68 protein-coding genes (2 of these 68 cut by a window edge) are annotated in these 53,665 nt (G+C 57.8%); 22 read left to right on the top strand and 46 right to left on the bottom strand.

The window, feature by feature from the left end; genetic code table 11:
• Both AC3A5O_RS15670 and AC3A5O_RS15665 read right to left on the bottom strand, forming a co-directional pair.
• Positions 1-751: the 5' portion of a TIGR03915 family putative DNA repair protein gene (locus AC3A5O_RS15670; RefSeq protein ID WP_305470387.1), read on the bottom strand. Its footprint begins 95 nt before the window's first position; only the first 751 of its 846 coding nucleotides appear in the window; its start codon is at positions 749-751; the stop codon falls past the left edge of the window.
• Entirely contained in the window at positions 751-1,968 is a 1,218-nt protein-coding gene (locus AC3A5O_RS15665; protein ID WP_487753421.1) for a putative DNA modification/repair radical SAM protein, read from the bottom strand. Before AC3A5O_RS15665 ends, AC3A5O_RS15670 begins: the two co-directional genes overlap by 1 nt.
• 167 nt (positions 1,969-2,135) lie before the next feature.
• On the opposite strand from AC3A5O_RS15665, the gene AC3A5O_RS15660 reads away from it, so the two are divergent.
• From AC3A5O_RS15660 to AC3A5O_RS15645, 4 genes are all read left to right on the top strand, one after another.
• Positions 2,136-2,306, top strand: coding sequence for a YhfG family protein (locus tag AC3A5O_RS15660; protein ID WP_003199786.1), 171 nt, complete (start codon positions 2,136-2,138; stop codon positions 2,304-2,306).
• On the top strand, positions 2,306-2,905 hold the full coding sequence (locus AC3A5O_RS15655) for a putative adenosine monophosphate-protein transferase Fic (protein WP_487753420.1): 600 nt from the start codon (positions 2,306-2,308) through the stop codon (positions 2,903-2,905). The genes AC3A5O_RS15660 and AC3A5O_RS15655 overlap by 1 nt, the downstream gene beginning before the upstream one ends.
• A 91-nt stretch (positions 2,906-2,996) precedes the next feature.
• Entirely contained in the window at positions 2,997-3,725 is a 729-nt protein-coding gene (locus AC3A5O_RS15650; protein WP_305470384.1) for a metallophosphoesterase, read from the top strand.
• 530 nt (positions 3,726-4,255) lie between these two features.
• Entirely contained in the window at positions 4,256-4,747 is a 492-nt protein-coding gene (locus AC3A5O_RS15645; RefSeq protein WP_487753419.1) for a response regulator, read from the top strand.
• 202 nt (positions 4,748-4,949) lie between these two features.
• Here AC3A5O_RS15645 and AC3A5O_RS15640 read toward each other — a convergent pair whose 3' ends face one another.
• A complete protein-coding gene (locus AC3A5O_RS15640; protein WP_487753418.1) occupies positions 4,950-5,264 on the bottom strand; it encodes a hypothetical protein in 315 nt (104 codons plus the stop codon).
• Between the two features lie 62 nt (positions 5,265-5,326).
• On the bottom strand, positions 5,327-5,578 hold the full coding sequence (locus AC3A5O_RS15635; protein ID WP_487753417.1) for a hypothetical protein: 252 nt from the start codon (positions 5,576-5,578) through the stop codon (positions 5,327-5,329).
• 237 nt (positions 5,579-5,815) lie between these two features.
• On the opposite strand from AC3A5O_RS15635, the gene AC3A5O_RS15630 reads away from it, so the two are divergent.
• Together AC3A5O_RS15630 and AC3A5O_RS15625 are read left to right on the top strand one after the other, a co-directional pair.
• Positions 5,816-6,037: a hypothetical protein gene (locus tag AC3A5O_RS15630; RefSeq protein ID WP_487753416.1), complete on the top strand. Its 222-nt coding sequence runs from the start codon at positions 5,816-5,818 to the stop codon at positions 6,035-6,037.
• A gap of 129 nt (positions 6,038-6,166) precedes the next feature.
• Positions 6,167-6,379, top strand: coding sequence for a hypothetical protein (locus AC3A5O_RS15625; RefSeq protein ID WP_487753415.1), 213 nt, complete (start codon positions 6,167-6,169; stop codon positions 6,377-6,379).
• Between the two features lie 175 nt (positions 6,380-6,554).
• Here the strand turns inward: AC3A5O_RS15625 and umuC are convergent, their stop codons facing one another.
• Both umuC and AC3A5O_RS15615 read right to left on the bottom strand, forming a co-directional pair.
• Positions 6,555-7,832, bottom strand: a complete 1,278-nt coding sequence (gene umuC / locus AC3A5O_RS15620) for a translesion error-prone DNA polymerase V subunit UmuC (RefSeq protein WP_487753414.1) — start codon at positions 7,830-7,832, stop codon at positions 6,555-6,557.
• Positions 7,825-8,250, bottom strand: coding sequence for a LexA family protein (locus AC3A5O_RS15615; protein ID WP_134923571.1), 426 nt, complete (start codon positions 8,248-8,250; stop codon positions 7,825-7,827). Before AC3A5O_RS15615 ends, umuC begins: the two co-directional genes overlap by 8 nt.
• 229 nt (positions 8,251-8,479) lie before the next feature.
• Here AC3A5O_RS15615 and AC3A5O_RS15610 point away from each other — a divergent pair, with 229 nt between their 5' ends.
• Together AC3A5O_RS15610 and AC3A5O_RS15605 are read left to right on the top strand one after the other, a co-directional pair.
• Positions 8,480-8,767 (top strand): hypothetical protein, encoded by a 288-nt coding sequence (locus AC3A5O_RS15610; protein ID WP_487753413.1) that lies wholly within the window; start codon positions 8,480-8,482, stop codon positions 8,765-8,767.
• A 20-nt stretch (positions 8,768-8,787) separates the two neighbouring features.
• On the top strand, positions 8,788-9,483 hold the full coding sequence (locus AC3A5O_RS15605; RefSeq protein ID WP_487753412.1) for an SOS response-associated peptidase family protein: 696 nt from the start codon (positions 8,788-8,790) through the stop codon (positions 9,481-9,483).
• A 632-nt stretch (positions 9,484-10,115) separates the two neighbouring features.
• Here AC3A5O_RS15605 and AC3A5O_RS15600 read toward each other — a convergent pair.
• From AC3A5O_RS15600 to AC3A5O_RS15435, 34 genes are all read right to left on the bottom strand, one after another.
• Positions 10,116-10,910, bottom strand: a complete 795-nt coding sequence (locus AC3A5O_RS15600) for a DNA adenine methylase (RefSeq protein ID WP_134923569.1) — start codon at positions 10,908-10,910, stop codon at positions 10,116-10,118.
• A gap of 150 nt (positions 10,911-11,060) precedes the next feature.
• Complete coding sequence (locus AC3A5O_RS15595; protein WP_487753411.1) at positions 11,061-11,603, bottom strand: lysis system i-spanin subunit Rz; 543 nt, start codon at positions 11,601-11,603, stop codon at positions 11,061-11,063.
• Positions 11,585-12,148, bottom strand: coding sequence for a glycoside hydrolase family 19 protein (locus AC3A5O_RS15590; protein WP_487753410.1), 564 nt, complete (start codon positions 12,146-12,148; stop codon positions 11,585-11,587). The genes AC3A5O_RS15595 and AC3A5O_RS15590 overlap by 19 nt, the downstream gene beginning before the upstream one ends.
• A 67-nt stretch (positions 12,149-12,215) precedes the next feature.
• Positions 12,216-13,262, bottom strand: coding sequence for a phage late control D family protein (locus AC3A5O_RS15585; protein ID WP_487753409.1), 1,047 nt, complete (start codon positions 13,260-13,262; stop codon positions 12,216-12,218).
• Positions 13,263-13,326: 64 nt separating this feature from the next.
• The gene (locus AC3A5O_RS15580; protein ID WP_487753408.1) at positions 13,327-13,533 is read right to left on the bottom strand and encodes a tail protein X; all 207 of its coding nucleotides are present in this window, start codon (positions 13,531-13,533) and stop codon (positions 13,327-13,329) included.
• Entirely contained in the window at positions 13,508-14,353 is an 846-nt protein-coding gene (locus AC3A5O_RS15575; protein WP_487753407.1) for a phage tail protein, read from the bottom strand. Before AC3A5O_RS15575 ends, AC3A5O_RS15580 begins: the two co-directional genes overlap by 26 nt.
• Before the next feature lie 9 nt (positions 14,354-14,362).
• On the bottom strand, positions 14,363-17,008 hold the full coding sequence (locus AC3A5O_RS15570; RefSeq protein WP_487753406.1) for a phage tail tape measure protein: 2,646 nt from the start codon (positions 17,006-17,008) through the stop codon (positions 14,363-14,365).
• A gap of 100 nt (positions 17,009-17,108) precedes the next feature.
• Positions 17,109-17,435: a phage tail assembly protein gene (locus AC3A5O_RS15565; protein ID WP_487753405.1), complete on the bottom strand. Its 327-nt coding sequence runs from the start codon at positions 17,433-17,435 to the stop codon at positions 17,109-17,111.
• 66 nt (positions 17,436-17,501) lie between these two features.
• Complete coding sequence (locus AC3A5O_RS15560) at positions 17,502-18,011, bottom strand: phage major tail tube protein (RefSeq protein WP_487753404.1); 510 nt, start codon at positions 18,009-18,011, stop codon at positions 17,502-17,504.
• 12 nt (positions 18,012-18,023) lie between these two features.
• On the bottom strand, positions 18,024-19,187 hold the full coding sequence (locus AC3A5O_RS15555) for a phage tail sheath subtilisin-like domain-containing protein (protein ID WP_414880605.1): 1,164 nt from the start codon (positions 19,185-19,187) through the stop codon (positions 18,024-18,026).
• Positions 19,188-19,274: 87 nt separating this feature from the next.
• Positions 19,275-19,715: a phage tail assembly chaperone gene (locus tag AC3A5O_RS15550; protein WP_460104733.1), complete on the bottom strand. Its 441-nt coding sequence runs from the start codon at positions 19,713-19,715 to the stop codon at positions 19,275-19,277.
• Complete coding sequence (locus tag AC3A5O_RS15545; protein WP_487753403.1) at positions 19,690-21,852, bottom strand: phage tail protein; 2,163 nt, start codon at positions 21,850-21,852, stop codon at positions 19,690-19,692. Before AC3A5O_RS15545 ends, AC3A5O_RS15550 begins: the two co-directional genes overlap by 26 nt.
• Positions 21,852-22,454, bottom strand: a complete 603-nt coding sequence (locus tag AC3A5O_RS15540) for a phage tail protein I (RefSeq protein WP_487753402.1) — start codon at positions 22,452-22,454, stop codon at positions 21,852-21,854. Before AC3A5O_RS15540 ends, AC3A5O_RS15545 begins: the two co-directional genes overlap by 1 nt.
• A complete protein-coding gene (locus AC3A5O_RS15535) occupies positions 22,451-23,335 on the bottom strand; it encodes a baseplate assembly protein (RefSeq protein ID WP_487753401.1) in 885 nt (294 codons plus the stop codon). The genes AC3A5O_RS15540 and AC3A5O_RS15535 overlap by 4 nt, the downstream gene beginning before the upstream one ends.
• The gene (locus AC3A5O_RS15530; protein ID WP_487753400.1) at positions 23,332-23,658 is read right to left on the bottom strand and encodes a GPW/gp25 family protein; all 327 of its coding nucleotides are present in this window, start codon (positions 23,656-23,658) and stop codon (positions 23,332-23,334) included. The genes AC3A5O_RS15535 and AC3A5O_RS15530 overlap by 4 nt, the downstream gene beginning before the upstream one ends.
• Positions 23,659-23,662: 4 nt before the next feature.
• Positions 23,663-23,911: a hypothetical protein gene (locus tag AC3A5O_RS15525; protein WP_487753399.1), complete on the bottom strand. Its 249-nt coding sequence runs from the start codon at positions 23,909-23,911 to the stop codon at positions 23,663-23,665.
• Between the two features lie 59 nt (positions 23,912-23,970).
• Positions 23,971-24,534 carry a phage baseplate assembly protein V gene (locus AC3A5O_RS15520; RefSeq protein ID WP_487753398.1) on the bottom strand — a complete coding sequence of 188 codons (564 nt, stop codon included), beginning with the start codon at positions 24,532-24,534 and terminating at the stop codon, positions 23,971-23,973.
• The gene (locus AC3A5O_RS15515) at positions 24,531-25,061 is read right to left on the bottom strand and encodes a hypothetical protein (protein WP_487753397.1); all 531 of its coding nucleotides are present in this window, start codon (positions 25,059-25,061) and stop codon (positions 24,531-24,533) included. The genes AC3A5O_RS15520 and AC3A5O_RS15515 overlap by 4 nt, the downstream gene beginning before the upstream one ends.
• Positions 25,054-25,716, bottom strand: coding sequence for a hypothetical protein (locus AC3A5O_RS15510; RefSeq protein ID WP_444758303.1), 663 nt, complete (start codon positions 25,714-25,716; stop codon positions 25,054-25,056). Before AC3A5O_RS15510 ends, AC3A5O_RS15515 begins: the two co-directional genes overlap by 8 nt.
• The gene (locus AC3A5O_RS15505; protein ID WP_444758304.1) at positions 25,713-26,033 is read right to left on the bottom strand and encodes a head-tail joining protein; all 321 of its coding nucleotides are present in this window, start codon (positions 26,031-26,033) and stop codon (positions 25,713-25,715) included. The genes AC3A5O_RS15510 and AC3A5O_RS15505 overlap by 4 nt, the downstream gene beginning before the upstream one ends.
• Complete coding sequence (locus AC3A5O_RS15500) at positions 26,033-26,221, bottom strand: hypothetical protein (protein ID WP_325918064.1); 189 nt, start codon at positions 26,219-26,221, stop codon at positions 26,033-26,035. The genes AC3A5O_RS15505 and AC3A5O_RS15500 overlap by 1 nt, the downstream gene beginning before the upstream one ends.
• Position 26,222: 1 nt before the next feature.
• Positions 26,223-27,254, bottom strand: coding sequence for a major capsid protein (locus tag AC3A5O_RS15495; protein ID WP_431495271.1), 1,032 nt, complete (start codon positions 27,252-27,254; stop codon positions 26,223-26,225).
• 12 nt (positions 27,255-27,266) lie between these two features.
• Positions 27,267-27,617 (bottom strand): head decoration protein, encoded by a 351-nt coding sequence (locus AC3A5O_RS15490; protein WP_487753396.1) that lies wholly within the window; start codon positions 27,615-27,617, stop codon positions 27,267-27,269.
• Between the two features lie 12 nt (positions 27,618-27,629).
• On the bottom strand, positions 27,630-28,850 hold the full coding sequence (locus AC3A5O_RS15485) for a S49 family peptidase (protein WP_487753395.1): 1,221 nt from the start codon (positions 28,848-28,850) through the stop codon (positions 27,630-27,632).
• A 2-nt stretch (positions 28,851-28,852) separates the two neighbouring features.
• Positions 28,853-30,460, bottom strand: coding sequence for a phage portal protein (locus AC3A5O_RS15480; protein ID WP_487753394.1), 1,608 nt, complete (start codon positions 30,458-30,460; stop codon positions 28,853-28,855).
• Positions 30,461-30,462: 2 nt separating this feature from the next.
• Positions 30,463-30,678, bottom strand: a complete 216-nt coding sequence (locus AC3A5O_RS15475) for a hypothetical protein (protein WP_444758307.1) — start codon at positions 30,676-30,678, stop codon at positions 30,463-30,465.
• A gap of 11 nt (positions 30,679-30,689) precedes the next feature.
• On the bottom strand, positions 30,690-32,579 hold the full coding sequence (locus tag AC3A5O_RS15470; protein WP_487753393.1) for a phage terminase large subunit family protein: 1,890 nt from the start codon (positions 32,577-32,579) through the stop codon (positions 30,690-30,692).
• Between the two features lie 43 nt (positions 32,580-32,622).
• Positions 32,623-33,147 (bottom strand): DUF1441 family protein, encoded by a 525-nt coding sequence (locus AC3A5O_RS15465; RefSeq protein ID WP_343470288.1) that lies wholly within the window; start codon positions 33,145-33,147, stop codon positions 32,623-32,625.
• Between the two features lie 127 nt (positions 33,148-33,274).
• Positions 33,275-33,610 (bottom strand): phage holin family protein, encoded by a 336-nt coding sequence (locus tag AC3A5O_RS15460; protein WP_431495276.1) that lies wholly within the window; start codon positions 33,608-33,610, stop codon positions 33,275-33,277.
• 512 nt (positions 33,611-34,122) lie between these two features.
• On the bottom strand, positions 34,123-34,482 hold the full coding sequence (locus AC3A5O_RS15455) for a PA0613 family protein (protein WP_487753392.1): 360 nt from the start codon (positions 34,480-34,482) through the stop codon (positions 34,123-34,125).
• Complete coding sequence (locus AC3A5O_RS15450; RefSeq protein ID WP_487753391.1) at positions 34,475-36,694, bottom strand: VapE domain-containing protein; 2,220 nt, start codon at positions 36,692-36,694, stop codon at positions 34,475-34,477. The genes AC3A5O_RS15455 and AC3A5O_RS15450 overlap by 8 nt, the downstream gene beginning before the upstream one ends.
• Positions 36,684-36,911 (bottom strand): TraR/DksA family transcriptional regulator, encoded by a 228-nt coding sequence (locus tag AC3A5O_RS15445; RefSeq protein ID WP_014339657.1) that lies wholly within the window; start codon positions 36,909-36,911, stop codon positions 36,684-36,686. The genes AC3A5O_RS15450 and AC3A5O_RS15445 overlap by 11 nt, the downstream gene beginning before the upstream one ends.
• Entirely contained in the window at positions 36,904-37,422 is a 519-nt protein-coding gene (locus AC3A5O_RS15440; RefSeq protein ID WP_014339658.1) for a phage regulatory CII family protein, read from the bottom strand. The genes AC3A5O_RS15445 and AC3A5O_RS15440 overlap by 8 nt, the downstream gene beginning before the upstream one ends.
• 332 nt (positions 37,423-37,754) lie before the next feature.
• Positions 37,755-37,988 (bottom strand): hypothetical protein, encoded by a 234-nt coding sequence (locus AC3A5O_RS15435; RefSeq protein WP_487753390.1) that lies wholly within the window; start codon positions 37,986-37,988, stop codon positions 37,755-37,757.
• 98 nt (positions 37,989-38,086) lie between these two features.
• Between AC3A5O_RS15435 and AC3A5O_RS15430 the strand changes: the two genes are divergently transcribed.
• From AC3A5O_RS15430 to AC3A5O_RS15385, 10 genes are all read left to right on the top strand, one after another.
• Positions 38,087-38,734: a LexA family protein gene (locus AC3A5O_RS15430; RefSeq protein WP_487753389.1), complete on the top strand. Its 648-nt coding sequence runs from the start codon at positions 38,087-38,089 to the stop codon at positions 38,732-38,734.
• A gap of 31 nt (positions 38,735-38,765) precedes the next feature.
• A complete protein-coding gene (locus AC3A5O_RS15425) occupies positions 38,766-40,115 on the top strand; it encodes a hypothetical protein (protein ID WP_487753388.1) in 1,350 nt (449 codons plus the stop codon).
• Between the two features lie 279 nt (positions 40,116-40,394).
• Positions 40,395-40,979 (top strand): hypothetical protein, encoded by a 585-nt coding sequence (locus AC3A5O_RS15420; RefSeq protein WP_047227244.1) that lies wholly within the window; start codon positions 40,395-40,397, stop codon positions 40,977-40,979.
• 10 nt (positions 40,980-40,989) lie between these two features.
• Positions 40,990-41,274, top strand: coding sequence for a phage antirepressor KilAC domain-containing protein (locus AC3A5O_RS15415; protein ID WP_487753387.1), 285 nt, complete (start codon positions 40,990-40,992; stop codon positions 41,272-41,274).
• 158 nt (positions 41,275-41,432) lie between these two features.
• Complete coding sequence (locus AC3A5O_RS15410; RefSeq protein WP_123351314.1) at positions 41,433-41,762, top strand: pyocin activator PrtN family protein; 330 nt, start codon at positions 41,433-41,435, stop codon at positions 41,760-41,762.
• A 43-nt stretch (positions 41,763-41,805) separates the two neighbouring features.
• The gene (locus AC3A5O_RS15405; RefSeq protein ID WP_487753386.1) at positions 41,806-42,222 is read left to right on the top strand and encodes a hypothetical protein; all 417 of its coding nucleotides are present in this window, start codon (positions 41,806-41,808) and stop codon (positions 42,220-42,222) included.
• Positions 42,219-42,440, top strand: coding sequence for a hypothetical protein (locus AC3A5O_RS15400; RefSeq protein ID WP_176688298.1), 222 nt, complete (start codon positions 42,219-42,221; stop codon positions 42,438-42,440). Before AC3A5O_RS15405 ends, AC3A5O_RS15400 begins: the two co-directional genes overlap by 4 nt.
• Entirely contained in the window at positions 42,437-42,979 is a 543-nt protein-coding gene (locus tag AC3A5O_RS15395) for a phosphohydrolase (RefSeq protein WP_134923535.1), read from the top strand. Before AC3A5O_RS15400 ends, AC3A5O_RS15395 begins: the two co-directional genes overlap by 4 nt.
• Positions 42,976-43,332, top strand: coding sequence for a hypothetical protein (locus AC3A5O_RS15390; RefSeq protein ID WP_487753385.1), 357 nt, complete (start codon positions 42,976-42,978; stop codon positions 43,330-43,332). Before AC3A5O_RS15395 ends, AC3A5O_RS15390 begins: the two co-directional genes overlap by 4 nt.
• Complete coding sequence (locus tag AC3A5O_RS15385; RefSeq protein ID WP_487753384.1) at positions 43,329-43,598, top strand: pyocin activator PrtN family protein; 270 nt, start codon at positions 43,329-43,331, stop codon at positions 43,596-43,598. Before AC3A5O_RS15390 ends, AC3A5O_RS15385 begins: the two co-directional genes overlap by 4 nt.
• Before the next feature lie 82 nt (positions 43,599-43,680).
• Here AC3A5O_RS15385 and AC3A5O_RS15380 read toward each other — a convergent pair whose 3' ends face one another.
• Together AC3A5O_RS15380 and AC3A5O_RS15375 are read right to left on the bottom strand one after the other, a co-directional pair.
• Entirely contained in the window at positions 43,681-45,234 is a 1,554-nt protein-coding gene (locus tag AC3A5O_RS15380) for a P-loop ATPase, Sll1717 family (RefSeq protein ID WP_487753383.1), read from the bottom strand.
• Between the two features lie 50 nt (positions 45,235-45,284).
• On the bottom strand, positions 45,285-46,400 hold the full coding sequence (locus AC3A5O_RS15375; protein ID WP_487753382.1) for a tyrosine-type recombinase/integrase: 1,116 nt from the start codon (positions 46,398-46,400) through the stop codon (positions 45,285-45,287).
• A 102-nt stretch (positions 46,401-46,502) separates the two neighbouring features.
• Between AC3A5O_RS15375 and dusA the strand changes: the two genes are divergently transcribed.
• Complete coding sequence (gene dusA / locus AC3A5O_RS15370) at positions 46,503-47,522, top strand: tRNA dihydrouridine(20/20a) synthase DusA (RefSeq protein ID WP_487753381.1); 1,020 nt, start codon at positions 46,503-46,505, stop codon at positions 47,520-47,522.
• Positions 47,523-47,699: 177 nt separating this feature from the next.
• Positions 47,700-48,626, top strand: a complete 927-nt coding sequence (tal, locus tag AC3A5O_RS15365; RefSeq protein ID WP_487753380.1) for a transaldolase — start codon at positions 47,700-47,702, stop codon at positions 48,624-48,626.
• 208 nt (positions 48,627-48,834) lie between these two features.
• On the opposite strand, the gene rssC is transcribed toward tal, so the two are convergent.
• The 3 genes from rssC to AC3A5O_RS15350 form a co-directional block, all read right to left on the bottom strand.
• Positions 48,835-49,317: an anti-sigma factor antagonist RssC gene (gene rssC, locus AC3A5O_RS15360; protein WP_025212773.1), complete on the bottom strand. Its 483-nt coding sequence runs from the start codon at positions 49,315-49,317 to the stop codon at positions 48,835-48,837.
• A complete protein-coding gene (gene rssB, locus AC3A5O_RS15355) occupies positions 49,317-50,498 on the bottom strand; it encodes a two-component system response regulator RssB (protein WP_053120765.1) in 1,182 nt (393 codons plus the stop codon). The genes rssC and rssB overlap by 1 nt, the downstream gene beginning before the upstream one ends.
• Positions 50,499-50,842: 344 nt before the next feature.
• Positions 50,843-51,532, bottom strand: coding sequence for an MlaA family lipoprotein (locus AC3A5O_RS15350; protein ID WP_122567960.1), 690 nt, complete (start codon positions 51,530-51,532; stop codon positions 50,843-50,845).
• Between the two features lie 201 nt (positions 51,533-51,733).
• Between AC3A5O_RS15350 and pcrP the strand changes: the two genes are divergently transcribed.
• Positions 51,734-52,354, top strand: coding sequence for an HAD superfamily inactivated hydrolase PcrP (pcrP, locus tag AC3A5O_RS15345; protein WP_305470377.1), 621 nt, complete (start codon positions 51,734-51,736; stop codon positions 52,352-52,354).
• Positions 52,355-52,462: 108 nt separating this feature from the next.
• Positions 52,463-52,726: a DUF4404 family protein gene (locus AC3A5O_RS15340; RefSeq protein WP_122567958.1), complete on the top strand. Its 264-nt coding sequence runs from the start codon at positions 52,463-52,465 to the stop codon at positions 52,724-52,726.
• A 187-nt stretch (positions 52,727-52,913) separates the two neighbouring features.
• Here AC3A5O_RS15340 and queF read toward each other — a convergent pair whose 3' ends face one another.
• Positions 52,914-53,665, bottom strand: partial view of an NADPH-dependent 7-cyano-7-deazaguanine reductase QueF gene (gene queF, locus AC3A5O_RS15335; RefSeq protein WP_122567957.1) — the 3' portion only. 79 nt of this gene lie beyond the right edge of the window; the window shows 752 of its 831 coding nt (coding positions 80-831); the start codon falls outside the window, past its right edge; the stop codon is at positions 52,914-52,916.

Below are 53,665 nucleotides of genomic sequence, written 5' to 3'. Positions count from 1 at the left end.
ACCCCACCAGTCGAGGAATCAACTCCCCCTCCGGCAAGTGCTGCCAGAATCGCCCCGGCATGTGCTGACGTAGCGCCTGGGGATTGATCCGCGCCGGGTTGAAAATGTGTTTGTAATAGGTCCGCCAAAGCTCAGCGCCGGGATCGTCGGCGTGGCGCGCCCAGTGCTGCCATTGCTCGGGGCAACGTCGCTGGTAATCCAGCAACTGTCCATCGAAGCGGATGCCATCGCGCGGCGTTGCGATCAGCCAGCGTTGCTGCCCTAGCCGCTCGGCAAAATGGCCGCTGGCGCTTTCGAGGATGTCATGGGCCGGCTGGTGAAAGGCGACCAGGTCCAATTGCAGTTGCTCGGCCAATGCCTGCGGCAGGGGGATAAAGCGCACGAAAGCATGCAGGTGATGAGCCTCGCGCTGGACCTGCTTGATCCGCCGCTGCAGTTCACTGCCCAGGCGGTCGCCCGCGAGCATGGCTGTGCGGTCACCATGGGCAACGCGCCAAAGCACTTCATACAACAAATTCCAACGCTGTTCGCCTTGGTAACGGCCAGCCTGTTCGAGCTGGGTCAGCAAGGCCGCAGGGACCCGCGTACGGAACGGGCCAGGCCCTTGAGGCAGCGGCGTTGGCATGGCCAAAAGATCGGCCATCGGACCTTGGGCCCAAGTGACATCGCTCGGGTCGATGCCGTGGCCGAGCAACGTTCGAGCCTGATCGCGCCACGTGGAGAAATCATCATCACAATCCAGGGCAATCATCACCAAAGCCCCATCTGCACCGGCCGCTGAGGGTCACGCAACCGCGCCCGCAGCAGGCCGCTACGCACCTGGGCGTCGGCAGGCCGGTAATCGCTGGTGACAATGAACGGTCGCGCCTTCTCCAGCACGCACCGCAACTGCACCAGGTCGTCATAACGCACCCGCCGTTCCCGGCGCAGTGCAACCAGACGCTGCACGCTACGCAGGCCAATCCCCGGAATACGCGCCAGCAATGCGGGTTCGGCGCGGTTGACATCCAGCGGGAACACCTCTCGATTGGCCAGCGCCCACGCCAGCTTGGGGTCGATGTCCAAATCCAGGTTGTGGGCTTCGCTCAGAAGCTCGCCTGCCTTGTAGCCGTAACCGCGCATGAGAAAGTCGGCCTGATAAAGCCGGTGCTCGCGCAGCAACGGAGGCGCCGCCAGGGGCACGCTGGCAGGGCTGTCGGGAATCGGGCTGAACGCTGAATAGTAAACCCGTCGCAAACCGTACCCCTGGTAGAGCGACTCGGCGTTGCTCAGGATGGCGTGATCATCAGTGGCATCCGCCCCTACAATCACCTGCGTGCTCTGCCCGGCCGGGGCGAAACGCGGCGCCCGCGGCTCATCCGCCACTGCCTGTTGCCCCTGGTGGATGGTGCCCATGGCCTGGCGTATGGTCGTCAACTGCTTTTCCGGTGCCAGGCGCTTGAGGCTGATGTCGGAGGACAGCTCGATATTCACGCTCAAGCGATCCGCCAACCGCCCCGCTTCCTCGATCAACAGCGGATCGGCATCGGGAATGGTCTTGAGGTGGATATAGCCACGAAACTGATGCTCCTCCCGCAACAACCGAGCCACCCGTATCAGCTGCTCCATGGTGTAATCGGCCGAGCGAATGATGCCGGAACTCAAAAACAGCCCACTGATGCAATTGCGTCGATAGAAATCCAAGGTCAGCCGGACCACCTCCTCCGGCGTAAAACGCGCCCTCGGCACGTTGCTGGAACGACGGTTGACGCAATACTGGCAGTCGTACAGGCAAAAGTTGGTCAGCAACACCTTCAGCAACGAGACGCAGCGCCCATCCGGCGTATAGCTATGGCAAATGCCCACGCCATCGGTGGCCCCCAGCCCCTCACGGCCTCGAGAGCTACGCTTGGGCGCACCGCTGCTGGCGCAGGAGGCGTCATACTTGGCAGCGTCGGCAAGAATGCCGAGCTTGGCGATAAGCTGCATGAAGTGATCTCGAATACTGGATATAAACACAGTATTTTGAGATGAACCGTAACGCAAGCGCCATTGGTCAATTCAACGCCTGATACCAGTGGCCCAAGTCGCGACATAGGCCCATGCCAACCGGATGGGCTATAATCGGCCAACCAACGCGATTGAGGTCCAGCCCCATGGGCAATGTCAGCCTTGAAACCAAAAAGGCCTATGCCGCCAGGACGCGTAGATCCAACTACGCGGCCAGCCTCCGTCTGGAAGGCTTCAAAACGACCTTCGCGGACGGCGAACGCAAAATGCCAACGCGTGAAGAGGTCTTGAAGGCCTTCACCCAGACCCGAACCTGATGCCTGACAAATATGGAGTCGGTGAGGACGCTTATTGCTATCCCGGCTCCACAGTCCTTCGCAACAAACTCGATATCCGTGACGAACCGACCCTGAGCGAAGCCGAACAACAGCTTTCGGCCATCGCAGCGGACAACGTCGAATTCAGCCCTCCTCCCTATAGCCTGGCCTACCTTCAAAACATTCATCGAACCCTCTTTTCTGACCTGTTTGAGTGGGCCGGAGAGCTGCGCACCGTTGGCATGTCCAAACAAGCCACCCGCTTTTGCCAACCTGAGTACATGGAAAAGGAAGCCAGCAAGGTCTTCACGACCATGGCGGCGGCAAACTGGTTCGAAGGGATGGAGCGGGCAGAGCTGATAATTACCGTGGCAGAGGCCTATTCCGACATCAACGTCGTACACCCCTTCCGCGAAGGCAATGGTCGTGCGCAACGCATTCTGTTTGAACACCTCATCATGAATGCCGGGTTTGAAATCAGTTGGTGGGGGATTGAGAAGGACGAGTGGATTTTTGCCAACATTGCGGCTTACAACTGCGTTATGGAGCCTATGGAGCAGGTGTTTGAGAAGTGTATTGGGCAGGCGATTCAACCCTGACCCTATGACCGCGCCCACGCTCACCGCCTTACGCTTTATCTCGCCAAGTGATACAGTCGCCGTCAATTAACGTCTGCTAAAGCCACTGAACATGTACAGGACGAAATCATTCCCATCCAACAAGGAAGGTCGAGACTTTGTGGTGGGCGACATTCATGGACATTTCAAACTTCTAACAACGGCCTTAGACAAACTAGACTTCGACACTGAACTGGATCGTATTTTTTCCGTGGGAGATCTCATCGATCGCGGCCCCGACTCCATAGATGTATTGAACTGGCTTGAGAAGCCGTGGTTTCATGCGGTGCGTGGCAATCACGAACAGATGCTTATTGACTGTATCTCCGGCCACGGGGATATCCCCAGGCATATCCGAAATGGTGGAGCCTGGCTGTACGAGTTACAACCCACCATCCAGCATGAACTCTTAAAAGCCTTGCAAGAACTTCCATTGATCATTGAAACCGACTTATTAAACGATCAAACAATTGGAATAGTCCATGCCGAAGCCCCTGTCATTAGGAGTAACAATGGCTGGCAGGAAGCCAAAGACGCTATCACCGGAAGATTCGGAGAGCAACGTCAGCGACAAGCCTTGAAAACAGCGCTGTATGCAAGAGAGAAAGTCGAGCAACAAGACCACACTTGCATCAAAGGAATAGACCGGCTCTATGTTGGGCACTCAACAGTACCCGGTGTTATACGCTTGGGCAATGTCGTCTATATCGACACGGGTTGTTCATTTTCTGATGGTGCATTGAGCCTGGTAGACATCCAGACCGAAACCATGATCAGTATAAGCATGAGCCCCGTGAGATAAGGAGCAATAAGAGTCGAGCGTTTTGTAGTCATTGTACAGGCCAGGCCCACTCGACAATGCCCCGCACCAAATGGTGAAGTCGGCACACTATATTGCTCTCCCAACACCTCCTGCCCTTCCCTGATAAACTGTGCCACTCGCCTCGCTGATTCAGATTCCCAATGCCTCTACAAACTGCCCCACTCTCCCGCCGCTTCTCCGTTGCTCCGATGATGGATTGGATGGATTAATCTCCGCACCCACCGCTCTGCGTGCTAAGTGCCGCTTTCCTCATTCTTCTGTAGCAAATTTTTAGCAACCGCAGGTTGGCGTCTTTCAGCCATGCGGCGCCGGAAGAGAATTGTACCGCGATGGGAGGTGTCAGCCTTTTGAGCCTGTAAGATCGGGAATATTCGTGCCCAAAGCTACCCGACACCTCTAAACCTTCCCATTGGTACAAGAGTTGTTACACACCTTGACTTGCATCATTCAATGCATGAGCCGTCTTCTGCCACGATAAGGAGCGTTGGAAGCGAGGCGGGACCGGTCGCGTGCGCTACACTCAATGGGACCCCGATATAGAGGAGCATTCGCTCGCGCTGACTACTTTCGTCAGCCGTTTCTGGCAGAGACAAAATATGATCACAAACTGGGAAGACATCGGCCCTTTTGAAGGCGAAGTATTGATCGTTGAGGATGATCAAACACTACGTGTACTCATGGTTGAAATCTTGGAAGACATCGGAGCTGAAACCGTCGCTTTCGGATCGGCCGATGAGGCCTTGATTTACCTGCTTCAATCTAAGGTTCAGTGTTGCCTTGTAATCGTCGACTACAGTGTTCCTGGGCAAATCAATGGTATGGATTTTATCAAGATGGTTAGGGGAAAATGGCCTTCCATCGGTTCGATACTCACATCAGGACATCCATTTCTTCCTGAATCAGTGCCTAACCCAACCCTGTATTTGCAAAAACCGTGGTCCGTAAACGACTTGGTAGCCTCGATGAAGGATCTACTTCAGCGCACATCCTCCCCTCAGTAGATACCGATTTTTTACCCGTAAATGATGTAGCCGCTCCGCTGGCTGGATCGCAGGAATGGGAACTGAAGTTGAGCAGGCATTCCCATGACGTACCGCTCCACTTGCCAACAGGTCCCTGTCTGGCGTTTAACAGACTACTTACCGTGTGGTCGATGGGATGCATATGGACGTAGCGAAAGGATGCTCAGCGCATGAAGCATGCTCAATGGAGACTTTTATTCAGCTTTGACGGAGCCTTAGCATGGAAGGACGAAGGCGAGACCACCTGCACTTTATGAGTTTTTAAGCCTTGGCGAGCCAATTCGATGTCTTCAAAGATGAATCGAGCCAGCTTTCTTAAGCCTGCTTCGCCTCGAAACTGGTGCCTGATCAGGCCGACAACGGCAAAAGATTCTCCGTCATGACCTGCTACTAAAAGCGAGGCGGTTCCGTCGAAGCTTAAGGTGCATTCTATTGAGCACCCAGGCAGTAGATCCCTCAGTGCTGCCTCGATCTCGACCTTCGACAACCTGTCCATTGCAACACCTCGGAAGTTAAGCTAACAAGCATATTCCAGTGGTGCTTTAAGTAAATAGTGGCCTAATGCCTTTTGAAATTCTCCCCCTTTTTTGTTAGACATATATTAGAAGCAGATGCCAAAAGCGGCCCGGTAGCATCGGAAATTTCCGCGTATTCACACTCTGCAGTCAGCAGACCAAGCTGCAGCATCTCCCGAATTCCGAACAAAATGGTTTCCTGCTCACCGCTCAGCTCATCCGCCTCGTATCGCATATCGGAGGACATTTGCTCCAGTAAAAAACTGATCAGCTGGGCTGTATTTTCGATGTTCATAATGTGGAATAACTTGTGATTTCTACTTCGATTTTTCGTCAAAGCTCCGGTTCCCTGAACCTATCCGAACGGTCATTGGATCGAGCAAGGCTTTGGCCTTCAGATTGGAGAGCGGCAGCGAGAGGACGCAGCCAAATGGGCCGTTTGAGGCTGAGAACGGTCGTACAATGAGCTGGTTTTGGAACGGAACATTAAACGTCAAAGTCTACAGAGCTACGTGACGACGAGGCTGCAACGATGGATGAAGAACGTAGGGGGCAAGCTTTAGCCGCTTGGCATAAAGCGCTTGCCGAGCCTGACATCCGAATGGATGTCGAGAAGCAGTATGAGAAGCTGAGTAGGATGGCTGATGATCTCAAGCAGCAGGGGATTATTGATAAGCACGACTGGCGAAGGTTGATGAGGGAGGCGATCGGCTATTACGCAAACGCTATCGAAAAGATTGATCCAAGGTCGTGACCGACGTCGCTATAGCTCGGCCTTATCGCTCATAAGATATTCATCCGCTGCATCTGTAATCGTTTCTAAAGCAAACACCAACCGACCAGGCCGCTGCTATGCTTTGCTTTTTTCGACGAGGCAGCGCACATGGCAGGGGAATACTCACTCACGGATTTGCTTGAGCGAATGTACGAGAATCAGCTCGCATTGGAGGCGGCGCTTATGGAGTTGGCGCTACAAAGCGAAAAACAAGGATTGAATGACGTTGGGGGTAACGTACGTGGCGCATTATTCGTAATTGGTGAAAACGCCGGTCACATCAAGCAAGGTCTTGCGAAGCTACGAACCAAAGATATTTGATTGAGCACACGCCAATTGTGACGTAATGAAAAAACATGAAATCTTCGGCTAATCTTTTTTCTGCATACCTTCGAAGGGTTCCGGATTTCTTCCCATCGCCCTCAGCCGGCTTGATTTGGATGGGATGATTTCTCGGAAAAAAAGCCGCCTCGGTTGGAGGCTCATGGGACATTGATCATCGACAGCACACCTGCCATAGCTGATCCAGCCTGGTCGTGTAGCTCTGGCTCATCATCTCCCGACGCATGCCCCAGTCAGGATTGACGGGAACGCTGGCTGATCGGAGTGTCCCCCTACCCCATCGCCCGTTGATCTCATCCAACACCGCCATCAGTTTCGTGGCGTCGACTGGCTGGGAGGTAGCAAATAGGTCGTCGGTGTACTCCCCCTGTTGACAGAGATTCATCAACAGCACCTCAGCCTTGCTGTAGTTGAACCCCGCCCGGAAAACCCGGTCGAGTGCGTCCACCGCCGCTTTGGTCAACAACCGCACATCGTCGGTAGGGTACGGCATGTCAACCAGTACACCGTTGGCATACTTCGCCTCTTCCGGATTGAACATGCCGGTGCGGATGCTGACGCGGATCTTCTTGCACAAGGACTTTTGCGTCCTGAGCTTTTCCGAAGCCCGCATCATGTACGTGGCTACCGCCTCCTTGATGGGAGCCAATTCCGTGAGCCGCTTACCAAACATCCGGCTACAACAGATCTCCTGCTTCGGCGGATCCGGCTCGTCAAGCTCCAGGCACGGCGTGCCGGCCAGCTCACGGGCCGTTTTCTCGATCACCACGCTGAACTTCTTGCGAAGCGTCCACGGGTCGGCCTGGGCCAGATCCATGGCTGTCTTGACGCCCATCGCATCCAGATGCAGTTTCATCTTGCGGCCGACGCCCCAGACCTCGGCCACGTCCGTATTGCGTAGCACCCAGTCGCGCTTGAACGGGTCGCAGATGTCGACGACGCCGCCCGTTTGCACCTGAAGTCGCTTGGCGGTGTGATTCGCCAGCTTCGCCAGGGTTTTGGTGTGAGCGATCCCTACCCCAACCGGAATGCCGGTGCAGCGCAGCACATGATTGCGAATCTTGCGACCGAGGGCATCCCGGCCGTCGATGCCGGTCAGATCTGCGAAGGCTTCGTCGATGCTGTAGACCTCGACGGCAGGCACCATTGATTCAATGAGGGTCATCACGCGTTCGCTCATATCACCGTAGAGTGCGTAATTCGACGAGAACGGTACGATGCCGTGTTTCTGCAGCTTGTGCTTGATCTGAAAATACGGCTCGCCCATCTTCACGTAGGGCTTGGCGTCGTAGCTACGGGCGATCACGCAGCCGTCGTTGTTGCTCAGCACAACGATGGGCACGCGGGCCAGGTCCGGGCGGAACACTCTTTCGCAACTAGCGTAGAAGCTGTTGCAATCGATCAGGGCGAAAACGGGCTGGGCTTTAGACATGGCTGCGCACGCTGCAGGTGATGACGCCCCAGATGACCAGCTCGTCGCCCTCGAGCACGTACCTCGGTGGATACTTTGGGTTCTCCGACAGGAGAATCACCTCCTTCCCACGTATGCAAAGGCGCTTGCACACGGGTTCGTTGTTCAGCAGCGCCACGACGATGTGGCCATGTGCAGGTTCCATCGCACGGTCGACGACGGCGAGGTCCCCCTCAAAGATTCCAGCGCCCTGCATGCTCTCCCCGGCGATGGACACCAGGTAGACATGCGGGGCGCGAATATTCAGAACCTCATCCAATGAGATGTGCGCTTCGATGTGGTCCGCTGCCGGAGACGGAAACCCCGCGGGCACTCGAAACGAACAGAGAGGCAGCTTTAACCCACCTTCGGCAATGAGGCCTAAAATCGAAAAGCTCATGACGTACGACTTCCAAAACCTGTACAGATATACAGTTAACGTTGTACAAGTTTTGCGGTCAATTTCTTGTACGAATATTCGGACAAGCGGCTGAGCGGCCCAGGCTGAGGAAGGTCGCCGTCGTACACCGCCTCCCTGCGGCCGGCTTCTGCATTTCGTCGGCTTGCTCTCGCCCAGCGCCAACGGCCTCGATTACTGTATATCCAAACAGTTAAACAAGGTATCGCTCATGGAGCCGTACGACATTGAAGACACAGACCAGTGGCTTGGCTCGCCAACACTCGAAGAAACGCGGGCGCATTACGTGAACATGCTGGAGGGCGAAATGGCCGACCTACGCGTTCTGCTTCGAAACGCACAGAGGAACATCTCAGGCCTGATTGAGATGAACGCACAGCTTTCTGCAGAGAGAGTTGCGCTTGTTCGAGAGGTCCAAAAATACCGGACAGGACAAGGCATTGTGGATGCCGATAGGCTAATCAGTCCCATCGATGGATCACCCGCTGGACTACGCTAACGTTAACCAGGGGACTGAACATGTGCGGACGAATCTCCCAGTACACCGGAATCCATGAGTTCACTCGCGTGCTGAGCATGCCGAACGCCATGGTCAATGCCGTGGGCGATCAGCCCTTGGGACGCTATAACGGCGCACCCTCGAATCAGTTCGCACTCTTCCATCAGGAAGATGACGTTCTACACGCCGACCTGATTCGTTGGGGCTGGAAACCGCATTGGGCAAAAGACAGAACACCGGTGAATGCCAGGGTCGAGAAAGTTGCGCACGGTCCCTACTACAAGTCGATCTGGCCACACCGAGCATTGGCCCCAATCAACAGCTGGTTCGAATGGGTGGATGAAGGAGGGCCAAAGAAGCAGCCCTACCTGATCCGCCGAAAGGACCAAGCGCCGATTTTGTGCGCCGCCATTGGCCAGTACCCTACTGGTGCCAGGGAACCGCTGGAACATGACGGCTTCGTGATTATTACCGCTGACAGCCAGGGAGGCATGGTGGACATCCATGATCGCCGCCCCGTGGCGCTTAGGGCGGAACTGGCGCGGGAATGGATCGACCCCGCCACACCCAAAGAACGCGCCGAACAAATCATTCTTCTACAGGGCGAACCTAGCGAGGCCTTTGAGTGGTTCAGGGTTGACCAGGCCGTGGGAAATACTCGCAATCAGGGGGCGGCCCTGATCCAACCTGTTCCTTTCATCGATCCACAGAAATAGTGTTATTTACACTTTCCGTGTAACACCCTTCCTACAGAACTTATTCCCACACTCAAAGGCTACCGCTCCTAATAGAATCGGGCACCTCAATAAAATTAGAATTCCGTGGAACAACATAGTACGAAATCCTAAGCGCAAGATAGAGTGGGAAAATTCCACTTAAAGTGTAGTTAACAGCTTACGGAATTATACTATTGCATCTCCTCCAGCACTCGACATCTTTGCCCTAGGGGTAAAGGTGTATATACACCTCCACCAACACAGCCGCTCTGCCTATAGGAGGGCTTAAGGTGTATGCCGCCGCCCTATTTAATTATTTTCTTAAAGCATCCATTGACGACCGAGCCGATAAACATTTAGTTTATTAACAGCCCCACCCACCGCCCACAAATACCACGCTTATCAGCGTGGCGAGTTTCTTTGCGAGAAGAAGAAATGAACATAATTATTTTATTGACGACGACTGTTGTATTGCTTATCAGGATCTCTGAGCTGCTGGAACGATGGGGCATTGGTTGCCCTGGTTTCTTTTTTTGATATCAAACCCGGGGAGCTGACAGTCTGGTCCCCTAGACTTTGAGCTGATCAGTCCGGGCGATACAGGAAATGAGCTGCTGCTGAGGAGTGCGCCATCAGAATAGCCCTCCTAGCGCTGCCGGTTCCCAGTTCATGATCACCAGTTCGCCGCTGACCTCGGCCTTGCCCTGACGCTGGTTCGTGTTGCTGTACCGAATGTCCAGCATCTCGAAGTGAAAGCCTTCGAACGCACGCCGGATGTCCGGGTGATCGTTAATGCTGACCATGACCTTGCCCTTGCAACGGCGCATGAAGTCAGCCATCCGCTCGTAGTTCTCGAACGGGAAATCCACGCCATATCCAGCGGTCTGCCAGTACGGCGGGTCCATATAGTGGAACGTATGAGCGCGGTCGTAGCGCTCAGCACAATCAAGCCAGGGGAGGTTTTCGACGTAGGTGCCGGACAGTCGCTGCCACGCGGCCGAGAGGTTCTCCTCGATCCGCAGCAGGTTGATGGCCGGGCCAGTGGTCGCGGTGCCAAACGTCTGCCCGGTGACCTTGCCGGCAAAGGCATGGTGCTGCAGGTAAAAGAACCGGGCGGCGCGCTGGATGTCGGTGAGGGTTTCAGGACGGGTCATTTTCTGCCATTCGAACACCTGGCGGGAGCTGAGCGCCCATTTAAACTGGCGCACGAATTCTTCCAGGTGGTTCTGCACGACGCGATAGAGCGTCACCAGGTCGCCGTTGATATCGTTCAGGACTTCAACTGGTGCAGCCTGGGGTCGCATGAAGTACAGCGCGGCACCGCCGGCAAAGACTTCGACATAGCATTCGTGAGGCGGAAAAAGGGGAATGAGGCGGTCGGCTAGGCGGCGCTTGCCGCCCATCCAAGGGATGATGGGTGAACTCATTGAAAGCAAGACCTTTACTGTATGGATAAACAGGTGCTAGGCTCGCCGCGCTTTGTGCACGGAGCAGGAGCCTTGGCTGGACTTGCAGGGACATTCTGCAGGGACGGCGACCGGATCGGATGTTGGCGCATCCGGCCCGGTCGCTCCTTTTCACTTCGGCGTTGAAACTTCTTTGGCGTAGGCCTGGCAGGCTGCCAGGGCTATCAGCCCCCGGTCGCCGGCATCGGTGATGCCGATAATTCGTTGAGCATGCGCCGGGTCAAGTCGGGCGCGTGTGGCTCCATGAACCACGCCGTCGGCGCTGGTGGCGGCTGGCACAGCACAGCCGTTGATGGTATCGGTGGCGTCGAGTAGGACTGACAGCCGGACATCAGCAGTAGCGAGGCGATCACGCAGGCGATCCTGATCACGTTGGGCATCGGTTAGGGCTCGATAGTGGGTTTGGTCTTTGGCGGCCAGCCGCTGCTCCAGGGCCAGGCGCTTGTCTTGCTCGGTACGCTGCAGCGCGGCCGAGGCCAGGGTTATTTGGTTGAGGGTTTCGGTGTGGAGCCGGGCTTGTTTTTCCAACTGCTGACCGTATCGCCAGCCCTGGACGGTCCAGGCAATGGCCGCCGAAGCGGCGACCAGAGCGAACAGTAGAAGCCCGGCCGCCAGCACGCGGTATTGCAGCGGGATCAGGTCGACGAGACGCATAGCACCGCCCTCGCCCGCTCCCACAGCTGCAGGCGATCCTGCAGGCCGTTGAGCCCGCCGTTGATTTTCCGGGTAATCGTTTCGAACTCATCACGATCAGCCAGCACGTTCAGCTCCCTGACCCACCAGAACCATGCCGCCGACTCGGCCGCCCATTGGGGCAGTTCCAGCAGTTCGGGCGTGCGCAACAGACGCTCGTCACCGAACAGCGCCAAGCTGCAGCGTAGGTAGTTGTGGGCACCGGTAATCTGGATCAGGCCGCGACCGCGATAGCGCTGGCCATCTCCGTCGGGCTCGGGCGTGTTGCCGAGTTTCGACGCCAATGAACCGGTGTCGTATTTGCTGAGGTACTGATCGCCTCCCAGCTCCCGCACGTACTGCAGTTGGCCGGACTCATGCCCAACCTGGGCCAGGAATGCCGCCTGCCGCTTGGGCGTATCGATCTGTCTGTGGGCCATGGCGGCGTTCAGGGCCGATACAAAAACGCCCGCTTGGCGGCGGGCGTTGGGCATGATGCGCTGTAATTGCTGTTCAGTGAGTGGCATGGGGGCTCCAAAAAAAGCCCGCTCAATGGCGGGTTACGGTTGTGTTTGAGGGTGGTGCTTGGCGCGCCTAAAGCTGGACGACCTTGACCGGCTTGGCTTCCTTCTTCTTTTTCTTACCCTTTGCGTTGGCCTTGCCCTTCTTGCCGCCGTTGCACTCGACGGCGGTGGTCCAGCCACTGGGGGTAAACAATTGCTCCACCGCCTCAGCCAGGTATTCACCATCAAGCCCGGGCTTGATGCCCTGGACAATGATCGACCGTTCGGCAAATACATCGGTGCGCCCGGCCATCTCCAAGCGACCCCCTGCGGTGCTGCGATTGAACGCGGCCAGTCGCGCCTTGGCGGCCTGCTCGGCGGCTGATTTGTTGGGGTAGATATGCCGGTCGGTATGGACCGCTGGCAGTCCGTTCGGTAGGTCATCGTTATCCAGCTCGACCACCTTAAGCGCGCCGGATTTTTTGTCCTGGTGCTTGGTGCGTACCGCCTTTTGTGTATTGCGGTCGCCGAGACGGAACTGATAGCGGCTCAGATCCGCACGCCTCAACACCACAGGACTCAGGTTCTTGCCACTGGCGGTCTGGCCGCCTTGCCGTGGCATGACCAACAGCTTGCCGTCGGCCAGCTTGGCCGTGCAGTCATACTGTTTGGCAAGGCGGGTGATGAAGTTGTAATCCGACTCGTTGAGCTGGTCGACGCGGGGCACTTTGGTTTGCACTGGGCATACTGGTTTCCAACTGTTCCGAGCGGCCACATCCCGGACAATCTGCTGCAACGGTACGTTTTCCCAGGACCCGCTGCGCACGGTCTTGCCGCTGCCGCGCATGTCACTGGCTTTGCCCCGAATGATCAGCGTATCCGGAGGCCCGGACACCTCGATTTCATCCACGGTGTACCGCCCTAGGCGAGTAAGGGCCTTATCGGTGTAGCCCAGGTAGACCTCAATACGTGCCCCCCGCGTGGGCAGCGCAACCGCTTGATCACGGTCATCAATGCGCAACTCGAAGTCGTCCGACTCCATGCCGGGCTTGTCCGAGACGCGCAGCTCTAACAGACGATCGTTGATCAGCGTGGTGATGTCCTTGCCGTCCGCGACAATGCGAAAGGTAGGCTTCATTGATAACACTCCTGAAAAAAGAAACCCCGCACAGGGCGGGGTTCATGAGGTGCTACGGTGCCGGTTAATCCCACAGCTGGATATTCTCCAGCGTCTGCGCCGGCAGATCCGGCAGCACGATGATCACTCCAGCGCGAAACGGTTGAGGCTCATCGGCCAGGCCTTGATTGGCGGCAAGCACAGCCTCCACCGTGCCATTCAGATGACCGTAATAGTGATGACAGACGGTGTCCAACAGATCCCCGTCAGACGTTCTGCAGATCGTCGCCATAGCTCACAAACTCCAGTGAAAAGGATTGCTTACGCGGAATGCCACCCGCGAGCAGGTTGCTTTGCTCTTCCTCAATGTTGAGCAGGCACCAGGTGCCGAGCACTTCGCCGTAGCCGGTGGTCAGGTTCACCGGCCGCAGACGTCGCCCGATAGAGCGCAAGATGTCCAGTTGTTTGAGCCCGCCTTTGAAGCCCGGGAAAATCACGCCCTTGAGGCTGAACTTGTCCTCTCCCTGGCCGACCGCCTGCTGGGCTATGCTGCGTGTCAGACGTTCCTGGCCAGCCCAGCGAAACGACGTCTGCCGACGCAGTTCCTCAAAAGCCGCCGTATCCAGGTTGAAGTAGTACGGCTGTGCGTTCGGTTCCAAGGGCTGCATGATCAACAGGTGCGGGAACGGCTTTACCGCCTCGGCCACTGGTGTCAGCTGGGGCGCAAATGAACCCGTGGGCATGATGTTGCTCAGCGATGGGCTGACCTGGCCGGCGATGCGATTAATCGCTGCACCTGCCTTGCCTGCCTGCTCCTTGAGCGAACCCAGCCGCTCTTGGACTTGGCCGGCTGCAGCGACGGCTTGGTTGTACTTCGCCGCCACCTGGCCCACGGTGGACTGCGCGGCGTTGATTGCCCGCATGGTCCGTTGCACCTTGGCGCCGATGGCCGGCCCAATAATGGGCACTCCCTCCAGCTCCGAGGCGGCCCCGGTCATGTCGCTTATTGCACCGTTGAGCGGGCCCAGCATGCCATCGAGACTGGTACGGCCAGCCTCCCCCGCTGCAAGCAGTGATTTGAACACCGATTGCAGTTGCTCCATGTAGGCCATGGCACCTCCTTAAACGTGAGGGGAATCGAACAACTGACTCGACGCTTGGCGGGCGGCCACTTCCCGGGAGAAGGACTCCATTAACTTGCGCAATTGCGGCTCCAACTCCCGCACCAACTGCGCCGGGTCTTTTACATCGCCTTGCACGACGATGGAGACTTGCGGCGCAAAGCTGAAAGCCTGCTCAACTTTTGGTGGCACAGGCGGTGTCGGCTCTACCACCTTCGCGACTTCCGGCGGCTTGGTCGGCGCGTCAGTAGATACCGCAGGCTTGTCGGCCTTTGCGTTCTGAGCTTTGTCATCACTGCCAAACCAGGACTTACCCAAGAAGCCGCCAATGCTCTCGCCACCCAGGCCGCCCAAAGCGGCACCAATTGCTCCCCCGATGGCGGTACCGATGATCGGCACCACCGAACCAATAGCGGCACCGGCAGCACCTCCAGCTAGCGCGCCCGCAAGACCACCAGCCGCGCTGCCGTATCCTTCGGCTTTTTCATCCTGCGTTGTGGCGTTGAGTGCGGTGTCCAGGGCCCCCACTCCCGCATCGAGCACCGATCCACCTGGGACACGCTTGGTAAGACGCGTAACCCCTCTTATCGACTTCACCGCCTGACCGAGTGAACCGCTAGGGACGGCCTCTGCCACGGCAGCCATAGGGAGGGCGGCCACCGCTGCGGCCTTGGGCACGGCGGACACAGCAGACGCTTTAGGCAGGGATGGCATTGCCGGTGCGACCACTGCAGGGGCACTCGGCGCCCGAACCGTCATCCGCCTGCGCGACATAGCCCCCATACCAGCACGACGACCACGGCGACCACGTTGACGCTTGCGTGTAGGGCCTCCGGGATCCGTTCCCGGACCGCTGGAACTGGCCCTGCCGATAGCATCCGCATTGACGACAAAGACTCGCTGCGGCTCGCTGCCAGCCCCTGTACCAGTATCCGGGTTGCCTCCCATGAGTTTGCCGAGCACACCCAAGCCCTTGTCCACCGTTTTGATACCGGTTTTTGGAGCCTTGGCAGCAGCATCACCGAGGGCACCTACGCCTCGCTCCATCGCTCGGCCACGCGAGATGTTGTACAGCCCCTTGCCAATCTTCACCGCGCTGGCAGCCGTCTTGAGCGCCAACAGGCCGGCGGTAATACCAGCGATGCCAAGCACCACCGGTTGCGCGCCATCCGAAAGCTTGGTCAGCCCACGCACAATTGAAGTCAGGCCCTGGGCAACCGCATCGGTCGCCGGGCGGATGGCGTCACCCACGCTGCGCATGCCGTCACTAACCGCCTGGCCCAGCTCGTCCCACATCTGTTTCGACGTTTCGCGCCGCTCGGCCAGGTTCTTATCGAGGATCCCGCCAGAAGACTGCGAATCCTTTTTCAACTGGTCGTACAGCGACTTGTTTTGCGAGTAGGCTGTCAGCGCTGCCTTGACCTGCATGTCGGCGAACAGGTCGCCGGTACGCAGGGATTTCTCCAGCGCATCGAGCGCCGCCTTGGCCTTCTCCGGATCCGTCTCCTTACTGATCTTGGTCTGAGCCTCGGCCATCTTCGCGGCTTTCGCCGGGTCGGTGGCCTGGATGTATTTCATCGCCAGGGCGAAGCTGGATTCCAGGGTCGACATACCCTTCTGAATGCCAGTGTTCAGGGAGGCTTGATAGTCAATACCGGCGTCTTTGTACGCCTTGACCACGTCGCCCGAACCGATTTTCTCCATCCAGTTCTTGAGGTTGTTCGCTGCTTCGTCCGAACCACCGGCCGTTTTCATTTGGACTTGAAGCATCGCGCCCAAGGAGCTGACCGCTTCCATGCCAGTGCTGCCGTTTTTCTCCATGCTCGCCAGCAGTTGAGGAAACCACCGGGCCATGTCGCTGGCCTCGAAGCTCCCCGCCTGCCCTTGGTAGGCGATGGCCTCCAGGGCCTGTTGCATCACCTTGGGGTCAGTGATCTTGGCGTTCTGCTGCAGCGCCATGATCATGCTGGCCGTGTCGACGCCGGACGCGCCTTGGCCGACGGCAAACTTCGCCGCCGTCGGTGCGTAGGCCATGGCCTGTTTGAGGTCCATGCCGGCTCCGACCAGTTGGTTCACCAGGTCCGCCACGTCGTTACGGGCCATGCCCGTATCGCGAGAGGTCTGGATTACGGTCTGGCTAAGCTGTGTTTCTTGCGGCTTATTGACCACATCCGCCTTGATCGCGATGTCGCGGATGATCGCCTGATAATCCGCGCTGACCTTAGTCGGAATCGCAGCCAGGCCGGTTGCGACAACACCTTGACCAATGCTCGACGTGAGCCCTTTCTTGCCGGCATCGAGCTGCTGGTGACCTTTGAGTTGCAGATCGGCGGCTTTGGCTGCACGGCCGAGGCGCTGGTACTCCTGCCCCAGCCTGCCCACCTCCACGCCCTGCTTGCGCAGGGCATCAAGGTTGCCGTTGAGCTTGCGCAACAGGCCATCGGCCGAAGCGGCGCCACTGTCGTGAGCCCGCTTCCATTCATCGCGCAGGCGGATGGTTTCGCCAATGGTGCTCTTGAGCACCTTGGCCTTGTTGCCTTTGTCCTCCAGCTTTTTGATGTGGCCTTCAACCGTGCGGAAGGCAGACGCCATCGTCGAACTAACGGCGCCGCCAATCACCAGCGATAACGCCAGTTTGCTTGCCATCGTCTACCCCTTGTTTCAGTCTGAGAGCCACCAGACCATGTCGGAGAACGGCATGGCGAGAATTTCAGCGGCGGAAAAATTCAGCTCGGTGGCTAGACGCTTAGCCAGTTGCTTCTGCACCTTGGGGTTGAAGTTCATCTTCTCGCACCAGGCGAAAATAGCCGGCCTGTATGCGGTTGAAGTCCTTCAGCGTCAAACCATCCAGATCCTTGGTACCGACTTCGGCCAGGGAGGCGAACAAGTTCAGATCTTGTTGTTCTTCATCATTGGGCGCTGTTTGGCGGGCAATGCGAAGGTCACGCACGGTCGGTGTTCGGAGGCTTAGCGTATCGACACGCACGCCGTTGGCTTCAGATGGCACAGTCAGTTTCACGGTGACGCGGTCAGCGGTCAGGGTCATCCAGCTTGGAATTGCGGTACTGCTCATAGAGGTGTGTCCTTAAACAGAGGAGCCGCCGCCCGGACGACTCGCCAGGCGGGGTATCAAGAAGAGTTAGACGCCCAATGCGGAACGCTGGGCGGCCAGTTGATCAACGCCATTGATGACGCGGCGCATGCCGATGGGGTCGATCTCGTAGACGGTTCGGCCGTCCACTTCGAGCTTGTAGTACGTCAGCCCGATGGAGTGCTTGATCTCGGCCTTGTCGCCCGGTTTCCAGTCGCCCATGTCGACCTCTTTCAGCGTGCCGCGCAGGGTAACGATGACCGGCGTGACTTTGCCTTTGAGCCCTTTGTAGGCCCCTCGGAACGTACCGTTAAACGCCGTGCCGTCGGCCAAGCCGAAGAGCTTCAACGACTCACGGCGTACGCCAGTGGTAGTAAAGTTCGCTTCCTGTTTTTCCATACCCATGTCCAGCTCGACCGGCGCATCCATGCCGCCGCCGCGATGCTCTTCCATCTTGAGCGTGAGCTTGGGGAGCGTCAGGCTCGGCACATCGCCCTGGAAGCTGACGCCGTCAGCGAACAGGTTCAGGTTCGCCAGGGTTTCGGGAATCATTGCCATTGAGGTCGCTCCTTAAGCGGCGGTGTCGAGGACTTCGGTCAGCCATTGGTTGGTGACCTCTACGCGGAAGTTGGGGTTTTCTGCCGGCGGAACGTCGGTGAAGCGGATGTTCCAATACACCTTGCCCTGCTCCAGCTGGCTGGCCGTGTTCAGCTCCGGGTCGGCATACACCTCGAAGTTGATGATTGCGCCTTGGGCTTTCAGGTCGCGCATAAACGCTTGCAGACCTTCGGTCACGTCCTTGATGTAAGTCGCGGTGATGGAACGGTCGACCGCCCATTTGTGGCCGTAGAGGATCGCATCCATGACGATGTCCATCGTCCGTACACGAGTGACGAACGCCCACTTCGGATCGCTCGATAGGGTGCGGTTACCCCACAAGCGGAAACCGTCATCACGGATAATCGTGGTGATGTTGGCGTTGTTGAGCAGGTTGGCCCGGCAGGTTTCGTCACCGTCCAAAAACTCAATCGGCCGCGTGGTGCCAGTGATGCCGACAAATTCCTTGTTCGAAGGCGAAGCCCAGAAGCCGTATTCGCTATCGGTCCAGGCGAACAAGCCCGCCACCCAGGCCGAGCCCGGCGCGTCGACCGTGGCGTCCGCCGTGGTGTCCCAATACTGCACACCTGGATCAACCAGGTACGCCCGCTTGGCGCCGAAGTTCTCGGCGTAGGCCATCACCGCCTCATCGGTGGTGTTTGGACCGTCGAGGATGGCGAGCCCTCGCAACTTGTCGGCCACTGCCACCAGGGCGGTACCGACAGCCTGTGTCGCGCTGTGCTTGGGAGTCACCAACAGCCGCGGCTGCGCGTTGAACCGGCTCTTGCCGTCCAGCAACGCCTGCAGGCCAGTACGCTTGCCGTCAGCCAGAACGCCGCCAATGATTGCCGAGGTCTGTGCAGCCGGATCGGCCAACTGGGCCACACCACAGGCGACGATCACCGCCTTGGCCCGGGTATAAATGGCCTTACAGGCTTTGGTAATCGCCGAGTCGGCACCGAAGGCAGCCACCGCCTCGCGCTCATTGGTGATCACCACCAGGTCATTGGGCTGCGCGCTGTAGGCCGGCGCCGGTACAAAGGTGTCAACGAGTCCAATGATCGAGGACGAAGGCAACGCAATGACACGAGCGCCGGTGTCGACGTTCGTGGTGGTAACGCCGTGAAAGAAGCTCATAGGTTCTCCAGATACGAAAAGACCCCGCAATGCAGGGCCTTGTTGTTGGTGAAGCGGAAAAGAAAACGCCCCGTGAGTGCGGGGCGTTTATTGGGTTTGTTCGGCGATCCAAGGCGGCGCTACAGGTCGATACTCAGCGCTCGGAAAGTCTCCCGTTTGGGGCCAATCCCGAAGCGCCTGGCGATAGGTGAGCAGTTCGGCAAATTGCTCTGATGTGAGGGTCGGGGGATGCCCTAAATCCTGTTCATCACGATGGCGAGTGACCAGCCATTCAGTCCCTTGCAACTCGACGTTGCGCCATACCCGCTCAGCATCAAACTGCTCAGGCGTTGGGCCTGCTTGCGGCGGGGTGAACGTACCATTTTCTGCAATCCATCCTAACCCGACTTCCGAGGGGCAGGATTGCCAAATCAGATCAGGATGAAAGCGATCTGCAGGATCGATGTCGGTGATTTCTGCCACCGTTTCACTTTCAATTCTTGCCCAATACATTCGATTGCCCTTAATAAGTGATAAAGACACAGCCATCGGCACCCGCCTGCGAACGAATGCCGACACGGCCCCCACCGCCCATTCCGGGTTGCGTCAACTGAGTGGTGTCCACGGCTGCGGAAATGCTTTCTCCACCACCTCCAGCGCCACCGTTCGCACCAGTGCCTGCGGAATTACGTACAGGTGGATTGCCAGAGCCGAGCATGCCGTTGAAGTCTCCACCGGAGCCGTAACCCCCCCCAGCGCCTCCAGAAACCAAGCCCCCCGCGCCACCTGTTGCCGAGCAATGAGGACCGAATGAAGAAGTGCCACCCGGATTACCAGAGGTGTTGCCAACGGTTACGTATGCCCCTCCCGCCCCGACGGTGACCGTAATTATAGAACCCGGCGTTACAGGCACGAGCCGCGTGCTGAATCCACCCGCACCACCTCCGCCGGCCCCAGTCTCCTGTGATCCAAAAGCTCCACTACCTCCACCACCGCGTACCTCAACGAAGACCTTCCAAACATTTGCCGGAACCGTCCACTGATATACGCCCGCAGTTTTGTATAAGACCTTTGCGCGATATGGCAAATGGGTGGTTTGGCCCAGCTCACTCCAATACGGCTGTGTTCCTATTGCAGTCTTGTGTCCGATATAAACCCGCGTCGGACCGTTCGCCGTGTTGTTGATGATCGCCAGAAACGTCTTGTACCCGGCGGTGATGTACCCACCGCCGACAAGCACAGTCATTGAAGTGCCGCCTTGCGTGCCAGTATCTGGCGGCCCACCTACAGACGCATTCGGGTGTTCCAGCGTAAACGCTCGGTAGAGGCCCGGCTTGATGTCAGCCGAAAAGTCCGCGATTAGCGGGGCTTTCGCAGCATCCGTTCCAAGCCCGAACACATCCAGGATTGAACGCACCCCGCTGTTAAAAGCGGAGGACACTGCGTTCGGTATTGCACCGTTTTCGGCGTACCAGGTGATGCCGGCACCGGTCGATAAAGTGATGGTGTCTAACGTCTTGAGCACGAGCTGATTCGCGGCGATGCCCGCTACATAATCGGTGCCCTGCAGAATGATTGTCGCGGTTCCGGTCGACACGTTCACCAGCGTGATGGTGCCACCGTTGAAACCGGTACTCGCCTTCGGCAAGGTGATATTGACCGGGTTCGCGGAGTTGATAATGAAAGACTTCCCGAAAGCATCGGACGTCAGCACAGTGCTGACGTCTAGACCACCAACGCTTGAGTGGTTGCCTAGGGCCCGCTGTACAAACGCAGTATTCGCGAGCAACTGGCTGCTGTTATTCAGCGGCGCAGTTGGGGCCGTTGGGCTTCCCAGAAAGGTCGGGGAATTGATGGTTGCAAACCCCTGGGTGATGTTCTGAAAAGTCAGCGACGTGGTGCCCAGAACAATTGCCCCGTCCGTTACCAACTGCCAGCGAGTGTCGGCCAGCGTAGCGCCTTGCTCGACGGACAAGATCATTGCCGAGGTGACTTCAGCACTGCTATCAGCATCCGGCGCACGCTGCCAAGCCGCTACGCCGACGATGTAGATGCCGTTGTCTTTAGAGGCTGCTTGGTTCTTTACCAACACCCGGTCGCCAGCGAGCAGGCTTACACCGTCGATGGTCTGAAGCCCAGTCAACGCGATATTGGCCGTAGTCGCTGCTCGCACTGACTGCTTGCTGTCGAGCTTGTACAGTTCTTCAAGAATTCGCCGCTCGACGTACTCCCTTGTTGCCAACACCACTGACGGGTCAATCTTCAGCGTGATGTTGCCTGTGCTACTGACAATGAAGTTCATCCGCACGACCTGGGTCCGGCCAGAGCCCTGCGACATGATGGGCTTAAAACTCGGTGGGCAATTCGCGACTGCCACCAGATCCCCGTCAGCGTCGTACAGACCGATTTCACGAATCCAGTATCCACCCTCATCGGCCGGAATCACTTGCTCGGCGACAATCACCGCCGGATTGACTGGGTCAATAAAAAGCTGATTCAGCGGTCGCCGACGCCATTCGTTGATCAACGACGTTTGGGCCGCACTTGGAACCGGGTCGGTGCCGTTGGCGTCGCCTACGCCCATATCGGTAAGTTTCCACGGAACGCCGAGGGCATCGGCATTCGCCTGTTTCGCCGCTCCAACGTTCGTGAGAATCGCGAAAAATTGCGAGGTCTGATCAATCATTAGTAAACGTCCAAGGTGTCTATGGTGTGTTCGCGCCCTACCACGCCGATGGATCCGTTGACTTCAATGTCACGCATGATCGGCGGGTACACGTCGATTTCGTCGCCCTCATACAGGGCAACACCGATGTTCAATTTCCCTCGGGTTTCGAGGCTGATCGCCAGTCCGGTCATGTGGCGACTGACCGGCCGGGCGTCATCGATCAGCCACGTCAGTTCCTGATAGGTCTCTTCGCTGATGCCTTCATCGGAAACACCGATCTTCAAGGCAAACGTTCCTGGCACGCCCTTGGGCTCGGTCTGGAACCACTCGACTACCTCGATCAGATAGCCGAACGGCTCTACCACCCGGCGCAAGGCGCCGATGGTGCCTTTATGGGCATGGACGTAGAACGAAGAGCGGATGACCGAACGCTTGACCTCTTCGGGCCACGCCTCGTCCCAGCGGTCCACGGACCAGGCCCAAGCCAGTTGATAGAGCAGATGCGCCGGGCAGGTGTCCGGGTTGTATAAGGTTCGAAGCGGTATCTCAGTTGTTTCGTCGATAGCCGCCTCAATGGCCCGTTCGAGCTGGGTGCTGTTGAGGGGAAGCAGACTTTTCATTTGCCACCCCGCTTTATGGTGAACCCCGTGCACCACGCCGCCTGGGCCTTGGTTGGACGGATGTCTACCCATCCAGGAATCTCGACTCGGGCCACGCCGCTGACATGGACCTGTGCATCAATCGCCGAACGGGCCACCTCAACGCCTAAGCGACGCCGAGGGTTAATCCAGGCCTGCAAGCGTGCATTGCACTCGGCAAGCGCTGCCTCGTTTTCCGGGCCAGTACCGGCCATGTACACCACGGCATCGATTCGATAGGGCAGGATCTGGGCGCCCTGCACCGTCAGCCGATCAGCAACAGGCCGCCGATCTTCATCGTTGAGGTAAGTGTCCACTTCGGCCAACAACTCGGGGCTGGCGGTACCATCGCCTTCCAGGGACAGTACCGTCACGACCACCTCGGCCGGAGCCCGACTTTCGGCCGTGGCATCTGCTACCAGGCCCGACGCGTTACGGGCATGCAGGATGTAACTGTTCCGTGGTCCAGCAGTGGTCAGCCCTTCGTACCTCAGCTGGATACGCTCGCGCAGTGCGTCGTAGCTTTCCAGCACCTCCGACACTGGCGGCACGGCGGTCAAGTCCTCAGCCTGAATGACCAGGCGCTCAAGGTTCACGTTGGCGGCCAACTGCACCAGGTCAGCACCCGTGGCATGAGCCAGGAACAGCGCCTTGGCCGCGTCGTTGACCCTGGCCCGGTTCTGCATGCGCCGATAGGCCCCCAACTCCAGCAGCTTGGTTACCGGATCGCTTTCAAGGAAAGCGGTCCAGTTGTCGCCCATGTATTCGCGAAACGTTGCCAGCTCGCCCTGATACAACTCTTCAAAGTCCAGACTCTCCAGCACCTGTGGCGCCGGCAACGCCGAAAGGTCGATAGTGCTCATGCGTTCACCTCCAGCACCACGCCATCGCCAATATGTGAGCCCGTCAGTTGCAAGGAGATTTGTCCATCCACCACTGCAATGACCCGGACACGCTCAAGTTTTAAACGGGGCTCCCAACGCCCGAGGGCGCGAGCGACCTCGGCCTGTACCGCGCTTTTCCAGCCCTCGTTAACTGGCAGGTCGACATAGCGACGCAGTTGGCTGCCGTACTCTGGGCGCATGCGGCGGCTGCCGACAGGCGTGCTCAGAATGTCCTCAATGGACTGCCGCAAATGCGCCTGGCCGGACAGCGGCTGCCCCGTGCGACGGTCCACTCCGATCATGGAATTACTCCGTCAGCAGTTGCATATCCGGGTGTGCCTTGAGAAAGGCGTATTGATCATCGCCGCAGGCCGTGACCTGGCCGGCGATGACCGGCAAGGTGCTGCCGTCTGGCATGATCAGCGTGCGTGAGGTGTACCGGGTGTCGCGGAACACTCGCGCCGGTCCGATGGGTGCCGGCGATTCGGTTTGGACTGGCTCAGGCAACGCTGCGTCGGCTGCTGTCCGCCCGGTCCCCGTTCGCGTTTTGCTCATATGGGTTGCTCCAGAAATGCGAAAGCCCGCACGTGGCGGGCTGTGGATAAATGTCGGAGTCAGTGTTTGTGGTTCGGCGTGTTGCCACCGGTATCAGTGATTTTCCCGCCGCCGTTGATATCGCCCGTGACCTGTAATGGGCCGTTGATCAGCACATTGCCGGTCAGGGTGATATCGCCTGCCGTGGCGTTGATCTCGCTGTCCGTTACGACCACTTCGGTTCCGCCGACTTTGATGGTCACGGTACCGCTTGGCACGGTGATGGTGTACGTGCCGGCCTGCCAGTCATAGACCAGAGAGCCACCATCATCGAAACGCCACACCTCGACGTGGTCGCGGTTGTCCGGAGGTGCCCCGGCATTGCCATACAGACCGGGGATAAATGTGCCCTGCGCCACATCGCCGCTGGCACTTACCAGAGTTCCCTGCTCTCCCATGCTAGGCGCTCGCCAATGACGGGCTTTGCCGGCGGCGATGCTGTGCCAACGCACCCAGGCACTGACCCAGTCCCCATCCGACACCCGACATGCGGGCGGCGAAGCGGTCAGATCCAGCGCGACCACATAACAATCCTTGACCAGGCCGGCCAGCATGCGGTCATGCTGCGCACTGGGATAGCTCATGCCATTCCCTCCGGTGGCTGATAGCTACCTTCGCTACCAGGACCAGTGTCAGGGCTGAAGCCCCAGAGCAAGGTGCCTGGGGGCTGATTCGGCCACGGCCACTCTTCCTTACCTAAGTAAATACCCTGGGTCCACTCAACGACCCACACCGCATAGCTGTCGAGCTCCGGCCGGGTCCAGTCCTGTGATGCCTGGACGAACTCTGCCGGCTCGACCGCCAATCCCCATGTCTGCATGCGCAGCAAAATAATCAGTTGAGCCGCAATGAAAGCCGCTACCTGCTGGCAGTGCTCGTGATCGCTGCCGACGATGACGCGTGCTTCGAAACGCGCCTCGACTCCGACTTCGCCAGTGCCGGGGTCCCGACCGGGCTCCAGCTCGACCAGCTCAAGCACAACTGCGGGGATGGGTACGTGCTGCAGCATGTCGGGCATGGTGCAGATGTATGCCAAGCCGGGGATGGCCTGGGCGATCTGTTCTTCAATGGCTAAGTAAAGCTGGTCGAGAGGAATGATGGGCTCAGACATGGGCTGATTTCCTCAAGTATTTTTGCAGCTCGAAATTCATCTCCTGCTCCAGGATCTCAAGCAGTCGCTGATGCGCACGACGCGACCATTCCTCAAAGTGAGGCCGCACGTCGTCGAGCGATATCTTGGCCTTGGCCAGTGGATAGCGGCTACCGTTCTCGGCAATCCAGCCCGAACTTGGCCCACCGCCGCCTGACACGTCACTGTCGGGATAGTCGCTTGCTCTGAAGTGTTTACTGGCGGTACGAATCCATATGTCAGGCGCGCCGCCATAAACGGTCTTATAGAACGCCCCCTGATACTTGCGACCCGCGACAGAGACACCAGAGCGGCCCTGTCGTACCCGACCTGCGCGACTGGCCTCAATGGGATTGATGCCAAACCACAACTTGGCTTGCTCGTTGGAGTTGACTGGGTAAGCCTTTAGTCGCTGACGCACAGCGGCGATGGCGATTCGAGCTTGCCGGCCTACCGCTCGTGCAATGTGAGTGCGCAACCAACGCAGCGTCTTATTCAGGGCTCGCCGTTGAGCTGCACGGGCGGCTTGTGGAACAAGGGCGGCAAAGTCGGAGAACGCATCCTTATCGGCTTGAGCCAGTTGCAGCGTGAACAGACCGGAGCTGGCCGAGGATTTGACATGGCTGCCGACGCTCATCGCACCTCCCGAAGAATCAAGTTGACCCAACCGGTGCCATCCGGCTCACGTTTGACGACGACATAACGCCCGCCGCCGTCTTCTGGCATCAGCTGGACAGTGATTAACTGGCCATCCGAAATGAGGTGGGCATCAACAATACGGACGGCGAACACTGGCTCGCGTATACCGGTGTTGATCCTTCCCACCTTTGGTTGCAACCAGGGCGCCGAGAAGAATCCCGGCACCGGTAAGTCGCGACCGTCGACCAGAGCCTCGTCGCCCAGGACATCCAGCAACTGCACATCCATCGCTGCCACCTGGTCACGGAAGGCCATCAGCTATCTCCGTCATCCGATGCGGTGGATCCGGACTCCAGCTTGCCGCGCTTGGCAATGACGCCTTCTTCGAGCAACAGGTCCCGGATCTCAGTGCTGGGCGGAACGTACACTTCACCTTTTCGCACCAGCTTGGCACCGTCCTGCACACAGCCTTCGATCACTACGTACTCAACTTTGGCAGCCATATCACACCACCTTTGCAAAGACGAAAGCGTTAGGCTCCAGCATCCCGGCCAGAGCAGCGCTTTGCAGTTTCAACCACCGGGCGCTCGGATCCTGGGTGACCCAGCTTTTGGGGAAACGGGCCGCTTCAACCAGACCACTTTCAATGGCTTCGATGTCCTTGATCGCGCCATACAGCATCGCGTTTCGAGTCGAGGTCGAGCCCAGCATCAAGCCGCCGCTTGGCACCATCTGCTGTTCGTCACCGTCATCGTCCAGGTACCACTCGTCGTAGACATACAGGTCGATGCCGGGGTCGTTCAGATAGCCAAGATAGGTCACGCCATCTGGCAGCTCTTCAGGCTTGATCACGCCCATGTCCACCCGGCGAGAGTTGAGCTGCTTCAACACTGTCTCGTTGCGCTGGAAAGCATCCTGGGCTTCGCCACTGAGCACAGCGACGTTGCCGGTGCGCCCGGAATCCTTGGCAATCTGGCGCTTCCACTGCCGCAAGTTGGCAATAGGGTCGGAGTCCGCCGTGTTCCAACGCCCGGCCCCCAGCACGATTTTGTGGCTGTCCTCCATCAGAAAATCGATGGTGTCATCGACGCCATCACCCAGCACCCGAACGCGTCCAGTGCTCAGCGCCTGAGCGCACATCCACTCTTCACGACGAGTGATCTCGTCGTCCAGGTCGATCAGGTCGCGCCCCAACTGCTCGCCCGCTCGCTCCAGGGGAGTCCGCGAGGAGAATGGGTTATCGCCGGCAGCACGCTTGAGGATTTGTTCTGCCCGCGTCTCCCGCTTGGGCTGGATGTAGGGTGGCTTGTACGTTTCGGAACTGAAACCGTTGCGCAGCGAGACACTGCCGGGCAACGACGGGTGTACGAAGGGCGCCATCTTGCGCTGGCCCTTGATGATGTCGATGGTCACAGTCTCGGTGCCGAAGGTAACGGGGTTACCGGCGTTGAAGAAAGTGTTCATCAAGAAGCGACGAGGCGTGTTCATCTGCTCAACGGCTTCGAGCATGGTAAGGGTGTCAAAAATATCGGTCATCAGATGCTCCGGTCAGCGGATGAAAATGCAGAAAGGTCGAAGGGCGGCTTTGGCCGAAGCCAGGGTTAGGCCCTCACCGAGGTGGAGCTGGGTGCCCAGCACTTGGCCTGTCAAACGAATGGGCGCGCTCCTGGCCCCGCCCGTGGTATCCACGTCCTCGTCGAGGATGGCCGCAGGCACCTGGGAGCCGTCTTCAGCCGCGGCTTTGCACAGCACGAACTCTTTCGAACTGGCGACCTGTCCCAAGACAGAACCACGAAGGAGGGTCTGGCCAGCGGCGATCAAACCGGTGTCCATTGCAATGGGAAAGTCACCGGCAGAAAGATGGCTCGGCTGGTAGGTTTTACGTTCCGGGTTGCTCATGAATGTCTCCTGTCAGCGGCGCGAAGCGCCCGCAACGATTGCACTGACGGCTGCTTGGCGTTCGCCCTGCTTGCCATCACCGCTTGGGGTTGTAGCCGTCACGCCCTGCGCATCGCTCTTGATCGCTGCCAGGGAGATCCCGCGATCCTGAGCCGCCTTGAACAATTGCAAGGCAGTGGCCTCGACCGTGGTGCCAGCATCGATAGCCGCTTCGATTTCCTTCTCGAAGCCTTTGCTGGCCAGGGCGTTAATACCCTTGATGCGATCACGTTCTGCAGCGGCGCCTTCGGCTCGAATGGCGCCGAGGTCAGGCTGCTGGGCCTGGGCGATTTCGATGGAGTTCGGATCAGTGCCGGCGGCCAGCGCAGTACGCAGCTCCGCCGTGGTATGTACGGTGGTCATGGTGGTTTTCCTTGGGACAGTGATGGCCGGTTTGGCCAGTTCGGTGATGAGGGATTCAAGCGAGCCCAACCGATGGGCCAGACCCGACTCAACAGCGGCGGCTCCGACGCGTAATCCGCCGAAGTCACCCATTGCGGGGACCTTGGCGGCGTCGGTGCTCAGGTTTCGCGCCACTTTGCCGACGAAGACTTCACCGAGGGCATTCACGGTTTCACCGATCTTGGCGCGCCCTTCTTCGGTTGCGAGATCGGGCCGCTTGTTCGGGGCGTTGCTGCTAACGATCTGATAGCGTTTGCGGCCGTTGGCAGCGTCACTTTCAACGACAGCCTCGACGACAACGCCGATGCTCCCGGCCAAACTGGCTTCGTCGATGACGATCTCGTGCGCTGCCGAGGCGATCCAGTACGCAGCGCTCGCCCCGATGCCACCGATGTACGCCACGATCCGCTTGCGCTCTCGACCCGCGAATATCATCTCGGCCAGTTCATTGATGCCGGAGGCAACACCGCCAGGGCTGTCGATGTTGAGCACAATCGAACGGACTTTGGGATCGTCCAGCGCTCGCTGGATGTCCGTGCCCAGGACCTGAGTGCTGGTAGCGCCACTGATTTCAGTGAACATGTTTGCGTAGCGAAAGATCGGCCCAGTTACGGGGATCACTGCCACGCCGTTTCGCATAGTGACTTTGCGGGTATCTTCCAGCCGCTCGCCGCGCCGGGTTGCCAGGGCCATCGGATCGCCCATGCGGTCGGCGATGGTCAGCAAGTTATCCAGGGCGTCAGGCAGCATTAGCCAGGGCTGCGACGCAGCCAGCTCAAGTGCTCGAGGCATATTCAGTCCTCTTCGGATTTGGGGTCAGGCGAGTTTTCTAGCCCGCCCTTGGGCAGGGCCTGCAGGTTTTTAGCGCGGCGTTGCTCCACTTCCCGTACACGCTGACGGAACACCTGCTGCCAGGGCTCGCCGGTCATGGCCGCTGTTTCGAGGGTTTCGTTGCTCACGCCAATTTCGATGCGCTTACCGGCCGCGTTGGCTTCCTTCAGCTCATCAATAGCCCCACGGGCGGGACCGATCCAAATGGCCTGACAGTAGCCCTTGCGCTTGGCTGGGTCGCCGTAGCCCGGTAGGTCGATCAGGCCCCTAGCCACGGCTTCGTCGATAATCAGCTCACGGCTTGGCTGGCAAAAATCACAGGCAAGCCACCAACGACGCAGACTGTAGAAACGCCAAGCCTGAAGCATGGCGGCGCGGGCCGCGCTGTAGCTGCTGCTGTAATGGAGCAAGAGCTCTTCAAGTGGCAGCTCCAGGGCAGCGCCGATCTCTTTCACCACGGCGGTGAAGAAGGGATCAAACTGGGCATTGGGTCGGCCTGGGTTCGCTACGACTGGCTCTTCACCAACGCCGAGGTCAATCACGGCCCCCTCGCCTAGGGCCAGCTCGCCATCGGTGGTGTCATCGCCTTCAGGGCGCTCGTCCGCCAACGCAGTCATCGGCAGGTTGCCGGTTGGGAAATCAGAGCTCTTTTTGATGAACACCGTGAACATTGCGGAGATCACGGCGGCCATAAGCTCCGCGCTGCTGTAGCGCTCCAGCTTTTGCAGTGGCTCCAGCACAGGCGCCAGGTAGGGAGCCCCGCGCTTCTGACCTGGACGTTCCTTGTCCGCCAGGACGTGCAGCACACGCCGTCGGCCTGTCTCCTCACCGAACGCGGTAAGTCGCTCCCAGCTCAGTGGCTTGCCGGCCAGATGCTCGCCGGGATAGCCGGTACAGACGTGATAGGCCACGGGCGCGCCCAGCGAATCGAACTCAACGCCATCAACCAGATTGACCCGGTCCATACCGCCGTTCGGATTGCCGACCCGATCCGACTCGATCAGCTGCAGTCGCGTGCTGAAGACACAGCCCGGCCGCTCCTTATCCGGGGTGGCCACCAACACATCACCGGCAACCAGCGACGACACCAATACCAGGGCTTGCAACTGGTAATGATTGAGGGTCGCTTCGGCATCACATTCCCTCGGATCATCGGCATACAACGACCAAAGCCGGTCCAACCGGCCATTCAACTCGTCTGCCTGCTCTTCGGTAAGACCCAGGGCCTCATGGTCCACCTGGGCGCGGCACACCAGCCCGGTGCCCACGACATTGGTGCGCAACCGGGTGATGGCAGCGCGGGCTATCAGGTGGTTACGCATGGCGTCCCTTGAACGGGCCACCAGCATTCGCCGCTCGCTCTGATTGAAGTCTCGTCGTGGACTCCCGAGGCCAGGGATCCAGCTGGCCATGCTGCGCAGCATGCGAGAAGCGCCCCGCCAGCGAGTTTCAACACCGCCGCCACCGCCCTGAGCAACAACCTGCTGGCCGTCCACCGAAGCCCTGGCCACCTTAATGGCCTCTCGCATCAGCAGATCGGCCGGGCCCTCACGCTTACTGAATGGCCACATGATCAGATCCCCAGGTACGAGACGCGATTGCGGCCTCGGCCACGCAGCGCCGCCTGTTCGTTGGCGACTTGCTCGGCATATTGCTTCTCCAGCAGGCGCAAGCTGTTGAGCTCTGCCAGCTGTACCTCACGATCAGCCCGGCGCAGGCGCTGACCGTTTTTCAGGACGTCAGAAATTGCCGCCCTAACTTCAGCTAGGCGCTTTTGTGCGTCAGTCATGGTTGATTTCCTTAATAGCCCGCTCGACTGCGGGTGCCCCGCCCACGAGCGACTACTCGGCGCGGTACCGGTGCGACCGGTTGTTCGGTGTTGAACAGCGTTGGCTGCATCAGTTGCTGTTCCAACTGGTCCCACTCGTGGTCACGTAGCAGATGCGTTTTAAGGCTACGTGCGGCGTGCAGGGCATACACCTCGCAGTCCAGGGCTTCATTGCGGCGCCCGGCTTTTTTCTGCCAGACCATCTTGCTGGGGTTACGCGCATGAGGCGCCAGCACTTCATTGGTGAGCTGTTCGTAGTAGTCCGAACGGATCTCGCTGTACCAGTGCATGCGCCCTGGTCCGACACCCTTCAAGCGCAGACGGCCATCGATCAGCGTCTTGGCCTTGTGCGTGCCAACGATGTGCACCCGCAGGCCATATTTCGCCGCTTTGGTGTTGTCCTGAGAGGTGTCCACAGACTGCGGAGGTTTGGTGAAGATTTCCTTGTCTCGGCTGTCAATCGACGCGCCCTTGATCGCCATGATGTTGAAGCGCTGCCGATCACGTACATAGCTGTAAACGGCGTCGCTGGTATTACCGTCCGAGCTGTCGATGCTGACCGCCGACACCGCCAGGTGCGCGCCGCCTTCGGTAGGGATGGGCTGAGCGATGACCCGATCCAACTCCTGCCAGACACTGTCGTGGGGGTCGATTGGGTTGCCGTGTAGCTCACCCCAATAGAGCCGCCAGGACTCTTCGCCGCGTCCCCATCCGGTGATGACCAGCGCCAGACGATCACCTTGCACGTCTACACCCACGGTCACCAACAACACGCCCCTGGGCGCTGTCAGTTCGGCGTATGGCTCGGCCCGCTTCTCCAGTTCGTCTGACTTGGGCGCGTCGCTTTGGTACTCGTAGCTTTCGCCCTTGGAGCTGTTCACAAAGGCAATCATCGGGCCGATGTTGCCTTGCGCCGCTGCGTGTTCCGCCTGGAGCTTTTTCTCCATCAACGCCTGAAAGCGTGACCCCCAAAAGGTAGCGTACAGCTCATTGAGGATGTAGCCGGCAATCCCGCGAAACTCAGCCGTGGCCTGCCAGCGCCCGTGCTTGAGGTTCGCGTTCTTCTGGTTGTCGTCCCAAATCGCGCCGCAATGTGGGCACGAATAGAACGCCTTCTCCGGCCGTTTTTTGCCGTAGACCTCGTGGTGATACTCAGGGTCTTCATCGCAGTGAAGGTTGTCAAAGCTCAGCGCATGTTCCTGGCCGCATTCGTGACACGTCACCAAGCCGATGCGCTTGTCCGACAGTTCCAGCTCCGCATCAATCGCCGACAGCCCTTTGATCGTTGGTGTGCCGCCGATGATGATCTTGGAACGGCGAAAGGTTTTCAGACGCTCCTTGGCGAGCTTGATGCTATCGCCCTGCCCGCGCAGGTTGAGGTTGCAGTCATCGGGCTCTTCAATGGCTACACGCGGTACTGGTGTCGACTTCACGCTGGCCGGGCTGTTGGAGCCCACCATTTTGAGGAAACCGCCAGGGAAGCGCTTAAAGTCTTGGCGCTGCTGCAACTTGCGGCTGCGTAAATCGACCTTCTTGCGTAGCCGTGGCGTCGCCTCGATCATGGGCTCGAGCTTCTCACCGACGTATTGCTTAGCGGCCTCGGCCTTGGGAAACAGCACCAGGATCGGCGACGGATCAATGTCGATCCACTTGCCCAGTGCGTTACCAAGAACGCCCGATGTCCAGGCTACCTGCGCCGACTTGCGGCCTACGATCTCGGTGACCGCCGGATCGTCCAGCGCCTCCAGAGGGCCGCCGGGCCAGGTCAGGTGAGGCGTGACGTTGAAGCGATATTTGCCGGGGCGGGCTGACTCTTCTGGCGCCAGCCAGCGGTATTTTTCCGCCCATTCGATAATGCTCATGCGCGGCGGCGGTGCCCACTTCCGGCAGGCGCCGCGCAGCGCGTTAATCGCCGTCTTTTTCAAGGCCCTCCGGATCGTCCGGTTCGTCAGAATCTCCATCTGACTGGGCATCATCCTTGTCATAGTCTGACAGCCTCCTCAGGATGGTTTCGATGGGGTCGGCGATCAGGCGCTCGTCAACTTCAACGCCGTAGCGCGCAGACAGTTGTTCCGCCAACTCATCCGGAAATGAGTTGAGCAGCTCGACTTTGGCTGCCGTGATCATTGCCTCGAAGCGTCCGATCAGATCCGCTGCGATTACGACCTCGCCCAAATCCTTGGCCAGCGCCAGCTCTTCACGATTGGCCCTGACCCGGTCGAGCCGGTCACGAGAGGATTCTTTTTTGCCGTTGAGGGCGGCCTGGTGCATCAGCCACTGGATCACCGCCTCGGTGTCGTATTGGTTTTCGTTGCCCCGGCCCAGGCCGAACTCGATTACCGGCATGCCGTCGTTCTGCCAACGGGTCAGCGTGCGTTCATCGCGGCCGACGATCTCGCTCAACTCGGCTTTGCTGACTGTTCTTCCCATCGCTAACCCCTTGAAAAGACGGACATCCCTGCAAAAAACTCAGCTGCAGGGAATCCGCGAGTTCGGTAACCCGTGTAGGGGGCGGGCCAAGGGGAGGACCCAGAAAAAGCACCCTCCCCCGCCCCCCCTACCCGGCACTCTCAGATGCCTCGGTGACACCCAGTCGCTTGGCAGCCCAGCGTTCGTATAGACCGATGGCGACATCGGCGCCGGCCATTGCGGTAAGAGATCCCAAGGCGCCCGCCGTCCAAAGCGACATACCGGCGGCGATCATCAACATCATCGCCGAGACCCCGCAGACGATGCAGGCACCCGACCTCAGTGCGAGCCGCCGCAGTAGTGCCCAGCCTCGCGCCCCATCCTTGTCGGCCCGCCACATCTCCCCCGATACGCCGCCAACCAAGGCCAGGAGAATTACTAACCAGATCGGCATCTCTGCCAGTGCTTGCTGCTCGTTCGTCATTGCCCCGCCCCTTAAATGCAAAAACCCGACGCAAGGGCCGGGTTTGGTGTGTGGTGCCTGCCGCTCTATGCGGTCGCACCTATCGAAGATGAGTACTTTTTACAGGTCGATTCCGGTGGCAGCAAGCCTGTTTTAATGCCACCCGGTGAATGTCTGGTGAACGCCTAGGCAATGTCGGCGAATATCTTTATTTCGGCTTCCAGCGCCTGGGGCGCTGTCTTTCCTGTCCTACTATCCTTGATCGAAGTAGGACAGCTACAGGCGCCTAGAATCGGGGCCTGCCCCACTGTCCTACTTTATTTTCCCTTCTCTCACGTAAAGAGAAAAAGCTAAGAACACGCGTGCGCGCCATGGGCGCGTATGCACTCCCGCTACGCTCACACATGGGCGGGACGTGCGGGAAGGTTGGACAGTAGGACAGGCCAACAACAGCGCGGCCCGCGCTTGTCCAACTGCATCAAACAGCAGTGGGACAAGGCGAGCCGGCAGGACAACCACGGACGCAGAAAGGATCAAGCAGCGATCCCCATCAATAGCCCATAGATGCACAGGTGCGCCTCATGCAGACGCTGGTAGTAGGTGTCACGCCCGCAGCCGCAGTGGGCATATCTCAGGCGCATGTCGATGTCCTGGTTGCAGTAGTGCTCTCGAACGATCTGCTCATGCGCCGTATCGAGGTGCTTGGTCACAATCAGTTCGATATCCAACGATCCTTCCAACGGCGCACGGAACGCCCGCCGGCCTCGAATCAACTGCCCATTGCTCTCCATCATCATGGCAACCATGTTCCCACCGGCAAGACCGCCGGCACTAAGGTCGCTATGCAGCTCTTCGGCCCATTTGCGCAGCCGCGCATCGATCTCCTTAATCATCGAAACATGGCTCCTCGACCGGCTGCACTTTCAGGTTCGATGCCCTGCCCCAATCTTGTGGCCTCTTGTAGCCCCAGGGCCGGACGCCGCTCTTCGGCAACGCGGGTAGCCGGACCTTGCGCCACCCCAACCGATGCATGATCGCTCCAACACGCATCTGTTCAGGTTTGCCCCAATGTCCGTAGTCCAGCTTCAAAGCGCCCAGTAGAATGTCGGTGCCGGTCGCCGTCTCTCCGACCTGATACTCCTCGAGCCAGGCCAGGATGGGGCCTTCCCACTCATCCACCACAAAGCGCTCTTCCTGGGCCTCGGCGAACAACGGAGCCTCCTCCCGATTGACCCACCAGATATCGCCGGACTGATAGCAAAACATCGCCTCGGCCCACAGCTGGTCGCGGATCTCGCGCAACTTATCCAGCTCCACCTTAGTACAGGCGACCGGCCAATAACGCCGGTTGCCGGTGGCGTCCTTCAGGTATTCGTCCTGGTTCGTCGTACCCACGAAAACACACTGGCGTGGCACGTCCATCGTTCTGCGGCCATAGCTTTCACGGTAGGTGTCAGTCGAGGCGGAAAAGAACTGCTTCGCCTTGGTGGACTCGGCCTTGTTGAAGCTGTCCAGCTCACCCAGCTCAACGATCCACTTGCCGCGAATCGCTTGGAACCCGTCCTTGTCGCCCAAGGCGAAGGGGGTATCCATAAACCAGGCACCTCCCAGCACCGCCATGGCCGTGGATTTACCGGCGCCCTGGGCGCCTTCGAGGATCATCACTGAGTCAGCCTTGCAGCCCGGCTGCATCACCCGGCCGACCGCCGAGACCATCCAGCGCTTACCTACCTTGGAACTGTAATCCGTCGGGGCTACGCCCATGATGTCTGTCAACCAGGTGTCGAGCCGGGGTACTCGATCCCACTCCAAGCCATTCAGGTAATCGCGTACAGGGTGAAAGGCATGGTCATGCGCGACAACACTGACAGCCTCGATAACGCTGCTCGCCTTGACCCGCAGGTTGTACTGTTGCGCGAGCCACTTCATGACCAGCATGTCATCAATATCAGCCCAATCGCCGACACCGCCGCCATAGGGGGCAGCACGCAGCTTGACGATCTTGGAGCTGAACGCACTGAAGCCAATCACGCCGGCCCAACGTTCGTCGTTGCCCAGGATCAGCTCTACGTTTTGCATGTGCGCGATCAACATGCCGTTTTCCGTGCGGGCCAACTGGTCTTTCCAACCGCCCGCTGCAGGTGGCTTGACCACCGCCAGTACTTGGCGGCGCACCGCCTCCAATCCTTCAGCACAGTGCAGGTCGTTGAAGTCGGTCCACTTGTCCTCTCGCTCAACCGAAAAGATAGGGCCGACTACCTGACCACCTACAACCGTAGCCGCGTTGTTGGCCTTCTCTGCACCTGGGTTCCAGGGCTCGCCATTCGGGCGCTTGGTTTTCCAGTCATCATCCCGGCAGATGATGATTGGACGCCCCGGGAACCGCTCGCGCATTGCCTTGGCGACCATCATCAGGTTGCCCGCATCAAAGGCAATGGCGACCGTCAACGAGGTCGCCATGTGCAGGCTTGCACCGGTGGCGTAGCCCTCACACACCAGCACTGGCTCGCCCGGCTCAGGGTGCGGACCAATGAGGTGGAAGGCGCCTTCCTTCGCCATCCCATATGGCCAGTAAGACTTGTCGCGGCCGGTGTCCTCTTGCTTCTCGGGGAATATCACTTGTAACCCGACGATCTGGTCCCGAGCGTTTTGCATGGGCACCAAAACCGCGCCGGAGCGCGGGGCATAACGAACGCCGAGGCCCACGATCTGCTTTCGATCCAAGTAGGCGCTACGGCCTTTCTCGGGCATCCGCTTGAACAACCCAGCAGCACGGTTAGCCGCTCGACGGGCAGCGTTGGCAGCCTTCTCAGCGGCTTTGCGCTTGGCTTCCTCCTGACGAGCGCGCATGACTTCACGCTCTTCAGGAGTCATCCGGCCGGGCTTTACCTTGATCTTGTGCGTTTCCCCTGTACGCCAATCGCCGAACGCACCGAAGATCAGGGTTTCGCCCTTCTCGGTGTGGTGCTCGTGTAGAACGTACCAGCCGTTTTTCTCTTTGCCCTTATCCAGGGCGGTCTTGCATCGAGTCAGCTTGCTGTAAATCAGCGGCTGCGAGGGCTCCAGACCGAAGTCCGCAAATTGATTCAGCACGTCATCGAGCATGACGAGCCTCCCGCATCTCATCGATGGACTGACAGTTCACACACTGCGTGCAGCCCTGCTGTGCCAGTCGCCGTGCCTCGGGGATCGGATCGTCACAGCTTTCACAGAACAACAACGAATGCCCAGGCAACGCCGGCTTGAACGCACTGCGCGCAGCAAGCGCCTGATCGATGCGCTCCTGCACCAGGTCATTGGCAAAATCAGCAATATCAGCCACGGCCGTCACCCCGCGTTGTCTGGTTGACGTACGTGGCGCGGTTGAACAAACCCAGCAGCCCCTGGATACCTCGAAACACCTGCAGGCGGATCGCGGCCAGCTCGTGATCGCTGACCACCCCATCGCCAATGCTCTTGGCCCAGGTGTCGGCCAGATCGGCCACCTGCCGAAAATACTCGGCAAGACCGATGGTCAGGGTTTCGGGCATGTCAGTGGTGTACACCTCAGACAGCTCATGCCAGATCGTATCGCCGACCAAGGCATGCACCGCATCCAGAATGCGCCTGTCCTTTGTCAGCTCGAGGATCTCGCCAAACTCTTGAATGTTTACCGAGTGGCTGGGATGCGTGGGGGACAGTTTGTGCTGCAGCGTGGTGGGGTTTCGGCCGGTGGTGGCGGCGATTGCAGCGGCGCCGCCCGGATAGTCCCGTGCGGCATGGTAAAGCGCCAGATCGAGCGGCAGGACTTCCCGCTGTGCTCGTTCGACGCAACTCAGAGCGATTCGGCTCATGGCATTAATCCTTATAAGTTGCCAGTGCCGCGCGACATGCAGTGGTGATACATTTGCCGCGTGGCTTGAAAGGGCCCAAACGCCGGCTAGATCTTAGGGATCGACACCGGCACCGTGCCGGGGCGAGCAATCCGTTGCTCACCCCTGGCGCAACAGCTGCCCAATCTGTGGTGGAAAAGGCAGCAACACCAAGGCTTCCGAGCCTTGGGAAAGCGCGATAAAGGGAGGTGGTTTGCATGTGGTGTGCCCGCCTACCTTTATCGCGACCCGACAGCGCTGTGGTGGTGCGTGCCGGGAGGAACTGGGCGACCTTTGGGTCGCCTTTTTTCTTGCTACGCCGCCTTGCTTGACGGTGGCGCCTCAGTTACACCGAAATGCTCCAGTACCTCAGTAAGAGAAACGTAGCCTTCACTTTCGCGTGCCAACGATTTAATTAGAGACACGCTTGGATCCTTACTCGCATATTTGACATGAATCCGCAGGTAGCTCGGAGCGATACGGCATCGCTCCGCATAAGCCCTCTGCTTCTCAGCATCCAGATGATTGATGTAGTCACGTAGCTTCATTACAAGCCCTCCGAAACCGAAAATTAACCTATGGGGTTATTTTTTGCAATACCCGACAGAGCATTCACCTATAAGGTTAATCGCGCCAGAATCGCCTCATGAAAATATCTGATACCCGCCTCCAAAATTTCCGTAGGGTCCTAGCTGATCGGAAGCTACGCCTGACCGACATAGCGGAGCTTTTGGGCAAAGCTCCTGCCCAGGTGAGCGCGTTCGGCGGAAAAAATCCAACCAAAGGCATTGGCGATCAAATCGCCCGAGAAATCGAAAAAGCCCTGCATCTTCATGACGGTTACCTAGACATGCCGTATGGCTTAGGCGAATTCAACAACGCTACAGTCTTAAGCCATACAGGACGAAAATTACCTGTGATGGGATCTATCGCAGCTGGCGCCTGGTGCGAACCTGACATGTTATTTGATCCTAGAGATGCAGAGGAATGGATCGATGCCCCGGGCCCAGTTGGCCCACGAGCATTCATTCTCCGCGTTGAAGGCATGAGCATGGAGCCGAAATTTCTAGAGGGCGATAAGATTGTGATAGATCCATCACTAGAAGCTTTGCCGGGGCATTTTGTGGCTGCAAAAAGAACCAGAGATCAAGCGGCAACCCTGAAGCAACTAAAGCAAGAAGGGAACGAAAAGTATCTTTATGCTTTAAATCCAGACTGGCCTGAGCGAATCATTCGAATGACTGAAGAGTGGACGATCTGCGGACGCGCCCGGTGGAAAATATCAGACTTATAACCTGCATTCTAACTTCGGAAAAGGATATCACATGAAGTACAAGACTAGCGATGTCTTCGGCGTTCGCAGCCAGCTTATCGAATCATATATTGAAAGACCTAGCGTTGATGAACTTTTCAGCGCAGCCCTCCAAGATAAAAACCAAGTCATTGTGTACGGATCATCAAAACAGGGCAAAACCTCACTTACCTTAAAACATCTAGATCCTGACGGATACGTTAAGGTTGAATGCTCGCCCCAGACACAAGCAATTGATATCTACAGGTCTATCCTAAGACAATCCAACATTACTTACTTTGAGAGTGATACTCAGGGCTTGAGCTTTGAAATAGCTTCCAATATCAATGCAGGGGTAAAGGTAAAAGTCCCCTTTATGGGGGAAGCAAACTTAGGTGCAGGTACTGCAGACAAGCAAACCAAGACCAACACATCGAAAGAGCTCTATATCGAATATAATTTGGAGCTCGCTCAAGATGTTTCAGAGCTTCTTAGAAAAAAGGGTATCGAAAAATTTATTGTTCTGGAGAACTTCCACTACCTTTCACCAGAGGTGCAAGAGCGCCTGGCTTACGACCTGCGCGTCTTCCAGGATCTAGGCGTAATTTTCATAGTGCTTGGAATATGGCGCGAGGCGAATCGACTGGTACAGTTTAATGGCGATCTTTTAGATCGTGTCACTGAGGTCCCAGTCGAACCATGGTTGAATGAAGATTTTGCTAGAGTAATTGAGAAAGGCTCAAAACTTCTGAACGTCGACTTCACTCATATTCAAGACAAACTTATAAAGTCCTCATTTGACAGTGTTGGAGTGGTGCAAGAACTCTGCAAGCAGTGCTGCATTGCCGCTGGCGTTAAAGAAACTTCTGACACAACCATCACAATAAGTGACGAAGACTTATTATCAGCACTTGAAACGAAAGCCGGTGAATATGGCGGCCGGCACATAAGAAACTTTGAGTCCTTTGTCGACATAGCACGAAAAACGAGCAACCAAAGCGGCAAGCCCTCACTAGCATTCCCTTTCTACTTCATACAATTGCTTTTAAAAACAGACTTAGACAATATTGAACAGGGTCTATCTCGCTCCACTTTGCTTGAAGGTGTACGTAAAGTGCATCACAGGCCCGAGGATGTACGTTCTGGCGACCTAGGCGCATTCCTCCATAATATTACCCAACATCAAATCAACAAACGAATTCAACCTCCCTTTGTCGATTATGATCGCGGTAGTAAATTGCTTAAAATTATTGACTCTTCTCTTTATTTTTTCCTGAGACATTGTGATCGGGAAGCAATTTTGGCCGATATTCCACATCCCATTCTGGACTTTTCTGAAGATCTGCTAACGGATCTAGATGAGCCCGAGTCCGCGTCATCGTGAGGAAAAAGCAAAAAAAATTAACCTTATGGGTTATTTTTCTGTTGACCTGATTACCCTGCAAGGTTAAAAATTGCCTCACTCTTCCACCACAGAGCGAGGCAAAACCATGCACACCACAGCATCCCTCCACGTCCATCCGGCCGTTGCCGATCTATCCCGCATCTTCGAAGTAAGGCGCCTGGCCCGTATCTACGGCTGCACCTTCATCCCGTCCAAACCTAAGCAACATGCCCGTACAGCACCGACTTCTTTCGATCCAAACGACGGAGGCCGGGCAGCATGAGCAAATTCCTGATCGACAACCGCACACTGACATTGCTTAGCGCCCAGGTGAACCTGAGCGGGACTTTCAATCACACCCTTCGGCGACTGTATCGACGCGATGTGTTGGCGTTTCGGCTGAAAGTTGAACGCAACAAGACCGACAGCACCTTCACCGTTGAGCTGGGCTCAGAGCGCCACACGCTGACCGTGCCCAACACCAAAAAGACTCACCTGAAGCTCGCCGACTTCATTGAGGAGGTCGTCAACGGCCCTTCTGACCTGACAGGCGAACCCCAGATGAAACGACATGCTGAACGCGAGTACGGCGCTTTCAGTAGCCAGCAGCGGGAACAGGTTTACAGACTGGTTTCCACAGGTGGGTTTATCGACCTGGACCTGGGTTTTGAATTGCCGATCCGGCTCGCCGTGCATCGAACACGTACACGCTCGGGCATCACCGTTGTCATGAGCATCGGCGTCAAAAGCCCGCGGACCAAGTGCTTCACCGTGTACGGCACCGACGCCGAGATGTACGAGCAGGTTTGCGAATCCATCAACCACCTGGCTGCGCTGGCGACACCCGCCGCGCACGCAGCTTAGGAGGTATGCCATGGAGCGCAACCTCGAAAAGACCGCCAAACACTTCGGCCTGACCCGACCCGCCCTGATCAAGCTCATGCGTGAGAAAGGCCTGCTCACCGACCGCAACCTGCCGGCGTTTCCCGTTCGTGACCGTGAGTACCTGCGGGTGAAGGACAGCAACTGGTACCACGACACGCTGGGCATGCAGTACAGCCAATCGACACGCGTTCGGCAGGCCGGCATCCCCTGGCTAGCAGAGCAACTGAGCCTCGACCTTCCTGCCATCCCGGCAGACAACCGTGACGTGGCCTAGGGAATACGCCCGCCAGATCATTGCCCTACGCACCCGAGAGGAGCGCAACGCCGCGCTCCTTGAGGTGCCGGAGCATCTGCGCGAGCTGACCAAACGCCATTGCCTGAATGCCTGGAATCACCCAGCCCGAAATAAACGCATGGAGAGCCCAAAGCCTCATGACTAGCCAGCCTCAAAACCCGCTGCGCCTGATGCCAGCACCGGAAACGGCTACCGTCGAGCTGCTGTATCGCACCTTCGGCGACGTGCTTATCCCCCTCGAAAAGCTGCGCGTGCAGTACTTCCGCAACCTCAACGAGCAGTCATTTGCAGCCGAAATCACCAGCGGCCGCATTCAACTGCCCGTGACCACTCTGGACAGCAGCCGCAAGGCACCGAAGTACGCGCACATCCGCCACGTCGCGGCACTGATCGACATCCAGGCCTACAAGGCCGACGAAGTCCACGCGAAGGCCCAGGCCGACGCAACCGAAGAAGCCCAACCGTAACGGCTGCCACCACCAGCCACCCACACCACCAGGAGCACACCACATGACTGCAATTCAAATCTGCGCGTTGATCGGCCTGATAGTCGGCGCGGCCCTCATCTACTGGACTGGCTACCGAGGCGGGCTCATTGATGGCCGCGTCGAAGGCATTGAAGAGGGCACGAACGGCGAACGCGCCGCCAACGCGAAAACCATTCGTGAGCTGGAGGCACCCCTCCAATACATCCGCGCCGATCACCAGCACCTCGCAGCCCATGCGAAGCGGCTGAGAGAAAGCCAAGCCTTCGGCCCTCAAGAGCGCCAAACGCTTATGCAGATCGCCGAAAAACTGAGGCTGGCCTCTGACACCTTCCGCGCCATGAGTTCGAAGGCGCAGGCACAGCAGGCGCTCGACCTGCGCGAAAAAGCGCTGGGCATGGCCGCTCTGCTGGATCAGGTCGAAGTGGAGGACGCAGCATGAGCCGTCATTGCCCGATGCTACGCCTCTCACCTCAAGATGCCGGCGTGCTGCACCAGCAACACGCCAAAGCCACCGCTGAACTGCGCGAAGTGACTCGATTCCGCAAAGAGTTTGACCGACAACTGTCGCTGCTTATCGGCTACGACGCCCTGCGCAAGCTGCACAAGGATACCCAGAACGCCCTGCTGCTCGTCGACCTGATCAAGGAGGCCGCATGACTCAGATTCTTACCGCAACCGGCAAACGCTTTGACCTGTATGAGCCGGATGCCGACCTAATCGACCCACGGGATATCTCCCACTCGCTGTCAAACTTGTGCCGCTTCAATGGCCACACCCGAGAGTTCTACAGTGTGGCCCAGCACTGCTGCATAGTCGCAGATCTGGTGCCTGAAGAGGACAAGTTGGCGGCACTTCTACACGACAGCACCGAAGCCTTTGTCGGCGACATGGTCCGACCGCTGAAGGAGTGGATGCACGCCTTCCAAGACGTCGAGCACTGGATCTGGGAGCGCATCTGCACCCGCTTCAACCTCGATCTCACACTACCAGCATCCGTCCACCATGCAGACCTTGTTGCCCTGGCCACCGAACGCCGCGACCTGATGCCGCCCGACCCGGCCACCTGGGATTGCCTTTTCGGTATCGAACCCGCGCCCGAACGCATCCGGCCGTGGTCACCCACCGAAGCCCGGCTCACTTACCACCAGCGCCTGATGGACCAACTCGCTATCGAACACCGGAGGAAAGCGGCATGAAGCAGGAACAGAACGCCCCTCAAACCCAGTCCGCTTTGCTCCGCAGCACCAGTTGGGTCGACGCGCCTGTAAATAACAGCCTCTGCTGCGCAGCAGCAGGCATTACCGCTCTTCCCAGCAGCACCGCCGAGGCGCTTGTACCCCACAAAAAGCTGCGCGGGGTAGCGCCCGCTGAAGCAACGCTAATCGCTCAGAATCACCTGCTCGCGCAGCCTGTTATGGGGTATACGCACCCTGACTGTAGCTCTGGAAGCTCGTTACAAGTAACCGTCGACACGAGCCAGCTCGACGCACACGCTGAGCTCGAGAAAGAATTCCCGGTGCTGCCACTCAATATGACGGAAACAGCATGAAAACTTTGTTTCTACTAATGGCTCAGTACGAAGGGCAGGCAGTGATCCCGCTTGATCGCGTTTGCGCAGACTACATGCATCTGACTGTGGAGAAATTCAAACGAAAACAACTTGACGGAGAAATCGATATACCAGTCGTCCGCCTTGGTGCAAACTCTCAGAAAGCTGCACTTGGTGTTCACTTGGAGGACCTCGCAAATTATATTGATCGGCAGCGCGAAAAAGCCACAAGGGAACAAAATCAATTGATGGGTAGAGCAGCTTGACTCAAATGCATTTGGGGTCGAAAAGCCCCCAAATGCATCGAATTAAATAAATAACCAACTAGCTTCCAATCCGTTCAGAACATCATCTGAATTCGCGACTGATTGAGAGATGCGCACAGAGCGCATTATGAACAAATATATCTTGATCAAAAAGCACCTCATCGTCCCCTCGAAATGAGAATCGCATATGAGCACCACGAGACCCTATATTGCCGATAATTCCTATTCGAAAAAGATCCTTCACAACCTCTCTAATTGATACTCGCGCCAGCAAATCACGAGTTTCTTTATGATCCACTGAAACGGCATCTGCACGACTTATAAGATCACTTAAGCTACAGATCTGTTTAAACCCATAAAATATGTATTTAATCCCGTCAACCTCTCCTGCCTTATACTTTGCCTTGAGTTCCTCTGTAAGCTCTACCCAAGAAGCAGTAGAGTACGCTTTCCTCACCGCTTCTAGACCTTGAAGAATAAAGCTCCGCTCATCAGGATATTGGTCCTGAACGGAGATCAATAGTCTCACCACATCTCTAGGACGATACCAAGAATTGTGGAGCACATAGACTTGAGGTATTTGCTTGTGAATAGACTGCGGGAAATAATCCCTCCACAACTCCAACGAGCTTAGCGCTACGAGACCCGCTTCTACTCTGGCGTTGTTTATTCTCTGCTCGATTATGTTCAACAGAGGCTGTTGCGCCGCGCTGAGCCCTGGACGATTCCAGTGAATAATAGAGCCAAAATCGGCAATGGGCTTGTTAATTTCCTTACCAAGAGCCTCAACCGATACTAAAACCTCAGATCGGATAGCCGCATATAGACACAAGGGAAAACCTAACCTCTTCGAGGTCGCATTCACCTTTTCAATAGAAACAATTAAATCTCTAACCAAGCGTGCATCACGCTGATACTGCTTATTCGTCCCGTAATTCAGTTCTAACTCATCAAAAAAAATATTAAGTCGTTGAGTGCTGGGATCGAGAGCATTGAATGCAGTATCCGCCTGCCTTACTAGGTCATTGAAATTTACTTTAGCCTTTCCATTTTCATCCCAATCAAATTCAAGACCCAACTTAGGCGTCTTGCTAATTTCGATAGTACCCTTCCTAATATTCGGAACCAGGCGCATCAACCCAGCTTTCTCAGGCTGCGTCAAGACCTCAGAACTAACCACAGCTATGAACTTTGCTAAGTTTAAATTATCCTGGAATGCATCAACCTTCTTTTCCTGAATTATAGCCGCAATTTTTCTATATATAAACCAACGCCAAACCGCTTCGACATCATCACCCTCAAAAGCGTCACTATTTTCACTAACAACCTGCACTCTTGCAGCTTTCGAAAAATCCTTTCGCAGATCCTCATCAACTTCTGATTTAAAAAGCACGAAGGTAGAAATCGAACTAAACTCATCTTCTAGCTTTATAGAGATATATCGCAATAACGCCGTTTTACCTGTACCTTTCAGCCCTACAACATAATACTTGCTTCTATCAGTAAATTTATCGATAGCTAGCGCGGGGGGAACAACAAACGACTCGACGAATCTTTTTAACTCTTCTGGACTGTTACTGAGCATTTCGTTTTTTGCATCAGTACTGCCAAGATATATATCTTTGAGCTTCAACATCAACGCGCCCCTATCTCATAATGGCTTTTTGCCAACACTACTGGCATTGCTCAAAATTGTCCACTTGTGTTTCCCCCCTCTTGTAACGCCCTAAACCATCGCCACTGAGCATACCGGTCTCCCCTCCTGCGCAGATGTGTATATCTACGTAACGAGTTCCAGTCCCGATGACCCGAGACGCTCGACACCCTTGGAATATCCCAATCCATTTCGAATAGCCGGCTCACTCCCTCGTGCCGAAGGTCATGAAAATGAAGATCCTCAATTCCCAACATATGACACGCTCGGGTAAAGGCGGCCGAAACAGACCTGCCATTGTATGGAAAAATCTCCATTTCAACCTTGGGCATCGTATTCAGGATCGCCCAGGCCTCGTCTGGTAAATAGCACCACACATCATTGCCAATTTTCTGCCCTGGGTTTTTCATGTCGCGCACCAACACGGCTTGCCGAGACACATCGATGTCGCCCCAGCAGATCCGTGTAATTTCTTCCTGGCGGCGCGTCGAGAAAAGCGCGAAAGCGATTATCTTCGGCATGGGAATGGAGCTATTACCCCTGGCCTCCCTTTCAAAAAAGTACTCCATTAGCTGGTCCAGCTCCTCCAAGGTAGGCCGACGGTTTCGCTCTTTGCTCTTAGCGACCATACCAAGCTTGCGCAGCACCCTACGAGCGTCAGGCATGGCAAGCGGGTCGACCTCATAGCCCCAAGCCGGACGCGCCACGGATAGCACTGCGCCCAAATGCGACAAATCGTTGCCCACCGTTTGCGCCTGGACACCGCCACCTTCCTTGCCCATACGCCACTGAGCGAACTCCACCAGCTTCTGGCTGCTCAATGCAGAATCATCGACCTCACCCAGCCACGTCTCTTTGATCGCCGTCAAAGTGGCTCGCTTGGTCTTCCCCAATGGCCGAATCTTCTCGTATTCGTCCAGGTACTGATCGATCATTTTTTTGATCGTCACACCCTTACGGTTCGCACGCTCGATGGCACCCGGCGCAGCCAGCTCCGCCTCCCGGCGCTTGATCCAAGCCTGAGCGACCTGCTTGCGGTCGAAGGTCTGGCTTTCCTGATAAACTGTCTTCCCGTCCCGATTGATCCGTATCTGCGCCGTATAGGCCGTCGAATTGTCCTTGCGCTTGCGTGATGTGATCGTGCCCATTTCCAGTTGCTACATTGCTGATTTCGCTTGCTACATTGTAGCAACCGACCTCAAAAAACAAGGAAAAATGGGTAAAAACTGCTGTATAAAAGATCAGTATTAATGAATTTAGAAAAACCTAAAGCGCCCGTAAACATTGGACCATCCCGCTCAGAGCCGTCTCGCCGCTTCAGTGTTGCCCCGATGATGGATTGGACCGACGCCCACTGTCGCTTCTTCCTACGCATCCTCTCCAAACACGCCCTGCTCTACACCGAAATGGTCACCACCGGCGCCCTACTCAACGGTGACCACGAACGCTTCCTGCGCCACCACAAGTTCGAACACCCGCTAGCCCTGCAACTGGGCGGCAGTGTCCCAGCCGACCTGGCCGCCTGCGCCCGTATGGCCCAGGAGCACGGTTACGACGAGGTCAACCTCAACGTCGGCTGCCCCAGCGACCGGGTGCAGAACAATATGATCGGCGCCTGCCTGATGGGCCATCCGGGGTTGGTGGCCGATTGCGTGAAAGCCATGCGCGATGCGGTGTCGATTCCGGTGACGGTCAAGCATCGCATCGGGATCAATGGGCGGGACAGTTACGAGCAGTTGTGTGAGTTTGTCGGGACGGTGCGTGAGGCCGGTTGCACGAGTTTTACCGTGCATGCGCGGATTGCGATTCTGGAGGGGTTGTCGCCGAAGGAGAATCGCGACATCCCGCCGCTGCGTTATGACGTGGCCGCGCGGTTGAAGGCGGATTTTCCGGAGTTGGAGATTGTGCTCAACGGTGGAATCAAGACGCTGGAGGCGTGCCACGAGCATCTGCAGACGTTCGACGGCGTGATGCTGGGGCGCGAGGCCTATCACAACCCGTATCTGCTGGCCGAAGTGGATCAGCAGTTGTTTGGCAGCACCGCGCCGATCATCACCCGGGCCGAGGCGTTGGCGCAGTTGCGGCCTTACATCGCCGATCATCTGGCCGCTGGTGGGGCGATGCATCACATCACCCGTCACGTGTTGGGCTTGGGCACCGGGTTCCCGGGGGCACGGCGGTTTCGGCAGTTGTTGTCGGTGGATATCCACAAAACCAAGGATCCATTGGCGTTGCTGGATCAGGCGGGGCAACTGCTGGAGGGGCGTTAACCGTCACTTGCTTTGAACCTGCACGCGGTTTTGGCATCGTATCTACCGATACCGCCCCGGCCTTTCAAACAGCCGTTTTCAGGTTGTTGCCGCCGGGGCCTTCGATACCTCTTCACGCCCTTGAGTGGCTGCCGGCCCTCGGGTAATGTCAACGGACCCATAGGACAGAGCACGCTCATGACTTCCAAGCTGGAACAACTCAAGCAATTCACGACCGTCGTGGCCGACACTGGCGACTTCGAGGCCATCGCCCGCGTCAAACCCGTGGACGCTACCACCAACCCTTCCCTGCTGCTCAAGGCGTCGTCCATTCACGGCTATGCCGAGCAACTGAACGCCTGCGTGGCGGACTGCAAGGGCGATGTGGGCCTGGCCAGCGACCGTTTTGCCGTGGCGGTCGGGCAAGAGATTCTGAAAGTGATTCCTGGGCGCATTTCCACTGAAGTGGACGCGCGCCTGTCGTTCGACACCGAGGCCATGTTGAAGCGTGCGCATCGTCTGATCGATCTGTACGAAAAGGCCGGCATTGGCCGGGATCGCGTGCTGATCAAGATCGCCTCCACCTGGGAAGGCATTCGCGCAGCCGAGCAACTGGAGCGTGAGGGCATCCAGTGCAACCTGACGCTGCTGTTCTCCTTCGCCCAGGCCGCCGCCTGTGCCGATGCCGGGGTGTTCCTGATTTCGCCGTTCGTGGGCCGTATCTACGACTGGTACAAGAAAGCCAATGGCAACGACTACACCGGCGCGGATGATCCGGGCGTGCAGTCGGTAACGCGCATCTACAACTACTACAAGGCCAATGACTACAAGACCGTGGTCATGGGCGCGAGCTTCCGCAACCTTAACCAGATCGAGCAACTGGCCGGCTGCGACCGCTTGACCGTCAGCCCGGACCTGCTGGAAAAACTCGCCGCCGACGAAGGCAAGCTGGAGCGCAAGCTGGCGCCAGGGCAAGCTGGGGAGGCGCGTTTGATCCTCAACGAAGCGCAGTTCCGCTGGTTGTCCAACGAGGACGCCATGGCGACCGAGAAACTGGCCGAAGGCATTCGTCAGTTTGCCCGGGACCAGGAGAAGCTGGAGGCGTTGCTGCAAGCCAAGCTTTGAGCTGATTCAACCGTCATGCAAAAAGGGCGAACCTGGTTGGGTTCGCCCTTTTTTATGCGGTTTGGCTTAAGAGTGTGGCGGCTCGACAGACGCTATCGCGAGCAAGCTCGCTCCCACAGAGGGAGGCTCGATTATGAGAACGCCACAAAACCTGTGGGAGCGAGCTTGCTCGCGATGAGGCCAGTGCAGCCTACACAAAGCCCAAGGCTCAAGGTCGCTCCAACGCATTCACCAGATCATGAAAGGCTTCACGATTGGAATCGTTGAGCCCCATGAGAATCTTGTGGGCTTCAAGCACCTTGATCCGCACTTCCTCTTCGGACTGGTCCTGGTCAGGCAGGTCGTCCAGGCACTCCGGACACGGCACAGGGTCGCCCACGATGTTGAACACCTGGTCGAAGCCCATCGATTGCAGCAGACGGGTGATGTCGTTGTGGGTGGTGACGACGGTCGGCAGCAGGCCGACCTTTTGCCGCGACAGGATCGACAGTTTGGCCAACAGGCCCAACGTGGTGCTGTCGATGCTGCGGGTTTCGGTCAGGTCGATCACGATGGCGCTGAAGTTCAGCGCGGTGAAGATCCGCTCAATAGTCGCATCCAGCGCCGAACACAGGGTCAGGCGCACTTCACCGACAAACTTCAGGACGAAGGTGCCGTCCTGCTCGGCGAACTGGATTCTACCGGTACTCATCAAAGGTTCCTGCTCAACACTAACAGGGCGATATCATCCGGCATCTCCCCGAGCGTGGCTAATCCAAACACTTGACGCAAGCCTTCCAGGCTGCCGCCCGCTGCGCTCACCCGTTCAGGCAAGGCCGCTTCTTTCTCTTTGAGTGTAGGTTCTGTCAAAAGGTCCAAAATGCCATCAGACATCAGCGTCAGGCTGAAGGTCGGCGGCAATTCCAGTACGTGATCTTCATAGGTGGCCTCGTTGAACAGGCCCACCGGCAAACCACGCCCTTCCAGATAACGAACACTGTCTGGCGTATACAACACAGGCAACGGCAGGTGACCGCCGATGCTATAGGTCAACAAACCAGTCTCCTCGTCGATGACTCCACCGACCATTGTGACGTGTTTGCCCAGCTTACAACTGATCAGGCCTCGGTTGATATGCCCAAGGACTTCTGATGGCTTGAACTCTGGCAGCGTGCCGTTGCGCTTGGATTCGAACAACAGCCGCGTGGTCATGAACTTCAACAGCACCGTCACGAAGGCCGAGGACGCACCATGGCCGGAAACGTCCGCCAGGTAGAACGCCACTCGCCGCTCATCAACGCGGAAATAGTCCACGAAATCGCCCGACAGGTACAACGACGGGATGATCTGGTGGGCAAAACGGAAATCGTCGACGGTCCAGGGGCTGACCGGCAGCATGTTCATCTGCACCTGGCGCCCGGCGTTCTGATCTTCCTGCAACAGGTTCAGGCTGGCTTCCAGCTCGCGGTTGGCGGTTTCCAGCTTCTCGCGGTAGCGCTGGTTTTCCACCAACAGGCGCGAACGGTCCAAGGCCCGGCGCACCGAGTGCTCGAGCACCGCGAGGTCTTCAAGGGGCTTGATCAGGTAATCCGCCGCACCCAGGCGCAACGCCTCGACCGCGTCGTTCATCACGCCCGCGCCCGACACCACGATCACCGGGGTCTGCGAGGAAATCTCGGTCACCTGGCGAATGAGTTCGAGTCCGCCCATCTGCGGCATGCGCAGGTCGCAGATGACCAGGTCGGGCTTGTCTTGCTCGAATACCTGAAGACCCTGTTGGCCATTGCTGGCCTGCAGGACGCTGAAACCACTGTCTTCCAAGTAGGCTGCGAGACTGGCTCGCACCACTTCGTCATCATCGATTATCAGCAGCGTGGCACTGGTTTTTGGCATGTGGGCAAACGGCGCCAGAATTAGGTTGGCGTAGCGGGCTGGGCGGTCGGGCCTGGCACGCACTACTGGATTCGCTTTCTAGCCTCTCTGTCGTACCGGTTTCAGGCCTTTGCCCTACACGCCGTTACATCAGAGGTGCCCTTCTAAGGCGCAGACGGTACTCCCATCCGCCGGGCGTTTCAAGCTCATGCAGATAGCCGCTTGCCGTCTTTATTTGTCAAAGCACAGAGAGTTATAAGAACCGAGCGAAGCGTAACTCAATGGAAGGATCAAACCCGCTCAAGCACGGCCTCAAAACACAGAAGACGGCCTTTTGGCCGCCTTCTGTGTTTTACAGGTCGAGATTAAAAATCGTCTTCGACCTGGCCATCCTTGACCTTGAATTCGCGGTTTTGCAGGTAGGCATTGCGAATGAAAACGTATTTGTCGCCGCTCACCATCTTCTCGGCCGACAGCAGGCTGGCGCGGGTGTCGACGACATTCAGGCCGCGAATGGAGTTACGCACCGAGACGTTATCGATATAACGGTACGGCGCCGTGTAGTCATCGACCAGCTTGGCCGGCGCGTCACGCAGGGTGCTTGGCCCCAGCAGCGGCAGCATCACATACGGACCACTGCCCAGGCCCCAGTAACCCAGGGTCTGGCCGAAATCTTCATCGCTGCGCTGCAGGCCCATCTGGGTGCCCACGTCAAAGAAGCCCAGCAGGCCGAAGGTGGTGTTGAAGATCAACCGGGCGGTGTCGACCCCGGCGGCGGCCGGCTTGGCCTGCAGCACGTTGTTGGCCAGGTTGCCGACGTCGCCGATGTTACGGAACATATTGTGGATGCCGTCCTCGAGGAACTGCGGCGTCACGTATTGATAACCCTGGGCCAGTGGCTTGAGCGCATAGGTATCGAGGGTGTCGTTGAAGGTGAAGATTGGACGGTTGATGCTTTCCCAAGGATCTTCTTCCGTCGCGGCCTGGGTGGCGAACGGAACCAGCAGGACACAAGCGGAAAGACACAGCTGAGCTAGACGATGGCTCCAGCGCATAGGGGAAAACTCCTTGGATTATTCAGGCAAGGGCGCCGAGCCCAGGCGGTAAGCTGGCTAGTATAAGACGGAACGCGTGGATAGGCAGCACCGAAAAACACGCAGGCCGTAGGACTTTTCCGCGACTGCCCCCCTTCATCTCACTGTCACCGGACTGTCATCGCAGCCCATTAGGCTGCTGGTTATTTCAAGGACGTTCCCATGCCCCGCGCCGAAGCCCTGCCCCTCCCCGCCCCCAGCCTGACCGCCGTACTGTTTGGCCTCAGCGGATGCCTGGTGGATTTCGGCGCACGCATTCGCCAGCCAGGGGCAGCGCCAGCGGATCACGCCCACCCGACACCCGGCGCCCTGGAAAGCCTGCACCGCTTGCAACACCTGAATATCCCCTGCGCCTGGCTCGACGAGTTGCCTCCTGCCATCAGCCATAGCCTGGCGGCCTCATTGCCCACGTCCATCAAAGCGCCGCAACTTCCTGCAACAAATTATCCATGGCCGGCGCCGCATGCCTGCTGGCAAGCGCTGATGGCGCTGAACGTCCAACAGTTGGACGGCTGCGTGTTGGTCAGCGGCGAACCACGGTTGTTGCAGTCAGGACTCAACGCAGGGTTGTGGACGATCGGACTGGCTTCCTGCGGCTCTTTGTGTGGCCTGGCGCCCGCCGAGTGGCAGGCATTGAGCCAACAAGAGCGGGAAAACAAACGCGCCAAGGCCACTGTGCAGTTGTTCGGCCTGGGGGTGCATTCAGTGATCGATCACCTGGGCGAACTCGACACTTGCCTGGCTGATATCTGCCTGCGTCGCATTAAAGGCGAGAAGCCCTGACCGGGATCATGCAGGGCACGTGAGTGTGGATTACTCTTAAGACAGGCCATGGACTTTTGACGCAGCGTCGCGGTCCATGGTGTGCCTATCAATAAAGGGAGTACGCCAATGCCTGCCCGCGAATTGCAAGAACAGCTCAATACACTGCGCGAGCAATTGGAACAGAATCCACCGCTTACCGAAGGCGAGCGCGAGGACCTGCACGCGCTGATGCAAAAGATCGAATTTGAGCTCGCGCTGGAAACCAAAACACCGGACAACAACCTCGCCGACAATGTGAACCTGGCTGTCGAACGTTTCGAGGTGGAACACCCGACGCTGGCCGGGACCTTGCGCAACATCGTGTTGGCCTTGGGCAACATGGGGATCTGAACCCTTCGAATGCAAAAAGCCCTGCTATCGCTAGCGGGGCTTTTTAGTTTCACGTGACCTGCAATGCAATCCCCTGTGGGAGCGGGCTTGCTCGCGATAGCAGTGTGTCAGCCAACCTCAATGTTGGATGTGCTGCCCTCATCGCGAGCAAGCTCGCTCCCACAAGTACCCGCTCCCACAGAGGTTATTACTGGCGGACCAGGCGCTGGTTCGGCAGTTGAACATCTTCGGTACTGCGATACGGGTTGATGTCCAGCCCACCACGGCGCACATACCGCGCATACACCGTCAACTTTTCCGGTTTGAGCAACCGCTGCAGGTCAAGAAAGATCCGCTCCACGCATTGTTCATGGAAATCCGAATGCTGACGGAAGCTGACGATGTAGGCCAGCAGGCTGGCCGGGTCCAAGGCCGCGCCACGATATTCCACCGCCACGCTGCCCCAGTCTGGCTGGCTGGTCACCGGGCAATTGGACTTGAGCAAGTGGCTGTGCAGGCTTTGCTCGACGATGCGCGAAGCATCGCAGCGCAGCAGCTCTGGGCGCGGATGCGCGTAGGAGTCGACGCTGATGTCCAGGTCGTCGATGCAGGTACCGGGCAATGCCACGATGCCTTCACGCTCCACGTCCTTGAGGCTGCGGATCCGCACACCCACCGTCTTGCCGGCCGCCGCCGACAGGTCCTGGCGCAGGGTAGCTTCCAAACTCGCGGTATCGGCGAACGGGGTCTGGTTCAAGGAGTTGAGGTACAGCTTGAAGGATTTGGATTCGATGATGTTCGGCGAATCCGCCGGGATCGCGAATTCACCGATGGCCACCACCGGCTTGCCGGAGGGCAACAGCCACGACAGCTCGAAACAGTTCCAGAAATCCACACCCTTGTATGGCAGGGTCTCGGCCGTCAGGCCCAGTTCCGCCCATTTCGCGGTGCGCGGGATCG

The organism is Pseudomonas sp. Soil_N_39 (genome assembly GCF_057655955.1).
Note: the sequence above shows the minus strand (reverse complement) of the source record. Positions and strands in the feature narration are given on the sequence as shown.

Coding starts and splice junctions, on each gene's coding strand:
- AC3A5O_RS15665 (WP_487753421.1), bottom strand. CDS start 1,968: ATGCAGCTTATCGCCAAGCTCGGCATTCTTGCCGACGCTGCCAAGTAT.
- AC3A5O_RS15660 (WP_003199786.1), top strand. CDS start 2,136: ATGGGCAATGTCAGCCTTGAAACCAAAAAGGCCTATGCCGCCAGGACG.
- AC3A5O_RS15655 (WP_487753420.1), top strand. CDS start 2,306: ATGCCTGACAAATATGGAGTCGGTGAGGACGCTTATTGCTATCCCGGC.
- AC3A5O_RS15650 (WP_305470384.1), top strand. CDS start 2,997: ATGTACAGGACGAAATCATTCCCATCCAACAAGGAAGGTCGAGACTTT.
- AC3A5O_RS15640 (WP_487753418.1), bottom strand. CDS start 5,264: ATGGACAGGTTGTCGAAGGTCGAGATCGAGGCAGCACTGAGGGATCTA.
- AC3A5O_RS15635 (WP_487753417.1), bottom strand. CDS start 5,578: ATGAACATCGAAAATACAGCCCAGCTGATCAGTTTTTTACTGGAGCAA.
- AC3A5O_RS15630 (WP_487753416.1), top strand. CDS start 5,816: ATGGATGAAGAACGTAGGGGGCAAGCTTTAGCCGCTTGGCATAAAGCG.
- AC3A5O_RS15625 (WP_487753415.1), top strand. CDS start 6,167: ATGGCAGGGGAATACTCACTCACGGATTTGCTTGAGCGAATGTACGAG.
- umuC (WP_487753414.1), bottom strand. CDS start 7,832: ATGTCTAAAGCCCAGCCCGTTTTCGCCCTGATCGATTGCAACAGCTTC.
- AC3A5O_RS15615 (WP_134923571.1), bottom strand. CDS start 8,250: ATGAGCTTTTCGATTTTAGGCCTCATTGCCGAAGGTGGGTTAAAGCTG.
- AC3A5O_RS15610 (WP_487753413.1), top strand. CDS start 8,480: ATGGAGCCGTACGACATTGAAGACACAGACCAGTGGCTTGGCTCGCCA.
- AC3A5O_RS15605 (WP_487753412.1), top strand. CDS start 8,788: ATGTGCGGACGAATCTCCCAGTACACCGGAATCCATGAGTTCACTCGC.
- AC3A5O_RS15600 (WP_134923569.1), bottom strand. CDS start 10,910: ATGAGTTCACCCATCATCCCTTGGATGGGCGGCAAGCGCCGCCTAGCC.
- AC3A5O_RS15595 (WP_487753411.1), bottom strand. CDS start 11,603: ATGCGTCTCGTCGACCTGATCCCGCTGCAATACCGCGTGCTGGCGGCC.
- AC3A5O_RS15590 (WP_487753410.1), bottom strand. CDS start 12,148: ATGCCACTCACTGAACAGCAATTACAGCGCATCATGCCCAACGCCCGC.
- AC3A5O_RS15585 (WP_487753409.1), bottom strand. CDS start 13,262: ATGAAGCCTACCTTTCGCATTGTCGCGGACGGCAAGGACATCACCACG.
- AC3A5O_RS15580 (WP_487753408.1), bottom strand. CDS start 13,533: ATGGCGACGATCTGCAGAACGTCTGACGGGGATCTGTTGGACACCGTC.
- AC3A5O_RS15575 (WP_487753407.1), bottom strand. CDS start 14,353: ATGGCCTACATGGAGCAACTGCAATCGGTGTTCAAATCACTGCTTGCA.
- AC3A5O_RS15570 (WP_487753406.1), bottom strand. CDS start 17,008: ATGGCAAGCAAACTGGCGTTATCGCTGGTGATTGGCGGCGCCGTTAGT.
- AC3A5O_RS15565 (WP_487753405.1), bottom strand. CDS start 17,435: ATGAGCAGTACCGCAATTCCAAGCTGGATGACCCTGACCGCTGACCGC.
- AC3A5O_RS15560 (WP_487753404.1), bottom strand. CDS start 18,011: ATGGCAATGATTCCCGAAACCCTGGCGAACCTGAACCTGTTCGCTGAC.
- AC3A5O_RS15555 (WP_414880605.1), bottom strand. CDS start 19,187: ATGAGCTTCTTTCACGGCGTTACCACCACGAACGTCGACACCGGCGCT.
- AC3A5O_RS15550 (WP_460104733.1), bottom strand. CDS start 19,715: ATGGCTGTGTCTTTATCACTTATTAAGGGCAATCGAATGTATTGGGCA.
- AC3A5O_RS15545 (WP_487753403.1), bottom strand. CDS start 21,852: ATGATTGATCAGACCTCGCAATTTTTCGCGATTCTCACGAACGTTGGA.
- AC3A5O_RS15540 (WP_487753402.1), bottom strand. CDS start 22,454: ATGAAAAGTCTGCTTCCCCTCAACAGCACCCAGCTCGAACGGGCCATT.
- AC3A5O_RS15535 (WP_487753401.1), bottom strand. CDS start 23,335: ATGAGCACTATCGACCTTTCGGCGTTGCCGGCGCCACAGGTGCTGGAG.
- AC3A5O_RS15530 (WP_487753400.1), bottom strand. CDS start 23,658: ATGATCGGAGTGGACCGTCGCACGGGGCAGCCGCTGTCCGGCCAGGCG.
- AC3A5O_RS15525 (WP_487753399.1), bottom strand. CDS start 23,911: ATGAGCAAAACGCGAACGGGGACCGGGCGGACAGCAGCCGACGCAGCG.
- AC3A5O_RS15520 (WP_487753398.1), bottom strand. CDS start 24,534: ATGAGCTATCCCAGTGCGCAGCATGACCGCATGCTGGCCGGCCTGGTC.
- AC3A5O_RS15515 (WP_487753397.1), bottom strand. CDS start 25,061: ATGTCTGAGCCCATCATTCCTCTCGACCAGCTTTACTTAGCCATTGAA.
- AC3A5O_RS15510 (WP_444758303.1), bottom strand. CDS start 25,716: ATGAGCGTCGGCAGCCATGTCAAATCCTCGGCCAGCTCCGGTCTGTTC.
- AC3A5O_RS15505 (WP_444758304.1), bottom strand. CDS start 26,033: ATGGCCTTCCGTGACCAGGTGGCAGCGATGGATGTGCAGTTGCTGGAT.
- AC3A5O_RS15500 (WP_325918064.1), bottom strand. CDS start 26,221: ATGGCTGCCAAAGTTGAGTACGTAGTGATCGAAGGCTGTGTGCAGGAC.
- AC3A5O_RS15495 (WP_431495271.1), bottom strand. CDS start 27,254: ATGACCGATATTTTTGACACCCTTACCATGCTCGAAGCCGTTGAGCAG.
- AC3A5O_RS15490 (WP_487753396.1), bottom strand. CDS start 27,617: ATGAGCAACCCGGAACGTAAAACCTACCAGCCGAGCCATCTTTCTGCC.
- AC3A5O_RS15485 (WP_487753395.1), bottom strand. CDS start 28,850: ATGCCTCGAGCACTTGAGCTGGCTGCGTCGCAGCCCTGGCTAATGCTG.
- AC3A5O_RS15480 (WP_487753394.1), bottom strand. CDS start 30,460: ATGTGGCCATTCAGTAAGCGTGAGGGCCCGGCCGATCTGCTGATGCGA.
- AC3A5O_RS15475 (WP_444758307.1), bottom strand. CDS start 30,678: ATGACTGACGCACAAAAGCGCCTAGCTGAAGTTAGGGCGGCAATTTCT.
- AC3A5O_RS15470 (WP_487753393.1), bottom strand. CDS start 32,579: ATGAGCATTATCGAATGGGCGGAAAAATACCGCTGGCTGGCGCCAGAA.
- AC3A5O_RS15465 (WP_343470288.1), bottom strand. CDS start 33,147: ATGGGAAGAACAGTCAGCAAAGCCGAGTTGAGCGAGATCGTCGGCCGC.
- AC3A5O_RS15460 (WP_431495276.1), bottom strand. CDS start 33,610: ATGACGAACGAGCAGCAAGCACTGGCAGAGATGCCGATCTGGTTAGTA.
- AC3A5O_RS15455 (WP_487753392.1), bottom strand. CDS start 34,482: ATGATTAAGGAGATCGATGCGCGGCTGCGCAAATGGGCCGAAGAGCTG.
- AC3A5O_RS15450 (WP_487753391.1), bottom strand. CDS start 36,694: ATGCTCGATGACGTGCTGAATCAATTTGCGGACTTCGGTCTGGAGCCC.
- AC3A5O_RS15440 (WP_014339658.1), bottom strand. CDS start 37,422: ATGAGCCGAATCGCTCTGAGTTGCGTCGAACGAGCACAGCGGGAAGTC.
- AC3A5O_RS15435 (WP_487753390.1), bottom strand. CDS start 37,988: ATGAAGCTACGTGACTACATCAATCATCTGGATGCTGAGAAGCAGAGG.
- AC3A5O_RS15430 (WP_487753389.1), top strand. CDS start 38,087: ATGAAAATATCTGATACCCGCCTCCAAAATTTCCGTAGGGTCCTAGCT.
- AC3A5O_RS15425 (WP_487753388.1), top strand. CDS start 38,766: ATGAAGTACAAGACTAGCGATGTCTTCGGCGTTCGCAGCCAGCTTATC.
- AC3A5O_RS15420 (WP_047227244.1), top strand. CDS start 40,395: ATGAGCAAATTCCTGATCGACAACCGCACACTGACATTGCTTAGCGCC.
- AC3A5O_RS15415 (WP_487753387.1), top strand. CDS start 40,990: ATGGAGCGCAACCTCGAAAAGACCGCCAAACACTTCGGCCTGACCCGA.
- AC3A5O_RS15410 (WP_123351314.1), top strand. CDS start 41,433: ATGACTAGCCAGCCTCAAAACCCGCTGCGCCTGATGCCAGCACCGGAA.
- AC3A5O_RS15405 (WP_487753386.1), top strand. CDS start 41,806: ATGACTGCAATTCAAATCTGCGCGTTGATCGGCCTGATAGTCGGCGCG.
- AC3A5O_RS15400 (WP_176688298.1), top strand. CDS start 42,219: ATGAGCCGTCATTGCCCGATGCTACGCCTCTCACCTCAAGATGCCGGC.
- AC3A5O_RS15395 (WP_134923535.1), top strand. CDS start 42,437: ATGACTCAGATTCTTACCGCAACCGGCAAACGCTTTGACCTGTATGAG.
- AC3A5O_RS15390 (WP_487753385.1), top strand. CDS start 42,976: ATGAAGCAGGAACAGAACGCCCCTCAAACCCAGTCCGCTTTGCTCCGC.
- AC3A5O_RS15385 (WP_487753384.1), top strand. CDS start 43,329: ATGAAAACTTTGTTTCTACTAATGGCTCAGTACGAAGGGCAGGCAGTG.
- AC3A5O_RS15380 (WP_487753383.1), bottom strand. CDS start 45,234: ATGTTGAAGCTCAAAGATATATATCTTGGCAGTACTGATGCAAAAAAC.
- AC3A5O_RS15375 (WP_487753382.1), bottom strand. CDS start 46,400: ATGGGCACGATCACATCACGCAAGCGCAAGGACAATTCGACGGCCTAT.
- dusA (WP_487753381.1), top strand. CDS start 46,503: ATGAATTTAGAAAAACCTAAAGCGCCCGTAAACATTGGACCATCCCGC.
- tal (WP_487753380.1), top strand. CDS start 47,700: ATGACTTCCAAGCTGGAACAACTCAAGCAATTCACGACCGTCGTGGCC.
- rssC (WP_025212773.1), bottom strand. CDS start 49,317: ATGAGTACCGGTAGAATCCAGTTCGCCGAGCAGGACGGCACCTTCGTC.
- rssB (WP_053120765.1), bottom strand. CDS start 50,498: ATGCCAAAAACCAGTGCCACGCTGCTGATAATCGATGATGACGAAGTG.
- AC3A5O_RS15350 (WP_122567960.1), bottom strand. CDS start 51,532: ATGCGCTGGAGCCATCGTCTAGCTCAGCTGTGTCTTTCCGCTTGTGTC.
- pcrP (WP_305470377.1), top strand. CDS start 51,734: ATGCCCCGCGCCGAAGCCCTGCCCCTCCCCGCCCCCAGCCTGACCGCC.
- AC3A5O_RS15340 (WP_122567958.1), top strand. CDS start 52,463: ATGCCTGCCCGCGAATTGCAAGAACAGCTCAATACACTGCGCGAGCAA.